Source organism: Streptomyces sp. NPDC031225 (assembly GCF_055570355.1).
In genome coordinates this window covers 1-55,699 of the sequence record NZ_JBVIHJ010000002.1, presented here as the reverse complement: position 1 = coordinate 55,699, position 55,699 = coordinate 1, and the positions used below count along the sequence as shown (strand labels likewise).

At 69.5% G+C, this 55,699-nt stretch carries 54 protein-coding genes and 3 pseudogenes (1 of these 57 cut by a window edge); 29 read left to right on the top strand and 28 right to left on the bottom strand.

Annotated features, from left to right (window positions below; genetic code table 11):
• From ACZ48Z_RS03125 to ACZ48Z_RS03100, 6 genes are all read right to left on the bottom strand, one after another.
• On the bottom strand, nt 1-217 hold the 5' end (the start) of the coding sequence (locus ACZ48Z_RS03125; protein ID WP_468734048.1) for an NAD(P)/FAD-dependent oxidoreductase. 1,052 nt of this gene lie to the left of the window's left edge; the window shows 217 of its 1,269 coding nt (coding positions 1-217); it begins with the start codon at nt 215-217; its stop codon lies off the left edge, out of view.
• Nucleotides 214-636 (bottom strand): GtrA family protein, encoded by a 423-nt coding sequence (locus ACZ48Z_RS03120; RefSeq protein ID WP_468734047.1) that lies wholly within the window; start codon nt 634-636, stop codon nt 214-216. The genes ACZ48Z_RS03125 and ACZ48Z_RS03120 overlap by 4 nt, the downstream gene beginning before the upstream one ends.
• Nucleotides 626-1,648, bottom strand: coding sequence for a glycosyltransferase family 2 protein (locus ACZ48Z_RS03115; protein WP_468734046.1), 1,023 nt, complete (start codon nt 1,646-1,648; stop codon nt 626-628). Before ACZ48Z_RS03115 ends, ACZ48Z_RS03120 begins: the two co-directional genes overlap by 11 nt.
• A gap of 99 nt (nt 1,649-1,747) precedes the next feature.
• A complete protein-coding gene (locus tag ACZ48Z_RS03110; RefSeq protein WP_468734045.1) occupies nt 1,748-2,590 on the bottom strand; it encodes an FkbM family methyltransferase in 843 nt (280 codons plus the stop codon).
• Nucleotides 2,591-2,725: 135 nt separating this feature from the next.
• Nucleotides 2,726-4,069, bottom strand: a complete 1,344-nt coding sequence (locus ACZ48Z_RS03105; RefSeq protein ID WP_468734044.1) for an alpha-2,8-polysialyltransferase family protein — start codon at nt 4,067-4,069, stop codon at nt 2,726-2,728.
• Nucleotides 4,069-5,055, bottom strand: coding sequence for a glycosyltransferase family 2 protein (locus ACZ48Z_RS03100; RefSeq protein WP_468734043.1), 987 nt, complete (start codon nt 5,053-5,055; stop codon nt 4,069-4,071). Before ACZ48Z_RS03100 ends, ACZ48Z_RS03105 begins: the two co-directional genes overlap by 1 nt.
• 198 nt (nt 5,056-5,253) lie before the next feature.
• On the opposite strand from ACZ48Z_RS03100, the gene ACZ48Z_RS03095 reads away from it, so the two are divergent.
• From ACZ48Z_RS03095 to ACZ48Z_RS03045, 11 genes and pseudogenes are all read left to right on the top strand, one after another.
• Nucleotides 5,254-6,600, top strand: coding sequence for a DUF6716 putative glycosyltransferase (locus tag ACZ48Z_RS03095; RefSeq protein ID WP_468734042.1), 1,347 nt, complete (start codon nt 5,254-5,256; stop codon nt 6,598-6,600).
• Nucleotides 6,601-6,725: 125 nt separating this feature from the next.
• Nucleotides 6,726-7,976 (top strand): cytidylyltransferase domain-containing protein, encoded by a 1,251-nt coding sequence (locus ACZ48Z_RS03090; protein ID WP_468734041.1) that lies wholly within the window; start codon nt 6,726-6,728, stop codon nt 7,974-7,976.
• A gap of 14 nt (nt 7,977-7,990) precedes the next feature.
• Nucleotides 7,991-8,932, top strand: coding sequence for an N-acetylneuraminate synthase family protein (locus ACZ48Z_RS03085; RefSeq protein ID WP_468734040.1), 942 nt, complete (start codon nt 7,991-7,993; stop codon nt 8,930-8,932).
• A gap of 98 nt (nt 8,933-9,030) precedes the next feature.
• Nucleotides 9,031-10,095 (top strand): hypothetical protein, encoded by a 1,065-nt coding sequence (locus ACZ48Z_RS03080; RefSeq protein WP_468734457.1) that lies wholly within the window; start codon nt 9,031-9,033, stop codon nt 10,093-10,095.
• 75 nt (nt 10,096-10,170) lie between these two features.
• Nucleotides 10,171-10,563, top strand: a complete 393-nt coding sequence (locus ACZ48Z_RS03075) for an SseB family protein (protein WP_468734039.1) — start codon at nt 10,171-10,173, stop codon at nt 10,561-10,563.
• Nucleotides 10,560-11,153, top strand: a complete 594-nt coding sequence (locus ACZ48Z_RS03070; protein ID WP_468734038.1) for a hypothetical protein — start codon at nt 10,560-10,562, stop codon at nt 11,151-11,153. The genes ACZ48Z_RS03075 and ACZ48Z_RS03070 overlap by 4 nt, the downstream gene beginning before the upstream one ends.
• Nucleotides 11,153-15,892, top strand: a complete 4,740-nt coding sequence (locus ACZ48Z_RS03065; RefSeq protein WP_468734037.1) for a putative T7SS-secreted protein — start codon at nt 11,153-11,155, stop codon at nt 15,890-15,892. Before ACZ48Z_RS03070 ends, ACZ48Z_RS03065 begins: the two co-directional genes overlap by 1 nt.
• A 34-nt stretch (nt 15,893-15,926) precedes the next feature.
• Entirely contained in the window at nt 15,927-16,310 is a 384-nt protein-coding gene (locus ACZ48Z_RS03060) for a hypothetical protein (RefSeq protein WP_468734036.1), read from the top strand.
• A gap of 27 nt (nt 16,311-16,337) precedes the next feature.
• Nucleotides 16,338-17,150: pseudogene (locus ACZ48Z_RS03055) on the top strand (polymorphic toxin type 30 domain-containing protein); the annotation flags it as partial.
• Nucleotides 17,151-17,162: 12 nt separating this feature from the next.
• A complete protein-coding gene (locus tag ACZ48Z_RS03050) occupies nt 17,163-17,489 on the top strand; it encodes a hypothetical protein (RefSeq protein ID WP_468734035.1) in 327 nt (108 codons plus the stop codon).
• Nucleotides 17,490-17,573: 84 nt separating this feature from the next.
• Nucleotides 17,574-17,822, top strand: a pseudogene (locus ACZ48Z_RS03045) (transposase family protein); the annotation flags it as partial.
• A 168-nt stretch (nt 17,823-17,990) separates the two neighbouring features.
• Here ACZ48Z_RS03045 and ACZ48Z_RS03040 read toward each other — a convergent pair.
• Together ACZ48Z_RS03040 and ACZ48Z_RS03035 are read right to left on the bottom strand one after the other, a co-directional pair.
• Nucleotides 17,991-19,184 carry a GTPase family protein gene (locus ACZ48Z_RS03040; RefSeq protein WP_468734034.1) on the bottom strand — a complete coding sequence of 398 codons (1,194 nt, stop codon included), beginning with the start codon at nt 19,182-19,184 and terminating at the stop codon, nt 17,991-17,993.
• 322 nt (nt 19,185-19,506) lie between these two features.
• Nucleotides 19,507-20,058 carry a hypothetical protein gene (locus tag ACZ48Z_RS03035; RefSeq protein WP_468734456.1) on the bottom strand — a complete coding sequence of 184 codons (552 nt, stop codon included), beginning with the start codon at nt 20,056-20,058 and terminating at the stop codon, nt 19,507-19,509.
• Nucleotides 20,059-20,175: 117 nt separating this feature from the next.
• Here ACZ48Z_RS03035 and ACZ48Z_RS03030 point away from each other — a divergent pair.
• Nucleotides 20,176-20,411 (top strand): annotated as a pseudogene (locus ACZ48Z_RS03030) (transposase family protein); the annotation flags it as partial.
• A gap of 518 nt (nt 20,412-20,929) precedes the next feature.
• Here ACZ48Z_RS03030 and ACZ48Z_RS03025 read toward each other — a convergent pair.
• The 3 genes from ACZ48Z_RS03025 to ACZ48Z_RS03015 form a co-directional block, all read right to left on the bottom strand.
• Nucleotides 20,930-21,589, bottom strand: a complete 660-nt coding sequence (locus ACZ48Z_RS03025) for a class I SAM-dependent methyltransferase (protein WP_468734033.1) — start codon at nt 21,587-21,589, stop codon at nt 20,930-20,932.
• A gap of 78 nt (nt 21,590-21,667) precedes the next feature.
• The gene (locus ACZ48Z_RS03020; protein ID WP_468734032.1) at nt 21,668-21,880 is read right to left on the bottom strand and encodes a DUF397 domain-containing protein; all 213 of its coding nucleotides are present in this window, start codon (nt 21,878-21,880) and stop codon (nt 21,668-21,670) included.
• Between the two features lie 8 nt (nt 21,881-21,888).
• On the bottom strand, nt 21,889-22,740 hold the full coding sequence (locus ACZ48Z_RS03015; protein WP_468734031.1) for a helix-turn-helix domain-containing protein: 852 nt from the start codon (nt 22,738-22,740) through the stop codon (nt 21,889-21,891).
• 219 nt (nt 22,741-22,959) lie between these two features.
• Between ACZ48Z_RS03015 and ACZ48Z_RS03010 the strand changes: the two genes are divergently transcribed.
• Nucleotides 22,960-23,361, top strand: a complete 402-nt coding sequence (locus ACZ48Z_RS03010; RefSeq protein WP_468734030.1) for an ATP-binding protein — start codon at nt 22,960-22,962, stop codon at nt 23,359-23,361.
• Here ACZ48Z_RS03010 and ACZ48Z_RS03005 read toward each other — a convergent pair.
• The gene (locus tag ACZ48Z_RS03005) at nt 23,358-23,546 is read right to left on the bottom strand and encodes a hypothetical protein (RefSeq protein WP_468734029.1); all 189 of its coding nucleotides are present in this window, start codon (nt 23,544-23,546) and stop codon (nt 23,358-23,360) included. The two genes, ACZ48Z_RS03010 and ACZ48Z_RS03005, sit on opposite strands and share 4 nt — an antisense overlap.
• 347 nt (nt 23,547-23,893) lie before the next feature.
• Between ACZ48Z_RS03005 and ACZ48Z_RS03000 the strand changes: the two genes are divergently transcribed.
• The 7 genes from ACZ48Z_RS03000 (at nt 23,894) to ACZ48Z_RS02970 (ending at nt 32,363) form a co-directional block, all read left to right on the top strand.
• Nucleotides 23,894-25,114, top strand: coding sequence for a M20 family metallopeptidase (locus ACZ48Z_RS03000; RefSeq protein ID WP_468734028.1), 1,221 nt, complete (start codon nt 23,894-23,896; stop codon nt 25,112-25,114).
• Nucleotides 25,115-25,402: 288 nt separating this feature from the next.
• The gene (locus ACZ48Z_RS02995) at nt 25,403-26,464 is read left to right on the top strand and encodes a BMP family lipoprotein (protein ID WP_468734027.1); all 1,062 of its coding nucleotides are present in this window, start codon (nt 25,403-25,405) and stop codon (nt 26,462-26,464) included.
• A gap of 201 nt (nt 26,465-26,665) precedes the next feature.
• A complete protein-coding gene (locus ACZ48Z_RS02990) occupies nt 26,666-28,192 on the top strand; it encodes an ABC transporter ATP-binding protein (protein WP_468734455.1) in 1,527 nt (508 codons plus the stop codon).
• Nucleotides 28,189-29,316 (top strand): ABC transporter permease, encoded by a 1,128-nt coding sequence (locus ACZ48Z_RS02985; protein WP_468734026.1) that lies wholly within the window; start codon nt 28,189-28,191, stop codon nt 29,314-29,316. Before ACZ48Z_RS02990 ends, ACZ48Z_RS02985 begins: the two co-directional genes overlap by 4 nt.
• Complete coding sequence (locus ACZ48Z_RS02980) at nt 29,316-30,602, top strand: ABC transporter permease (RefSeq protein ID WP_468734025.1); 1,287 nt, start codon at nt 29,316-29,318, stop codon at nt 30,600-30,602. Before ACZ48Z_RS02985 ends, ACZ48Z_RS02980 begins: the two co-directional genes overlap by 1 nt.
• Nucleotides 30,599-30,991 carry a cytidine deaminase gene (locus tag ACZ48Z_RS02975; protein WP_468734024.1) on the top strand — a complete coding sequence of 131 codons (393 nt, stop codon included), beginning with the start codon at nt 30,599-30,601 and terminating at the stop codon, nt 30,989-30,991. Before ACZ48Z_RS02980 ends, ACZ48Z_RS02975 begins: the two co-directional genes overlap by 4 nt.
• Before the next feature lie 94 nt (nt 30,992-31,085).
• Entirely contained in the window at nt 31,086-32,363 is a 1,278-nt protein-coding gene (locus ACZ48Z_RS02970) for a thymidine phosphorylase (RefSeq protein WP_468734454.1), read from the top strand.
• A gap of 69 nt (nt 32,364-32,432) precedes the next feature.
• On the opposite strand, the gene ACZ48Z_RS02965 is transcribed toward ACZ48Z_RS02970, so the two are convergent.
• A complete protein-coding gene (locus tag ACZ48Z_RS02965; protein ID WP_468734023.1) occupies nt 32,433-33,356 on the bottom strand; it encodes an AEC family transporter in 924 nt (307 codons plus the stop codon).
• A gap of 130 nt (nt 33,357-33,486) precedes the next feature.
• Between ACZ48Z_RS02965 and ACZ48Z_RS02960 the strand changes: the two genes are divergently transcribed.
• Nucleotides 33,487-33,873: an STAS domain-containing protein gene (locus ACZ48Z_RS02960; protein ID WP_468734453.1), complete on the top strand. Its 387-nt coding sequence runs from the start codon at nt 33,487-33,489 to the stop codon at nt 33,871-33,873.
• On the opposite strand, the gene ACZ48Z_RS02955 is transcribed toward ACZ48Z_RS02960, so the two are convergent.
• Together ACZ48Z_RS02955 and ACZ48Z_RS02950 are read right to left on the bottom strand one after the other, a co-directional pair.
• The gene (locus ACZ48Z_RS02955; protein WP_468734022.1) at nt 33,757-34,770 is read right to left on the bottom strand and encodes a sigma-70 family RNA polymerase sigma factor; all 1,014 of its coding nucleotides are present in this window, start codon (nt 34,768-34,770) and stop codon (nt 33,757-33,759) included. The genes ACZ48Z_RS02960 and ACZ48Z_RS02955 overlap by 117 nt on opposite strands.
• Before the next feature lie 350 nt (nt 34,771-35,120).
• Complete coding sequence (locus ACZ48Z_RS02950) at nt 35,121-36,398, bottom strand: MFS transporter (RefSeq protein ID WP_468734021.1); 1,278 nt, start codon at nt 36,396-36,398, stop codon at nt 35,121-35,123.
• A 64-nt stretch (nt 36,399-36,462) separates the two neighbouring features.
• On the opposite strand from ACZ48Z_RS02950, the gene ACZ48Z_RS02945 reads away from it, so the two are divergent.
• On the top strand, nt 36,463-37,413 hold the full coding sequence (locus ACZ48Z_RS02945) for a LysR family transcriptional regulator (protein WP_468734020.1): 951 nt from the start codon (nt 36,463-36,465) through the stop codon (nt 37,411-37,413).
• Between the two features lie 9 nt (nt 37,414-37,422).
• On the opposite strand, the gene ACZ48Z_RS02940 is transcribed toward ACZ48Z_RS02945, so the two are convergent.
• Nucleotides 37,423-38,178 (bottom strand): alpha/beta hydrolase, encoded by a 756-nt coding sequence (locus tag ACZ48Z_RS02940; RefSeq protein ID WP_468734019.1) that lies wholly within the window; start codon nt 38,176-38,178, stop codon nt 37,423-37,425.
• A 113-nt stretch (nt 38,179-38,291) separates the two neighbouring features.
• On the opposite strand from ACZ48Z_RS02940, the gene ACZ48Z_RS02935 reads away from it, so the two are divergent.
• Complete coding sequence (locus tag ACZ48Z_RS02935) at nt 38,292-39,455, top strand: adenosine deaminase (RefSeq protein WP_468734018.1); 1,164 nt, start codon at nt 38,292-38,294, stop codon at nt 39,453-39,455.
• Between the two features lie 137 nt (nt 39,456-39,592).
• A complete protein-coding gene (locus ACZ48Z_RS02930) occupies nt 39,593-39,952 on the top strand; it encodes an ATP-binding protein (RefSeq protein ID WP_468734017.1) in 360 nt (119 codons plus the stop codon).
• An 81-nt stretch (nt 39,953-40,033) separates the two neighbouring features.
• Here ACZ48Z_RS02930 and ACZ48Z_RS02925 read toward each other — a convergent pair whose 3' ends face one another.
• From ACZ48Z_RS02925 to afsQ1, 5 genes are all read right to left on the bottom strand, one after another.
• The gene (locus tag ACZ48Z_RS02925) at nt 40,034-40,234 is read right to left on the bottom strand and encodes a PspC domain-containing protein (RefSeq protein WP_037718826.1); all 201 of its coding nucleotides are present in this window, start codon (nt 40,232-40,234) and stop codon (nt 40,034-40,036) included.
• 92 nt (nt 40,235-40,326) lie between these two features.
• Nucleotides 40,327-40,878, bottom strand: a complete 552-nt coding sequence (locus tag ACZ48Z_RS02920; protein ID WP_468734016.1) for a VanZ family protein — start codon at nt 40,876-40,878, stop codon at nt 40,327-40,329.
• 93 nt (nt 40,879-40,971) lie between these two features.
• On the bottom strand, nt 40,972-41,571 hold the full coding sequence (locus tag ACZ48Z_RS02915; RefSeq protein ID WP_468734015.1) for a hypothetical protein: 600 nt from the start codon (nt 41,569-41,571) through the stop codon (nt 40,972-40,974).
• Nucleotides 41,568-43,148 (bottom strand): ATP-binding protein, encoded by a 1,581-nt coding sequence (locus ACZ48Z_RS02910; RefSeq protein WP_468734014.1) that lies wholly within the window; start codon nt 43,146-43,148, stop codon nt 41,568-41,570. Before ACZ48Z_RS02910 ends, ACZ48Z_RS02915 begins: the two co-directional genes overlap by 4 nt.
• Nucleotides 43,145-43,822 carry a two-component system response regulator AfsQ1 gene (gene afsQ1 / locus ACZ48Z_RS02905; protein WP_046261189.1) on the bottom strand — a complete coding sequence of 226 codons (678 nt, stop codon included), beginning with the start codon at nt 43,820-43,822 and terminating at the stop codon, nt 43,145-43,147. The genes ACZ48Z_RS02910 and afsQ1 overlap by 4 nt, the downstream gene beginning before the upstream one ends.
• A gap of 253 nt (nt 43,823-44,075) precedes the next feature.
• Between afsQ1 and ACZ48Z_RS02900 the strand changes: the two genes are divergently transcribed.
• A complete protein-coding gene (locus ACZ48Z_RS02900; RefSeq protein WP_468734013.1) occupies nt 44,076-44,819 on the top strand; it encodes a SigE family RNA polymerase sigma factor in 744 nt (247 codons plus the stop codon).
• A 178-nt stretch (nt 44,820-44,997) separates the two neighbouring features.
• Here the strand turns inward: ACZ48Z_RS02900 and ACZ48Z_RS02895 are convergent, their stop codons facing one another.
• Together ACZ48Z_RS02895 and ACZ48Z_RS02890 are read right to left on the bottom strand one after the other, a co-directional pair.
• Complete coding sequence (locus ACZ48Z_RS02895; protein ID WP_468734012.1) at nt 44,998-45,336, bottom strand: DUF6281 family protein; 339 nt, start codon at nt 45,334-45,336, stop codon at nt 44,998-45,000.
• Nucleotides 45,337-45,396: 60 nt separating this feature from the next.
• On the bottom strand, nt 45,397-45,999 hold the full coding sequence (locus tag ACZ48Z_RS02890) for a uridine kinase (protein WP_468734452.1): 603 nt from the start codon (nt 45,997-45,999) through the stop codon (nt 45,397-45,399).
• 283 nt (nt 46,000-46,282) lie between these two features.
• Here ACZ48Z_RS02890 and ACZ48Z_RS02885 point away from each other — a divergent pair, with 283 nt between their 5' ends.
• Both ACZ48Z_RS02885 and ACZ48Z_RS02880 read left to right on the top strand, forming a co-directional pair.
• Nucleotides 46,283-47,512, top strand: coding sequence for an RNA-guided endonuclease InsQ/TnpB family protein (locus tag ACZ48Z_RS02885; RefSeq protein ID WP_468734011.1), 1,230 nt, complete (start codon nt 46,283-46,285; stop codon nt 47,510-47,512).
• Between the two features lie 98 nt (nt 47,513-47,610).
• Nucleotides 47,611-48,012 (top strand): hypothetical protein, encoded by a 402-nt coding sequence (locus tag ACZ48Z_RS02880; RefSeq protein ID WP_468734010.1) that lies wholly within the window; start codon nt 47,611-47,613, stop codon nt 48,010-48,012.
• Between the two features lie 104 nt (nt 48,013-48,116).
• Here ACZ48Z_RS02880 and ACZ48Z_RS02875 read toward each other — a convergent pair whose 3' ends face one another.
• The 3 genes from ACZ48Z_RS02875 to deoC are packed head-to-tail and all read right to left on the bottom strand — an operon-like array spanning nt 48,117 to nt 51,429.
• Entirely contained in the window at nt 48,117-49,019 is a 903-nt protein-coding gene (locus ACZ48Z_RS02875) for an aldehyde dehydrogenase family protein (protein WP_468734009.1), read from the bottom strand.
• Nucleotides 49,009-50,448 carry an aldehyde dehydrogenase family protein gene (locus tag ACZ48Z_RS02870; protein ID WP_468734451.1) on the bottom strand — a complete coding sequence of 480 codons (1,440 nt, stop codon included), beginning with the start codon at nt 50,446-50,448 and terminating at the stop codon, nt 49,009-49,011. Before ACZ48Z_RS02870 ends, ACZ48Z_RS02875 begins: the two co-directional genes overlap by 11 nt.
• A gap of 21 nt (nt 50,449-50,469) precedes the next feature.
• Complete coding sequence (gene deoC, locus ACZ48Z_RS02865) at nt 50,470-51,429, bottom strand: deoxyribose-phosphate aldolase (protein ID WP_468734450.1); 960 nt, start codon at nt 51,427-51,429, stop codon at nt 50,470-50,472.
• A gap of 145 nt (nt 51,430-51,574) precedes the next feature.
• Here deoC and ACZ48Z_RS02860 point away from each other — a divergent pair, with 145 nt between their 5' ends.
• Nucleotides 51,575-52,234 carry a PH domain-containing protein gene (locus ACZ48Z_RS02860; RefSeq protein WP_468734008.1) on the top strand — a complete coding sequence of 220 codons (660 nt, stop codon included), beginning with the start codon at nt 51,575-51,577 and terminating at the stop codon, nt 52,232-52,234.
• A gap of 176 nt (nt 52,235-52,410) precedes the next feature.
• Here ACZ48Z_RS02860 and ACZ48Z_RS02855 read toward each other — a convergent pair whose 3' ends face one another.
• The gene (locus ACZ48Z_RS02855) at nt 52,411-53,655 is read right to left on the bottom strand and encodes a hypothetical protein (RefSeq protein ID WP_468734007.1); all 1,245 of its coding nucleotides are present in this window, start codon (nt 53,653-53,655) and stop codon (nt 52,411-52,413) included.
• A 44-nt stretch (nt 53,656-53,699) separates the two neighbouring features.
• On the opposite strand from ACZ48Z_RS02855, the gene ACZ48Z_RS02850 reads away from it, so the two are divergent.
• The gene (locus ACZ48Z_RS02850) at nt 53,700-53,843 is read left to right on the top strand and encodes a hypothetical protein (protein ID WP_468734006.1); all 144 of its coding nucleotides are present in this window, start codon (nt 53,700-53,702) and stop codon (nt 53,841-53,843) included.
• 39 nt (nt 53,844-53,882) lie between these two features.
• Here ACZ48Z_RS02850 and ACZ48Z_RS02845 read toward each other — a convergent pair whose 3' ends face one another.
• The gene (locus ACZ48Z_RS02845) at nt 53,883-55,514 is read right to left on the bottom strand and encodes a phospho-sugar mutase (RefSeq protein WP_468734005.1); all 1,632 of its coding nucleotides are present in this window, start codon (nt 55,512-55,514) and stop codon (nt 53,883-53,885) included.
• Nucleotides 55,515-55,699: the final 185 nt, after the last annotated feature.

Sequence of the window (55,699 nt, the reverse complement as noted above, 5' to 3'; positions counted from 1 at the left end):
CCAGCCCCAGCTCCTCGATGAGCGCGATCATCGCCTTGTCGCTGCGGAAGATGTGGTGGTAGTAGCGCTCCAGCGGAACCCCGCCCACGTCCAACGACGCGGCCAGCCCACCGAGTTCGTCGGCCGCCTCCAGGACGGTGACCTGATGGCCTGCGCGTACGGCGTCCCAGGCGGCCGTGAGGCCGGTGGCCCCCGCGCCGATGATGCCGAGGTTCATGCGAAGCTCCACTTTCTGTTGAGCACGAACTGGAGCGCCAGGACCAGCGGCAGCGAACCCGCCTTGATCAGGTTGGCGTCGATCCCCAGACCGTCGGTGAACGCGAGGAAGAGCAGGTTGGTGAAGACGATGCCGGTGAGGCCGACGGCGTAGAACCGCAGGAAGCGCACGACGAGGCGGTCGCGGCGCTCGAAGGTGAACCGCGCGTTCAGCACGAAGTTGTTGGCGATGCCGAGGGTGGTGCTGATCGCGTTGGCGAACTGCTCGTCCATCCCGGCCAGGTTGTGCAGCAGCAGGAAGACACCGAGATCGAGGGCGACCCCGCTGCCGCCGATCAGGGTGTAGCTGAGCAGTTGCCGGGAGAGCCGTCGCCGGGCGGGAGCAGCGGTGGCCTCGGCCGCCGTGGTGTCAGCGCTCACCTTCGCCGCCGATCACGTCCCGCACCAGATACAGCGGACGGCCCTGTGCCTCGCTGTAGATGCGCCCTATGTACGCGCCGATGACACCCAGCGACAGCATCTGCGTGCCGCCCAGGAACAGCACGACGCACATCATCATCGTCCAGCCGGAGACGGTGATGTCGGGGCGGAAGAACTTCATCGCGAGCGCGTAGAGGATGCCGAGCAGCGACAGCGCGAGCACCACGAAACCGAGCCGGGTGATCATCTTGAGCGGAGCGGTGGAGAAGCTGGTCATGCCGTCGATCGCGAGGCGGGCCATCTTGCGCAGCGGGTACTTCGTCTCGCCCGCGAACCGTTCGTCGCGGTCGAAGGCCACCTCGGTCTGCCGGTAGCCCATCGAGGCGACGATGCCGCGCACGAACCGGCTGCGCTCCCGGTACTTGCGCAGCTCGTTGGCGACCCGCCGGTCCAGGAGCCGGAAGTCCCCGGTGTCCAGCGGGATGTCCACGTCGGTGGAGGAGCGCAGGACCCGGTAGTAGAGGTGGGCGGTGGCCCGCTTGAACGCGGTGTCCTGCCTGGACCGCCGGCGCGCGTGCACGATCTCGGCACCCGCCCGCCAGGCGTCGACCAGCTCCAGGCTGACCCGTGGCGGGTCCTGGAGGTCGGTGTCCATCACGATCACCGCGTCGCCCTGCGCGAGGTCGAGACCGGCGGTGATGGCGATCTGGTGCCCGAAGTTGCGGGCGAAGTCGACGACCCGGACCCGTTCGTCGCTCTTGGCGATGTCCCTGAGGATCGCCAGCGAGCCGTCGCCGGAGCCGTCGTTGACGTACAGCAACTCGTAGTCGAACTCGGGGCGTTCGGCGAGGGCCGCGGCCAGCTCGGTGTGGAACGCGGTGATGCCGTCTTCCTCGTCGTAGACCGGGAGGACGTACGACACGAGGGATCGGCGGACGGGCTGCCGTTCCGGCGGTGCCGGCTGCGCCGGGACGACATCGGGTATGCGGGGTCGAACGTCCTGCTGGGGCATTGGGAGAAGCTATGGAAGGTCTGTGAACGTCCGCCGAACTGGCCGTGGCCGGGAGCCGTCCGCCCCCTTTCGCTTCCCTTCCGCCCCCCGGCGGGCGTGTCAGTCGTGCGGTGTGAACAGCAGGTTCCGCGTCTTGGGCGGCCGGGGCGCGTACCAGGGGACGAGTGTGCCGTCGTGCTCGGTGATCCAGTGGCAGTCGTACCCGAGGGGGTCGAACTCGGCGAGGAGGATCTGCATGTCCGCGTCCCGCAGCGCTTCGAGCAGCACGGTCGGCCGGTCGCGCTTGAGGACCTGGCGGGCGCCCTTGAGGACCGACATCTCATGGCCCTCGACGTCGATCTTCATGAGGTCCAGCCTGGTCTCGGCGAACACCTCGTCGAGGCACACCAGCCGGATCCGCTTCTGTTCGGCGTCGGCCGCGCCGCCCTCCAGGGTCGAGCCCGTGGACAGGAGGTTGCCCGCGAAGCGGACGCTGATCTCGGCCCAGCCCGCCTCGCCGGACACGCCCGCCTGGTGGAGCCTGACGTTCTGGGCGCCGTTGGACCGGACGTTCACCGACAGCCGGGCGTGGATCTGGTCCACGGGCTCGAAGGAGTGCACCTTCGCCTTCGGGTTGGCCAGGGCGGCGATCATCGAGAAGTAGCCGACGTGCGCCCCGACGTCCGCGATCGTCGCGCTCTTCGCCGCGAGCCGGGACCAGGTGGCGAGGCTGCCGGGCTCGTAGCCGAACCGGCCGTTCCACAGCGTGTCCAGACCGACCGCGTCGTCATTCACGCAGAACATCACGAAAGGCGGGCAATAAGGGGAGTCGATTTCCACATAGCCGCGATAAGGGAACTTCTTCCGGTGTATTCGGATGATGTCGCCGGTGGCGACCGGCCGGACCGATGGTGCGTGCGCCAGCATGCGGGCGTTGGCGTCTTCGAGCTGGGGGATACGCATTCCGCGATCGTAGGGGCGCCGTGTGGGCTTGTCACAGGGTCCGTGAACACCGAAAGGGCCAGGTCATACGCTCATGACCTGGCCCTTTCTCGAAGGGTCGCGCGCGGTTCTCCCGCGGTTCACCCAACGTTTCGCTCAGCGCTTCACGGCCTTTTTCAGAGCCCGCGCCCTGCGCACCATCCGGCGCGCGGTGGCATTGCGCGGCAGGAAGCCCAGCCGCTGAGGGATACCGCCGGGCAGACCGAGCGAGGTCAGGCGCTTCTTCCTGAAGTAACGCCGGGTGCGCGGGCCGAAGTGCTGGGAGAGATAGCGTTCCGCGGCCGGGCGCAGCGACGGGTGGATCTGCGGCTGGAGCGTGAAACTCAACGCCGCGACCAGGGCGTTGAGCGTGTCCGCGGGCACCGCCTCCTCGCCGGCCCGGCCCTCCAGGTCCGGCAGTACCGCATCGGCCAGCACGACCGGGACCCGGTTGCTGTTCTGGTAGGGCGTCAGCCGCTGCAGCAGCAGGTCGGTGCCGATGCGGGCGGCCGGCAGGTCGTAGAGCGCGGAGGCCGTGAACAGCGCGGTGGAGAAGCAGCCCACGACCAGGGCGGGCCGGGCCTTCTCGAACAGCACCTCGGCGAGCACGGGCGTGTCCAGGACCGTGAGGTCCACGCCGAGCGTCTCCGCCTCGGACTCCAGGGCGCGGCTGAAGCGGGCCGGTGCGCTGGGATGCGGCTTGAAGACGACCGAACGGTGCCCCTTGGCCACCGCACCCTTCAGCATCCGTACATGCAGGTCCTCCTCCTCATCCGGGGAGAGGATGTCCAGCGCGGAGAGGTACTGGCCGAGCAGCAGCGCCGCGTTGTCCGGAAGTTGCGGCAACTCCTCGACGGCCGCGGTGAGTTCACCCATCGCCTTCAGGAAGGCGGACGTCGGCACCACGACCGGCGGCACGTCGAACTCGGTCAGCAGCAGCGGGGTGAGGCCCGCGATCAGGTCCAGGTGGAGCAGTCGCCGCACTCGCGTGCCGACCAGCGGGTCGAGCTTGTTGCGGGTGGGGCCGTAACTCATCAGGCCGTCGGCGTATACGTCGATGGGGGCGCCGGTGAAGATCTGGGCGACGGTGAGGGCGGGGGCGACCTGGATGGACTCCATGACCAGTTCGATCCGGTCCTCGCCGAGGCCCCACAGCAGGCGCAGATAGCGCTCGAAGAGGGGGACGTCGTCCGGGCGGGGCGCCCAGGAGCCCGGGTGGAAGGGGCGGATGGCCTCGTTCCAGGACAGCACCTCGTCGAAGTGGTCGCGCAGCGGCCCGAAGCCCGGCATCGCGTCCAGGGGCACCGAAGTCTCAGGCGTCGCGGTGTTGTTGAACACCAGCAGCACCCGGCGCTCGGCCTCCTCGAAGAGGTCCGAGTCGATCGCGGCGGCCAGCGTGACCGCGCCGTACAGCGTGGAGGCGCAGAAGATCTGCGTGGTGTGGGGGGTACGGGGGGACATCACGCGGCCGCCTTAGCAGAGGTGGCCCGCCGCCGCAGCCGCCGCAGTGCGGCGGAGCGGCGCAGGTCCATGGTGTCGAGTACGTCCCCGAGCGCGTCCTGCGGCATCCGCCTGATGGCCGCCGCGCTCATCGCCCGCAGCTGCCTGGCCACGGACGGCTCCCACTTGGACTCGTCGGAGAGATGGTGGGCCATGATCGCGCAGTAGGTGCGGACCGCCTTGGGCAGCAGCCGGTCCGCGTCCGGGTCCGCGGCCGTCTCCTCGATGACCTGGTCGAAGGCGCGGATGAAGTCGAGCTGGCGGGCGTCGCCGATCTGGGTGAGGGAGGAGGCCACCCCGCGCCGGTAGAACACGCCCAGCAGACTCACCACGGCGAACGACTCGGCCTCGCGGTGCAGCTTCCAGATCCACGGCCGGTCCTCGGCCGTGCGCAGCCCGTCGGTGAAGTGCAGCAGGCCCCTGTCGAGGAGCCGGCGGTGGTAGGCGCCGGCCCACGCGTACGCGTAGTCCACGGAGGTGGTGCGGTCGGCGGGCAGGATCGCCTCCCGCGGGTTCAGCACCTCGTTCCGCCGCCCGATCGGCACCCGGTGCACGGTGCGGGCGCGCGCGACGGTCTGCACATGGTCGGTGCGCACGAAGTCACACCCCAACCCCTCGATGGCGGCGACCAGTTCCGTCAGGTAGCCCGGCGCGAGCCAGTCGTCGCCGTCCAGGAACGTCAGGTACTCGCCCCGCGCCGCGTCCAGGCCGGTGTTGCGCGCGGTGGCGAGCCCCCCGTTCGTCTCGTGGTGGATGACCCGCACCTGGGCGACGTCCGAGAGCTCCTCGGCCGCACGGTCGAGAATGGCCGGAGTTTCGTCCCTGGATTTGTCGTTCACCAGCACGAACTCGAAATCTCGCCGCGCATTCAGGCGAAGACTTCGGAGGGTGTCCGGGGCGTATTGCTGCACGTTGTAGAACGGCACGATGACGGAGAGCTTAGGCACCTGCGAAACGCTAGAAGGCGGTCCGGCAGCGAAACTTTCCGGCAAGGGGACTGCGGGTGAACTCGATGTGTCGGAACGGTGCATCCCGTGTACTTCCCGGTTCTCGACGGGCCAGTTCGGCTCTCGGTGGTGTGTTGTTAACTTTTCGTTGATTCGCGGTTGGGCCGCACCTAGAAATTGCTTCCTAGCGTCTTCTCCGTGCCGCCAAGTACACCGAAGTCCCTCCGAATCGCCGTCCTCGCGGACTCCGACACCCGCTGGAAATGGGGTGCGCTGACCGCCGACCGCATCGCTCCGGGTCCGTCCATGGAAACCGGACCGCGAGGCGGGGCGCAAGTCGGCCTCGCGCTGGACGGATTCCTGCTGCGCGGCCGGGCCACGCCCACCGCACGCCAGCTCGAAGAGGTCGGGGTGCGCGCGGACTCACTGCGGGAGGTCACCGCCGTCGAGTTCCTGCGCGCCATGGCCGAGGCGTCGTACGACATCGTCGTCCTGGCCCTGGTCGGCGGCGGTGTCCAGGCCATGCTGCACGGGCTGGCGCGCGTCTGGAAGGACCTCGAAAAGCGCCCCGTCGTCGTCACCGGCTACGTCGGCGTCGTCTACGAGAAGCTCGCCGACGGTCTGCTCCTGCGGCACGGAGCCGACCTGGTCCTCGCCAACTCCCGCCAGGACGCCGAGCGTTTCCGCGCGGTGTACGAGGGGGTGGGCGCGGACGCCTCGGCCGTGACCGAGGTGGCACTGCCCTTCCTCGGCGGAGCGGCCTACGAAGGCGAACACGACCCGTACACCGTGGTGTTCGCGGTGCAGCCCTCGGTGCCGGACAACCGCAGGGACCGGGTGTACCTGCTGGAGCGGCTCGTCCGGCACGCCCGGCTGCACCCCGGGCGCGAGGTGCTGCTGAAGCTGCGCTCCAGGCCCGGCGAACACACCACCCACATCGAGGAGTTGCCGTACCAGAAGCTGATCCAGCGGCTCGACCCGCCGGCCAACTTCCGCCTGGTGTACGGCAACATGGGCGACGTCCTCGACCGCACCGACCTGCTGGTCACGATCAGCTCGACGGCCGCGCTGGAGTCGCTGCACCGCCGGATCCCGACGGTCGTCCTGACCGACCTGGGTGTGCGCGAAGTCCTGGGCAACCACCACTTCGTGGGCTCCGGCTGCCTCGCCTCCTGGGACCAGCTCGACGAGGGGCACATTCCCGTGCCCGACGAGGAGTGGGTGGCCCGGCAGGGCGTCGCCGTCGACGGCTCGTACGGGCGGGCCTTCGACGCGGCGCGGGAGCGGATCGCGAAGCTGCTGGAACGCCCCGACGGCCTACCGGAGTTGGCCCCCTACTACACCCCTGAGACGGCCCCCGGCTATCTGCCGGGCATCCTCGCCCGCCACCACCTCGGCCTCGACGGCACCCCGCTGCCCGGCGCCCCCGCCCACGAAAGGGAGCCGGGCCCGGTACGGCAGATCGTCCGCCGCGCGGCCCGGGGGGCGTACCGCCACGGCGTGCAGCGGGTGGCCCCGGTGATCCGCCGGATGGGCGAGCTGTGAACCCACGGTCCCGAAAGCCCACCTAGGGGCGCGGGGAACGGCGCGACCAGCCCCCCACGCCGCCGCACCCGACGAACGACCCAATCCTCCGCAACTCTTCGCAAGCAGCCCAAGGAGTGCAGCTCATGCCCCACCCGCAAGCCGACCAACGCGCCACCGTGCGCCGGGTGCTCGCGGTGATTCCCGCGCGCGGCGGCTCCAAGGGCGTGCCCGCGAAGAACCTCGCCCCCGTCGGGGGAGTGCCGCTGGTGGCGAGGGCGGTGCGCGAGTGCCTGGCCTCCCGGCTGGTCACGGACGTCGTGGTCTCCACCGACGACCAGGCGATCGCCGCCGTCGCCCGTGAGGCCGGCGCCGAGGTCGTGCTGCGGCCCGCCGCCATCGCCGGCGACACGGCCACCTCGGAGGCCGCCGTCCTGCACGCCATGGACGCCCACGAGGCCCTGCACGGCGCCTCCGTCGACGTGGTGGTGTTCGTGCAGTGCACGAGCCCGTTCATCGTCCGCGAGGACATCGACGGGGTCGCCGCCGCGATCGCCGAGAACGGCGCCGACACTGCCGTGACGGTGGCCCCCTTCCACGGCTTCGTCTGGCGGGACACCGAGTCCCCCCAGGAGGCGGCCGACGCGGCCACCGGCGGCGGCTACGGCGTCAACCACGACGAGTCCTACCGCCCCCGCCGCCAGGACCGCCCCCAGGACTTCCTGGAGACCGGCGCCGCCTACGCGATGGACGCACCGGGCTTCCGCAGGCACCAGCACCGCTTCTTCGGCCGCACCGAACTCGTGCGCACCGACCCCGCGCGCGTGCTGGAGATCGACGACCCGCACGACCTGGCCCGCGCCCGCGCGCTGGCCCCCCTCTTCGACGCGGACCGCGCCGACGCCCTGCCGTCCCTGGGCGACGTGGACGCGGTCGTACTGGACTTCGACGGCACCCAGACCGACGACCGGGTGCTGATCGACGCCGATGGAAAGGAGTTCGTCTCCGTGCACCGCGGAGACGGCCTCGGCATCGCGGCCCTGCGCAAGAGCGGCCTGAAGATGCTGACCCTCTCCACGGAGCAGAACCCGGTCGTCGCCGCCCGGGCCCGGAAACTCAAGATCCCGGTCCTGCACGGCATCGACCGGAAGGACCTCGCACTGAAGCAGTGGTGCGAGGAGCAGGGCATCGCGCCCGAGCGCGTGCTCTACGTCGGCAACGACGTCAACGACCTCCCGTGCTTCGCCCTCGTGGGCTGGCCCGTGGCGGTCGCGAGCGCCCACGACGTGGTACGCGGCGCCGCCCGTGCGGTCACCACCGTCCCCGGTGGCGACGGCGCGATCCGAGAGATCGCCAGCTGGATCCTCGGCCCCTCTCTCGACTCCCTCAACAAGTAAGGAACGGTCCCGCCATGTCTGTTAACTCCCGCCTGCGCACCTTCGGCACCGAGCGCATCGCCGGTCCCGGCCAGCCCGTCTACATCTGCGGCGAGATCGGCATCAACCACAACGGCGAGCTGGAGAACGCCTTCAAGCTCATCGACGTGGCCGCCGAGGCCGGCTGCGACGCCGTCAAGTTCCAGAAGCGCACCCCGGAGATCTGCACCCCGCGCGACCAGTGGGACATCGAGCGCGACACCCCCTGGGGCCGGATGACGTACATCGACTACCGCCACCGCGTGGAGTTCGGCGAGGACGAGTACCGCCAGATCGACGAGTACTGCAAGAGCAGGAACATCGCCTGGTTCGCCTCCCCGTGGGACACCGAGGCCGTCGCCTTCCTGGAGAAGTTCGACGTCCCCGCCCACAAGGTGGCCTCCGCCTCCCTCACCGACGACGAGCTCCTGCGCGCCCTGCGCGAGACGGGCCGCACGATCATCCTGTCCTCCGGCATGTCGACCCCGAAGCAGATCCGCCACGCGGTCGAGGTCCTCGGCTCGGAGAACATCCTGCTCTGCCACGCCACGTCGACCTACCCGGCCAAGGCCGAGGAGCTCAACCTGCGCGTCATCAACACCCTCCAGGACGAGTACCCGAACGTCCCGATCGGCTACTCCGGCCACGAGACGGGCCTGCAGACCACCCTCGCCGCGGTCGCCCTCGGCGCCACCTTCGTCGAGCGCCACATCACCCTGGACCGCGCCATGTGGGGCTCCGACCAGGCCGCCTCGGTGGAGCCCCAGGGCCTCACGCGCCTCGTCCGCGACATCCGCACCATCGAGGCCTCCCTCGGCGACGGCGTCAAGAAGGTCTACGACTCCGAGCTCGGCCCCATGAAGAAGCTGCGCCGCGTCTCGGGCGTCGTCGCCGAGGCGGAGATCGCCGCCGCCGCGGGCGAGCCGGTCTCGGTCTGAGTCACCAGGTACCGGGTCCCTGGCCGCTGTCGGTCCGGGGACCCGGTGTTCGTCACCCGCGCCGCATGAGCGCCTTACGACGGGACGGTCGTACGTCGATGAGCCCCCGAGCCGGGAACACCGGCCACCGCACTCTCGCCTTCGTCGAGAGCCCGGTCCAGCTGCTGAACGTGCTGGAGTGGGCGCACGCCCACGCGCCCGGCGCGGAGCTCACCCTCGTCGTGCTGTCCCCGACCGACCCCATGACCCGCGGCCAGCTGCGCCGGATGGCGGAACTCGCCCGCGAGGAGGGCCACGAGGTCCGCTGGGAAGAGGCCAGAGGCGGCCCCTCGGCCCCCTTCCAGACCATCGGGGGCCTCGCGGCCAGACTCCGCAAGGCCGACCGGATCGTCCTGGGCGACCCCTTCTCCCGCTACGTACAACTGCTGCTCACCATCACCAGGGCACCCGACCTCGTCGTCGTCGACGACGGCACGGCCACCATGGAGTTCGTGGCCCAACTCGCCCGCGGGGAACGCCTTGTGCGCTGGCACCGCAAGGGCGGCCGCCCCAGCCCCCGGGACCTGGCCTTCGCCCCGGTCTCGGCGGCGGCCCGCAAGCGCCTCACCCCGGGTGAGGGGCGCGCGGTGCAGATCTTCTCCTCCATGCCGATGGAGGAGACACCCGCCGGGGTGACGGTCTCGTCCAACACCTTCGCCTGGACCCGCTCCCGCTTCGGCCCGCCCCGCATCACCAAGGGCGCCGACATGGTGGGCACTTCGCTGGTGGAGACGGGCGTGGTGGACGGCGAACGCTACCTGGAGGCGGTGACCGGCCTCGCCAAGACCCACGGCACGACCCGCTACTTCGCCCACCGTCGCGAGGCCACGGACAAACTCCACCGGCTCGCCGTGGAGACGGGCCTGGAGATCGTCCGCCCCGACCTCCCCCTGGAACTGATCGCCCGCCGGGGCCCCATCGGCCGTACGATCCTCAGCTTCCCGTCGACGGTCGTCCACACCCTGCCCCTCGCCCTGGCCGGCACGGAGGTCCGCGTCTCCGTCTGCGACATCGACCCGGACTGGCTGACGGAGACGGCGTCGCCGCGCGCGCAGGGATTCCTTTCGGGGGTCACGGGGACGGCCCGGGGAGTGCACCGGTTGTCGGCGGTGACGACAGGCTGAGTGCTCAGCCTCATCGTCTAGCATCGTCGTTCACTTGTGCGACGTTCGATGATGGCTACGACGGGGGCGGCTGACGTGAGTGCCGAGGCGTTGCGGGACCGACTGACGGATCTGGCGGCTTCAGACCAGGGTGATCTACGGGCGCTGGTGGGGGAGTTCCGGCGCGGCGAGGTGCTGGTTCCGGTGGTGGACGGTTCCTTGCTGTCGGCGGAGTCGGGCGGTATCCGCTGGTTGTTCGCGTTCACGGAACTCGCGGCGCTGGAACGGTTCGCTGCCGCTCGGGGTGAGGCCGTCCCCGGGTGGGCGCCGGTGTTCGGCGCGCGACTGCTGGACCAGGTGATCCCGGCGATCGACGGCCCGGTGGGCATCGCGGTGGACGCGGGCAGCCCAACTGGCTTCGTCCTGCCGCCGGTTGCGGGGATCGTGCCGGACGCGGCGGCTCTGGACTCCGAGGGGGCCGGGGCGTGAGCGACGGCTACCAGGTCGATCCGGAGGCGATGGGGCGGATCACCCGCGGGATCAACCAGGCGATGGCGGAACTGAAGGAGTTCGGTTTCGACATCGAGGCGAACCTGGGCCGCGGCTTCGATGATTTGGCGATGACGGGTCTTGAGGCGGGAGATGACGCCCTCCAGCAGGTCTTCGCGGACTTCTGTGACCGCTGGGGCTGGGGTGTGCGCTCGCTGATGGGGGACGCGAACGAGTTCGCGGGCCGCTTGGGGCTGTCGGCGGGGATCTACCACGAGCAGGAGCAGTACGTCTCGAACACCCTGAAGTCGGTGTGGACGACAGGCACCGGCAACCCCTACCTCACTCCGGACGAGGTGAAGAACCGTTCCTGGTCGGAGACGTTGAAGGACAACCCGGTCTCGCAGGTGGCGAACGCGGATTACAGCGCGGAGTCCTTCACGTCGGGCCAGGACGAGGTGAAGGCGGCCTGGTCGCAGGCAGCGCGGGATGTGGAGACGTCGACGGTGACGCCGGACGCCTTCCTCGACCCGGACACGGAGTGGCAGTGGAGCGGTCCGCCCGCCGCCGACGGGCAGGGTGAGGGCTGATGGGCTTCGGGGACCTGGTCGACGACTTCGGCGACGGCCTGGAGAGCGCCTCCGACAGCCTGAACAAGGGCGTCGGCGAGGTGGTCAACTGGGGCACCGACAAGACGGCGGGACTGCTGTCGGACGTGGGCGCGGACGGTGCGGCCGAGAAGGTCCGCGACCTCGGCGAGAGCGTGAACAACCGCCTGGGCGGCACGGTTTCCGAGCGCGCGCTGGGCGAGACCGAGGACCCCAAGGAGCTGATCCACGGCAGCGAGGGGGCGCTGCGCGAACGGGCCGGTCATCTGCGGAAGTTCGCGGCCGCGTTCGAGAACGTCGGCCAGGGCATGCGCTCGCTGGACCCGGGCGAGTGGCGGGGCCAGGCTGCGGACGCGTTCCGCGCGAAGTTCGACGTACAGCCCAAGCAGTGGCTGACCGCGGCGGACGCCTGCACGGCGGCGGCCAGCGCGTTGGACGCGTACGCGGACATGGTCCGCTGGGCGCAGCAGCAGGCGCAGTTGGCGATCGACACCTACCGCAGCGCGCAGGACGCCTCCCGGAGGGCGGCGGAGGCCTACGACGCGAAGGCGACGGCGTACAACCAGGCGGCCGAGCGGTACAACGCGACCGCCGAGGCGGGCGGCGATCCAGGTGTGAAGCCGACGAAGCCCGGCGATTTCGTCGACCCGGGCACGGCGGGCCGCGAGGATGCGCAGGACATCCTCACGCATGCCCGCCGCCAGCGCACGGACGCGGCGGAGGATGCCCGCCGCACGATAGCCACCGCACTGGCGTCCGCCCCACCGAAGCCGGAGTTCACCGACCGCATGGGCGCCGACGCGACGGACCTGTTCGTCGGCACCCAGCTCAACTCGGTCCACGTCCTGGGCGGCCTGCTGCGCGGCGGCACGGACATGCTGAAACTGGCCCGCACGGTCAACCCACTCGACCCCTACAACCTCACCCACCCCGGCGACTGGTCGAAGAACTCCCAACTCCTGCTGGCGGGCCTGGTCGGCACGGCGGCCCACCCCGAGCGGCTGCCGATGTCGCTGCTGGGGACGGGGTGGTCGAGTGACCCGGGCGACTCGGCGGGCTATCTGTTCTCGAACCTGATCGGGGGGAAGGGCGCGGGCGGGCTGGGCCGGGCCGCCGCCCGGGATGCGCTGCGCGGGACGGTCGCGAAGGACGTGGCCAAAGGCGTGGCCCGCGACGGAGTGCGCCAAGGAGGGCTGGGGGCCACGGCCCGAAAGCTGTGGTGCAAGATCTTCGGCAGTGACCCGATCGACATGGCTACTGGCCGCATGTCGCTGCCGCAGACGGATATGTCGTTGCCCGCCCGCCTCCCCCTGCTGTTCTCCCGCCAGTTCGAGTCGTCGTACAGGGCAGGCCGCTGGTTCGGTCCGCGCTGGACGTCAACGGCCGACCAGCGTCTGGAGATCGACGCCGAGGGAGTCGTTTTCGTCCGCGAGGACGGCTCGTTGCTGGCCTACCCCCACCCGGCCCCAGGCGTCCCGACCCTGCCTCTGGCGGGCGAGGGCCACCCTCTGACGGTCGACGAGTACGGTGACTACACGGTCACCGACCCTGCGGCCGGTCGTGTATGGGACTTCGCGGGCCCCGGCGGCGACGGCAACGGCATCGCCCTGCTCTCCCAGATCATCGACCGCTCCGGCCAGTGGCTGACGTTCGAGTACGACGCTGAGGGCGCCCCGATCGGGATCGTGCACTCGGCCGGCTACGACTTGCGCATCACGACGGAGGCCGGCCGCATCACGGCCCTCCACTTGGCCGACGGCATCGAGTTGGTCCGCTTCGGCTACGACGACCCGGGCCACCTGTCGACGGTGACGAAGTCCTCGGGCCTGCCGACCCGCTTCACCAACGACTCCGTCGGCCGGATCACGGCCTGGACGGACACGAACGACTCCTCGTACCACTACGCCTACGACGACGAGGACCGCTGCACCTCCCAGGGCGGCGAGGCGGGCCACCTGGCCTACACCTACCTCTACGGCGCCCCCGACCCGACCACCGGCCACCGCATCGTCACTGCGGTCGACTCCCTGGGCCACAGCACGCTGTATGAGATCAACCGCGACGTGCAGGTGGTGGCGGTGACCACCCCGGACGGTGCCACGACCCACACCACCTACGACCGCGCCCACCGCCCCCTCACGATCACCGACCCGCTGGGCCGCACGGTGAGTTACGCCTATGACGCGGCGGGCCGCACGGTGCTGGCAGTCCGCCCGGACGGCCACTACACGAGCGTTGCGTACAACGACCAGGGCCTGCCGGTGGCCATATCCGGCCCTGACGGCTCCCGCGTCACCCAGCGGTTCGACGGGTTCGGCAACTGCACGGCCGTCACCGACACCGCCGGGACCACGACCCGTTTCTCCTACGACGACCTCGGCCACCTGGCAGCCGTCACCGACTCCCTCGGACACACCATCCGGGTCCGCTGCAACCCGGCGGGCCTGCCGGTGGAGGTCACCGATCCGCTGGGCGCGGTCACCCGCTACGAACGGGACGCCTTCGGCCAGCCTGTCACCATCACGGATCCGCTCGGCGCGATCACCCACCTGGAATGGACCGTCGAGGGCCGCCTGTCCCGTCGTACAGCGGCGGACGGCACGTGGGAAGCGTGGACGTACGACGGCGAGGGCAACTGCACGACCCACACGGACGCGACGGGCGCGGTCTCCCATTACGAGTACACCCATTTCGACCTGCTGGCCGCCCGTACCGGTCCCGACGGTGTCCGCTACGAGTTCGACCACGACACGGAACTCCGTCTGACGCAGGTCACCAACCCGCAGGGTTTGACGTGGAGTTACGCCTACGATCCGGCTGGACGCCTGATCGCGGAGGCGGACTTCGACGACCGCACGGTGTCCTATACGCACGACGCGGCGGGCCAACTGACAGCGAAGACCACCGCCTTGGGACAGGGCATCCGCTTCGAGCGGGACGTGCTGGGCCGGGTGGTGCGCAAGGACGCAGCGGGCCGGGTGACGAGATACGTGTACGACGAGAGGGGCGGTCTGGCCGAAGCGGTCAGCCCCGACGCGGTCCTGAACCTGCGGCGGGACGAAGGGGGCCGGGTGCTGTCCGAGACGGTCAACGGCCGCGAGATGGCTTACGCCTACGACGCCCTGGGCCGCCGCAGTGGCCGCACCACGCCGACCGGCGCTACCAGTACGTGGACATACGACGCGGCAGGCCGCCGTACCGGCATGGTGGCATCGGGCCGCACCTTCGACTTCACGTACGACGCGGCGGGCCGTGAACTGACCCGCCAGATAGGTGAGTCGGTGACTCTCGCTCACGCCTTCGACCCCCTGGGCCGCCTGACGAAACAGGAGCTCACTGGCCCGGCCGGCAGGCGCCTCCAGCACCGCACCTACACCTACCGGGCGGACGGCAACCTGACCGCCGTGGACGACCACCTCAACGGCACCTGCCGTTTCGACCTGGACACGGCGGGCCGGGTGACCGATGTCCACGCGGCAGACTGGACGGAGACATACGCCTACGACGAGGCGGGCAACCAGACGCGTGCGAACTGGCCGACCGGTCACCCGAGCCAGGAGGCGACCGGCGACCGCTCGTACACCGGCACCCGTATCAACCGCGCGGGCGACGTCCGCTACGAACACGACGAAGCCGGGCGCATCACCCTGCGCCAGAAGACCCGCCTGTCTCGCAAGCCTGACACCTGGCACTACGCATGGGACGCCGAGGACCGACTCACTGCGGTAACGACTCCAGACGGCACCCGCTGGCGCTACCAGTACGACCCCCTGGGCCGCCGCATCGCCAAACAACGCCTGGCCGGAGACGGGGAATCGGTCCTGGAACAGGTGGACTTCACCTGGGACGGCACCACCCTCTGCGAACAGACCACCACGTCCACAGGCGTGCCCCACCCGGTCACCCTGACCTGGGATCACCGGGGTTTGCACCCGATCGCCCAGACGGAGCGCATCACGTCCTCGGACGCTCCGCAGGACGAGATCGACTCCCGCTTCTTCGCCATCCTCACCGACCTCGTCGGCACCCCGACCGAACTCATCGACGAACACGGCGACATCGCCTGGCGCACCCGGAGCACCCTGTGGGGCACCACAGCCTGGGCGGCCAACAGCACCGCCTATACGCCGCTCCGCTTCCCAGGCCAGTACTTCGACCCAGAAACGGGCCTTCACTACAACTACTTCCGCCACTACGACCCCGAGACGGCGCGGTACCTCACGCAAGACCCCCTTGGGCTCACGCCCGCGCCCAACCCCGTCACCTACGTCCACAACCCGCAGACACGCTCCGATTCACTTGGACTTGCGCCAGGTTGTACTCCCAGCGAGGATGCCCGAGGGATCTTCGACTTCAGAGATGCAAATCCTGATTTCCTTCCTGACGGCGAGGCGATCGATGCCATGCGGTCAGCGCCAATCGGCGGGAATATCGACTGTTCAGAGATCGCCGAGTACATCCTCCGCGAAGCCGGAGGGCAGGGAAAAATTGTGAACTTCACCCTGAAGAATGATCCCGTTATAAATATTCCAGAGGATGCGGGTCGAACAGTGACGGAATATCGCTATCACGATGTCTATACAGACGGACGATATGTGTACGACCCGGCGATGAGATCAGATCCAATCCCTTACGGCGATTACGAGAGAGCAATTCGTCTACTCAATCCAGGAAAGAAACTTGTGGTCCAAAATGGCGGATATTCCGGTCCCTTGTGGTGACGCGCGAAGGGATTCATGAATGTCGACTCGCAGCATGAAGGCCATGCAGTCTCTCAGCAGGTTTGGAGAGCTTGCATGGTTCTCATTGCCCGCAGAAATTCACCCCGTATACGGCTACTTGCAGGTTCCGTACATCGGTTGGCGTTACAAGGCGCCCAGCGAAGAGATCTCGCAGTTCATCGAAGATTCCGTTAATAGATTGACGACTCAGGTTGAGTGGAAACTCGACACTACGAGGAGGAACTGGCTTCTGCTACCTTCCCGAATTCTGCATGAAGCGGGCGGGCTTGAGAATCCAGCTTTCGCAGAAGTTGTCCACTTCATCAACACCCGGGATCAGGAATTCTGTCGCATTGCCCTGTCGGACCTTGATTTGATCATCGATCATATGCAAGAAGTCCCCGCGTCGGACAACTGAAACAATGCGTCTCACATGTAAACACGAAAGACCAGCACGTCCCTGTCCCTCCCCGACCTGGTCACGTTGACGGGAAACCATCAGGGTCTGCACCCGCTCGCCCAGACGGAACGCATCACCGCGGCCAACGCCCCGCAGGACGAGATCGATTCCCGCTACTTCGCCATAGTCGCCAACCTCGTCGGCACCCCGGCCGAACTCATCGACGAAGCCGGCGACATAGCCTGGCGCACCCGCACCACCCTGTAGGGCACAACAGCCTGGTCAGCAGGCAGCACCACGTACACCCCCCTCCGCTTCCCGGGCCAGTACTACGACCCCGAAACCAGCCTGCATTACAACTACTTCCGCCACTACGACCCCGAGACCCTTGACCCTCTCGGTCTCGCACCCGCCCCCAACCCTGCGACCTACGTCCACAATCCCTACACCTGGACTGATCCACTTGGGCTGGTGCCCTGTCCGCGTCGCATTGAGGGCGGCGGCTGGGACCTGAGGGACCGCAATCCTCTCGATGTCGTTCCTTCTGATGCCCAGATGCGTGATCTCACGCCGGATCCCAATGGTGGCGCACAAAAAGGGGTTGAATATAAATGGACAGACTCGGAGACGGAAAATACAGTTCGTCTTCGGGTACATGATAAGGACGGAACTGCTCCGGCGGGGTCGAACGCGGCAAACGGCGATGTTTACCGTATCTCGATCGGCGGCAAGTATCAGGACGAGGCGGGAAACCTCTATCATCGCAAAGTGCACAACCCGAGGAGTCCGAGCTATAACTCCAACGCGGCAAATAATACGCACATTCCCTGGCCGAGTCAGTACCCGCTCCCGTATTAACTGAATGGGGTCATGCGCATGCAATCCCGCGAGTTCGTCAGTATGGTTCGTGAGATTCTTGATTCTGAAGCTGCTGTGCGAGAACGCGCGGCGGATGCGGTCGCGGATCAGCTGAACTCTTATTCGCCTGCCCAGGTCTCGACATTGGGCACGCTATTGTCTTCGATTGCTTCCCTTGAGGCGGATCACTCCACCCTGGAGGCTGAACTGCACGCGATCATTGATTTGACTTCTACAGGTCACGTCACGCTCGATCATGTCGAGCAACTTCGGGAGATTCAACTGGAGAAACTCTCACCTCAGCTGCAGGAATATGTCATCGATTTGCTTGACGGCTGAGGGGAATGAATTGGTTCGCTGTGCCGGCTTGCATCGCACGTCAAAATTTCGGCTGGTAGCCGCACGGCGAAACGGTGACGGCTCGGCTACGAAAACGCCGGCGACGGCTTCCGCCACCCACACAAGAGGCACGCCGGAGGCGACCTGACCGAGGCCCAGCAGGCCTACAACAAGGTCATCCGCGGCATCCACGGCGTCTGTGAGCGCGCCAATTCCCTGCTCAAGACGACCTTCAAGGCCCTGCGCAAGGTCAGCCTCGACCCCAGCCGCATCACGAGGATCGCCGCCGCAGCCCTCGTCCCTCTCCAACTCGAGTACGACCGCACCATCTGATCAATCACGCAACGTCGTAATTGATTACGGGTAAGGGGTCAATGGGTCGGAGACACCCAACGACGACGAGCGGGAGCCGTACGGCATGGCCACCAAGTCGCGGTGAGTCGAGGAGAGCGTCAACCAGTAACTGAAGACCGCCAGGAGGTAAGGCTCACCGGCTTCCGCCTACCAGAAGTTCCTCACGATTGCCACGATGCCCGCGCTGATCACGTCGACGAGGACCCTTCCTACGGCGGACTTCGCCCTTTCCCACAGACCTGTGCGGACCTTCCCCGACTGGGTCGCCACCTGGCTGGCCGCGGCGGCCTCGCCGACCAGTGCCGCCTTCTGGCGTGCGATGTCCGCCAGTTCCGCCTGGCCCGCCGCCACCACCTTGCGGGACTCCGCCAGCCGCTGACCGGCGGCCGCTGCGGGGGCAGGCGAGGGTCGCTGATCGGTGTCGGGGGCCGCGGGGGGCTTCGGTTTGGTTCCAGTCGCCTTCTTCTTGCGCCCGGAGCGATTTCCTGGACGCACGGCGGCGAGCTGCGCCCGGTCCATCCGGATGCGGATCTCCTGCTCCCGCCGCTCCAGTGCCTCTCTGCGATCGCGGATCCGTCGGCCGACCAGCTCGTTGAAGTCGGCCATCGACGCGTCTATGAGGGCGTCCATCTCGACGATCAGGGAATGCGGCAGGGAGTTCACCAGTTCCCAGAGGATCTCGAAGACGTTCCAACCGGACTTGGCGTCGTAGGGAATGAACTGTTCCAAGTGGAACTGGCGCGCCCGGGAACCATGGCGTCGCCCGCCCATGGTGCGGACGTCCTCGAAGAATTGCCGGCGCCCCTTCTCGATGACGTCCTTCTCTGCCTGGGTCTGTGGCCCCTGGAGGCCGGCAATCCGGACGGGCTCGCCGTCGCCGTCCTCCGTGTTGAGCATGGACAGCCGGTTGTAGCCGAAGACGATCTGGCTGGGTTCGGCGCCGAAGTCCAGCAACGTCCGCACCGTCTTCTGCGTGGGTCCGGATCCGGGACGCGGCGGTGTCGCCACGACGATGAAGCCGTTCGCCCGTGGGACGTGCTTGCGGTACATCTCCCGGTATGCCTGGTCGTTCGCGGCCGTGTCCCCGAAGCCGGGGAGGTCGATGACGTGGACGTGCTCGCCACCGGCTTCCCAGACGTAGGGCTCGTCCTTCGTCGTGCCCCGCGTGAACTGGCCAACCGCTCCAACCCGTTGCCCGAACAGGTAGTTGATCGTGGTGGTCTTTCCCGCGCCTGTCTGCCCGCAGACGAGGAACACCGGCTGCTGTTGCGCGTGGCCCGATTTCTCCAGTTTGCGCTTGGCCGCCGCCCGTGCCTCGTCCCAGGATTCAGCCCCACCCATGGCTTTTCGACCTCTCCCCCGACACCCGCACATCGGCCGGGGGTGCCACGGGTGTACGCCGAACCCCCTGTACCTCAGGTTAGCGGGATACAAAGTGTCAGAGCAGGAAAACGGGTGAGCGGTGAGCCCTGGGCAGGGGCAGCGATCCCTTCCTGATAATGGATCTTGACGTTGCGTGATCGTTCAGACGGTTCGGTCGTACTCGAGTTGGAGAAGTACGAGGGCACAACACGGCGATCACCGAGGGCGACGACCGGTTTCCGGGAAAGGCTCAATGTGCGTATGGAACGGCGTCACGGGCGCTTATCGAGCGGCGGTGAAGTCAGCTCAGGCCGGTCGCCCATGCCGTCAGCGCGGCGAAGTCATCGATGGCGAGGCCGTGTCGGGGGTCGATCCGGCGCAGTAGGGCGGGTCCGGCGTGGTGTTCCTTCACCCAGGCACAATCGGCCCCTGTGATCTCGTCGTCGATCCAGGCGAACGCCCGGCCTTTCGCCCACGCGACGATCTCAGGCGTCTTCCAGAACACACCGTCGCCGGGCTGAGCCCGCGGCGAGGGCCAGGGAATGAAGGGCAGCTCAGGCAGTCCCAGGACTGGCGCGATGAAAGCGTTGGCTTCTTCCTCCCAAGTGGTCGCCCACACCAGGTCGAAGGGAAGGGCATCAAGCGCCGGGCCGTGATTCGGGTTGAGCCAGACCCGTAGCGGCTTCACGGGCTTGTTCGGCAGCCCCCACTCGGCCAGTCGGCGCCGCTCGGCGGTCTCCCAACGAGGCGTCAGGAGGCGGTGCGTCCGATAGCCCTCGGGCCGGCGGTGCGGCTTCGCGGCATACGGATTGAGCGGTCCGTCGACATCCACCAACAGCACTGGGCGCACCAGCTCATCACCCCCTAGTTCTGCGTCGCACGGTATCGGCTGATGACGAGACCGCCCAGTGAAATTCCGGCGAAGGGATCTCCGTAAGTTCGGGCTCCGGGATGGTGGGACGATCTTGATGTGGCTGCAGTGATCACGGCGTCGGAGCCGTCTTGGATAGCCCCGTTCACCGTGCTGGACCCGCGCGCTTTCCGCAAGCGGATCACGATGCTGCGCCGCGAGGGAGCTGAAGTGCTGCGGCCGGACGTCCATGGTCGCTACCGCTGGAAGACCGGGTATTGCTCGTCACCGCTTACTGGCGCACCAACCTGACGCTGCGGCAGCTCACCTTACTGTTCAGTATCTCGAAGTCCGCACTACAGGCGTCTGGGCGACTTCCTTAGGACTGGCTCTCGAGCCGACTGACCCGACGAAGTGCACCTGCCGGGCACCGGCTCGCAGGTCTGCGCCGATGAGGTTGGTCGGTCATGGTCTGTACATCGGCCAGGTTCAGCAGTTGGACGTCATCTTCGCAGTCCGGTCGAAGAACAGCCGCCCGTACGACTGCAACGCCGCCATCACCGACACATCGCTGCCGACGAGCAGGAGAGACACCGGCTTGGAAGACAGATGACGGCCCCAGACGGTCTGGAGTGCCCCTCGAACTCCTGATCCTGCCCGACCGGCCAGGGCAGCTTGCCGATCACCGCGATGCTGGGTGAGCCATCGGCGACCGCGAGACTCAGCGAGCGCAGGGCCTGGTTCCAGTCTTGCCTCTGGAACTCCACGCAACGACTTCCGGCGACAAAGGTAGATCCATTCTTACGTAGATTGAATCTTACTTAGGTCCCCGCTACCTATCAGGTCGAGCGGCGACGGGCAGGGCGACGCTCTCCTACGCCGGTTTCCTCACCACGAGGTAGGCGCGGGGCAGCTTCTCCTCGTCCAGCGGCTCCCGCAGTACCCGGACGATCACATCGAGGCCCGCCTCAGCCAGGCGCTCGGCCACCTCGTCCGGGGTGCGCCAGTGGTAGTCGAGGGAGATCTTGTGGCCGAAGCGTTCATCGAGGTGCATGTGGCCGCCGCCGGGCTCGTACTGGAAGCCGATCAAGGCGTGGGCGCCCGGCTTCAGGACGCGGTGGAACTCGGCGAACGCCTTCGGGAGGTGCTCGTCGGGGACGTGGATGATCGAGTAGAGGGCCGTGATCCCGTTCAGGGTCTCGGCCGGCAGGTCCAGCGACGTCATCGAACCCACGTGGAAGCGCAGGGCGGGATGGGCCCGGCGGGCCAGTTCCACCATCCTCGGTGAGACGTCCACGCCGAAGACCTGGAGCCCGAGCGCGGCAAGCTGGGCGGTGACATGGCCGGGGCCGCTGCCCACGTCGGCGACCGGGCCGGTTCCCTGTTCCTTCACCAGCTCCGCGAAGCCGTTGATCTGGACTCTGTCCAGCAGCGGAATGCCGGACCAGTCCGAGAACTGCTCGGTGTAGGCGTCGGCGATCGTGTCGTACGAGGTTCGGGTGGCCTGTATGAAGTCGGCGTTCACGCGCTGCACCCTAGCCGGGCCGCTGGGCTCACCGTGCGGAACGGGTCAGTGCGCCTCCTGGAGTTTCCTCGGAGGCCACTGGCCCGTCTACCGACGGGAGTTGGCGACGTTCGAGTGCGGTGCCTTCAGGGCTTCCAGGAAGGCGGTGAAGGCCCCGGGCGGGAAGGTGAGGGCGGCCCTGGTGGGGACCTTGGAGTCGCGTACGGCTATGTGGGAATGCAGCTCCGCTATCTCCACGCAGTCGTTGCCCTCACCTCCACCCGAGAAGGACGACTTCTTCCAACGGGTAGGGGAGGTCATGGCGGTCCTCACAGTTCCTTGGCCAACTGGCGGATGAGGTCACGCGACTGTTCCGGAGGGAGTGACCCCTCCTTCACCCTACGGAAGAGCTCCCGGAAGTGCTGCAGTTGGGCCTCGGAGTGCTGGAAGGCCGTTCCGTTCGGAGCGTCGCGGACCACGGTGTCCAGCCGGGGGACCGCTCCTCCCAGGTGCACCAGTGTGCTTCCGGCTCCAGCGAAATCGTCCAGGGCGAAGGGGATGACCCGGACCGTCACGTGGTCGGCCTCGGACATTTCGAGGACGCGGGTCAACTGGGCTCGCATCGTGGGGCGTCCGGCCACCTTGATACGTAGGGCCGCTTCGTGGATCACCGTCTCGTACGGGATGGGAGTGGGGCCTTCGATAACGACCTTTCGCCGCATTCGGTGAGCCACACGCAGTTCCACCTCGTCGTCCGGGAACTCGGGGTTCATGTAGGCGAAGAGGGCCCGGGCGTAGTCCTCCGTCTGGAAGAGCCCCGGCACGTGCATGACGGCCACGTCATGGCGGAAGGTCGCGTGGTGGTCCAGCTCGGCGAGATCCAGATAGGCGGCGGGAAGGCTGCCCCGGTACTCCTCCCACCAGCCCTGGGTCCGGTCGGTAGCCATGGTCACCAAGGCCTCGATCAACTCGTTGTCCGCACAGGTGTAGTTGGCGGCGATTCGGCGCAAGCGCTTCTCGCTCAGCCCTGTGAGACCTGCCTCGATCTGGCTGATCTGCGCGGAGCTCACTCCCAGCAGCTCCGCGGCCTGGCGGGTCGTTAGTCCGGCCGCTTCGCGGAGCCTGCGTACCTCAACCGCAAGACGTAGTTGACGTGCCGTTGCCTCGCGCCGCAAGACCATCCCGTGCTCCTCCCAACGCGCCTGCGGGCGCGACTCGTTCGGAGTCAGATTACGGGATCGACTTGCAAAACCTAAACGGTAATCCGTACCGTCAGTGATGCGACGCACACCCTGCGGAATCACCGGCCCCCCGGAAGCGCACCGCCCCGCCCTGCCATGGCGGCCGCGACACTGCCACCGCCCGCCGCGCACCCCCCACCACTGCAACGGAGTTGCCCCATGCCCGAAACTGCCCCGTGGGAGTACACCCTCCACATCCCCAACGACCCCCGAGCCGTCACCGTCTGCCGCCGCACCCTTCGGCTGATCCTGACGATGCACGGCCTGATCACCCTGGTCGACACCGCCGAGCTCCTCGCGGCTGAGCTGGTCTCCAATGCTGTACGGCACACCAAGGGGCCGGCCGCCCTCAGGGTGCGTTACGCGGCAGGCGTGTTGCGGATCGGGGCGTGGGATGCGGATCCCGAACCTCCCGGACCGCCGGGGGAGTTCGAGTCGTGCTCCGAGGAGGGCAGGGGGCTGGCGCTGGTGCGGGCCTGTGCCGATCTGTGGGGGTGGCAGCCCTTGTCCAGGCACGGCAACCGGGGAAAGTACGTGTGGTGCGAGCTGGCCGCAGCCTAGGAACGTTCATCCGTCCAGGTGAACCCCTCCAGAGGGCTCCCCGAGGATTCGTCGGCCGGAGACGGCGCGTGGCGCCGCCGGACCACCCAGACCAGGGCCGACAGCAGCCAGCCCGCCGCGATCATGATGATCAGTGTTCCCAGGATCAGTGCCGCCGAGCCCAGGAAGCCGAATTTCGTCAGCATCCAGGGAATCTGGTCCTCGCCACATCCGCATGCGTTCATGCGGGGGAGGATTCCCAGCTCGCGGCGGTCGATCGCGCTGCGTGGCGCAATCGTCGCGCGGTGGTGATGATTCCGGGACTCCGGCCCCGTTCCGCTGCCGTTCCGCCTTCGGGGAGTTCCGAAAGGTGAACAGATCGGCATGTGGGGGCAGAGGCATGGTATGCGTGGAGAAACGGGGTTCCTACCCATCTCCATCCACCCCCATGCGTCGAGCGGCCAGAATTTCTTCCTCTGAGGGGTTGAACTTTTGTTGATCGAGGGTCGGTCGGCCACTCCCGCGTCCTACGCTTAAGAGGGTGAAGCAACTGATGTCACCAGAGTCCGAGGTCGATCTTCCCGGGGAAGCCGCGCTTCCCGGTGTGCTGAGCGAGGAACTGCACGCCGAACTCGTGCTGTTCCGGCGTGACCTGCACATGCACCCGGAGCTCGGCAACCAGGAGTTCCGTACCACCGCGGCGATCAAGGAGCGGCTGGAGAAGGCCGGGCTGAAGCCCCGCGTGCTCGCCGTGGGAACCGGCCTCGTCTGTGACATCGGGGAGTGGGACGGCGAGCGGCCCATGCTCGCCCTGCGCGCCGACATCGACGGCCTGCCCATCCCGGACATGAAGACCGAGTGCTCGTACCGGTCGACCGTGCCCGACCGGGCGCACGCCTGCGGGCACGACGTCCACACGACCGTGGTGCTGGGCGCGGGGCTCGTCCTCGCCGACCTGGAGAAGAGGGGACTGCTGCCGCGGCCCGTGCGGCTGGTGTTCCAGCCCGCCGAGGAGGTGCTGCCCGGCGGTGCCGCCGACGCCATCGAGTGCGGGGTGCTGGAAGGCGTGGGCAAGATCCTCGCCGTGCACTGCGACCCGAGGGTCGACGCCGGGAGGATCGGGCTCAAGGCCGGTGCGATCACCTCTGCCTGCGACCGGCTGGAGATCTCCCTCGACGGACCTGGCGGGCACACCGCCCGGCCCCATCTGACGACCGACCTCGTCACCGCCGCCGCCCGCGTCGTCACCGACGTGCCCGCGGTCGTCGGCCGGCGGATCGACACCCGCGCCGGGCTCGCCGTGACCTGGGGACGGATCGAGTCGGGGCACGCCCCCAACGTCATCCCGCAGCACGCCGAGCTCTCCGGGACCGTGCGCTGCCTGGACCTCGACACCTGGCGGCAGGCCCCGGACATCGTCGTCGCCGCGATCGACGAGGTCGCCAATCTGTACGGGGCCAAGTCCGAGATCAACTACGTCCGCGGTGTCCCGCCCGTCGTCAACGACAAGGACGTCACCGGGCTGATCCTCGAGGCCATGACCGCCCGGCGCGGTGCCGACTCGGTGGAGAGCACCGAGCAGAGCCTCGGCGGCGAGGACTTCTCCTGGTACCTGGAGCACGTGCCCGGCGCCATGGCACGGCTCGGAGTGCGCACTCCGGGGGAGCGGACCGTGCGCGACCTTCACCAGGGCGACTTCGACGCCGACGAGTCCGCGATCACCGTAGGTGTGGAGCTGTTCACGGCCGCGGCCCTGCTGGACGCCGCACAGTGATCCGAGCGTGACGGACGGCCCCCACGGGGGCCGTTCCGCCGACCGGCGCAACATGCTCGTAAGCCAATCGTGCGCACATCGAAATCCCGGTGTGCGAGGTCTGTAGAGCCTCAGTTCAGACGGTGTTTGCCTCGAATCGATAACGGCTTCGGAAGAGGTCTGTTTCCGACATCTACGCGCGTTACGATGCCGCGAAGCCGACGCCGCAGGGGCGTCCAGGCCCGGGCACTGGCATGGTGCTCACATGAAGCGCCGACAAGGCGCTCAGGTCAGGTGAAGGAGCCTCCCGTGCGCCGGGTAGCCAAGCTTTCCGCTGCGTGTATCGCAACCGCAGCTCTCGCACTGACTGCCACAGCCTGTGGCAGCACGTCCTCCGAAGACGACAGCTCGTCGTCCGCCTCCGCGAGCAGCGGCAAGGGCGGCATCAAGATCGGCCTCGCCTACGACGTCGGCGGCCGCGGCGACCGCTCCTTCAACGACTCCGCCGCGCGCGGTGCCGACAAGGCCGAGAAGGAGTTCGGCGGCTCCATCAAGGAGCTGACCGCCAAGAGCTCCGACACCGAGGCCGACCGTGAGCAGCGCCTGACCGACCTGGCGGACGCCGGCTACAACCCGATCGTCGCCGTCGGCTTCTCCTACGCCACCTCGGTCGACAAGGTCGCCGCCAAGTACCCGAAGGTCAACTTCGGCCTCATCGACGCGGTCGCGACCGCCAAGAACGTCGACAGCATCACCTTCACCGAGGAGCAGGGTTCCTACCTGGCCGGTGTCGCCGCGGCGCTGAAGACCAAGAAGAACCACGTCGGCTTCATCGGTGGTGTCGACACCCCGCTGATCAAGAAGTTCGAGGCGGGCTACGCCCAGGGCGTCAAGGACACCAAGCCCGCGGTCAAGGTCGACGTCCAGTACCTGACCCACGGCTCGGACTTCTCCGGTTTCGCCAGCCCCGACAAGGGCAAGGAGGCCGCGTCCGGCATGCTCGACGGCGGCGCCGACGTGATCTACTCCGCGGCCGGCTCCTCCGGCAACGGCGCGATCGAGGCCATCTCCGGCGTCAAGGGCGCCTGGGCCATCGGCGTGGACTCGGACCAGTACAACATCGCGGGTCTGAGCAAGTACAAGAACTCGATCCTCACCTCGATGGTCAAGAACGTCGACGTCGGCGTCTACGACTTCATCAAGTCGGTCAAGGACGGCAAGCCGCTGACCGGCAACCAGATCTACTCGCTCGCCAAGGGCGGTGTCGGCCTGGCCACCAGCGGTGGCTTCATCGACGACATCCAGACGCAGCTGGACGCCGCGAAGAAGAAGATCGTGGACGGCACCATCAAGGTCAAGACCACCACGTGACCTGACGGTTCCCGCGGGAACCCCGGCTCGGCGAGATGGTGTACCTCAGCCCTCTCGCCGAGCCATAACAATGTGTCAACTCTACGCGTGTAGCACGGAGTTGCCGCGCTAGCGTCGCCGACGCCTGCCCTCCCCTATGCAGCCCCTTTCCCCCGAGGAGAGTGCGCCATCAACGCGTCCAGCCCTCCCGCTGCCGTCGAACTGCGCGGCATCACCAAGCGATTCCCCGGCGTCGTCGCCAACAAGGACATCGACATCACCGTCCGCACGGGCACCGTCCACGCCCTGTGCGGTGAGAACGGCGCCGGCAAGTCCACCCTGATGAAGATCCTCTACGGCATGCAGCAGCCGGACGAGGGCACCATCACGGTGAACGGCGAGACGGTCACCTTCCACAACCCCGCCGACGCCATCGCCCGCGGCATCGGCATGGTGCACCAGCACTTCATGCTCGCCGACAACCTCACCGTCCTCGAGAACGTCGTCCTCGGCGCGGAGAAGCTGTACGGCATCGGCGGCAAGGCCCGCGCGAAGATCAAGGAGGTCTCCGACGCGTACGGCCTGAACGTCCGCCCGGACGTCCTGCTGGAGGAGCTCGGCGTCGCCGACCGCCAGCGGGTGGAGATCCTCAAGGTCCTCTACCGCGGCGCCAAGACCCTCATCCTCGACGAGCCCACCGCCGTCCTCGTGCCGCAGGAGGTCGACGCCCTCTTCGACAACCTGCGCGGGATGAAGGCCGAGGGCCTCACGGTCATCTTCATCTCCCACAAGCTGGGCGAAGTCCTGTCCGTGGCCGACGAGATCACCGTCATCCGCCGCGGCACCACCGTCGGCACGGTCGAGCCGGCCGGCACCACCACCAAGCAGCTCGCCGAACTGATGGTCGGCAGTGAACTGCCCACGCCGGAGACCGAGGAGTCCACGGTCACGGACGTCCCGCTGCTGAAGCTGGACGGACTGCGCCTGGCCCAGACCGACCTCGACGGCGTCGAGCGCATCATCCTCGACGACATCTCCTTCACCATCCACAAGGGCGAGGTCCTCGGCATCGCGGGCGTGGAGGGCAACGGCCAGTCCGAACTGGTCGAGGCGATCATGGGCATCCGCGACCCGGACGCCGGCGTCATCACGCTCGGCGACACCGACCTCTCCCACGCCCCAACCCGCCGCCGCCGCGAGGCCGGCGTCGGCTACATCCCCGAGGACCGTCACCGCCACGGCCTGCTCCTCGAGGCCCCGCTGTGGGAGAACCGCATCCTCGGCCACGTCACCGAGAAGCCCAACTCCCGCGGCCAGCTCCTCGACATCAAGGCGGCCCGCAGCGACACCGAGCGCATCATCGAGGCGTACGACGTCCGCACCCCCGGCATCGACGTCACCGCCGCCTCCCTGTCCGGCGGCAACCAGCAGAAGCTGATCGTCGGCCGCGAGATGAGCCACGCGCCCAAGCTGCTCATCGCCGCCCACCCCACCCGCGGTGTGGACGTCGGCGCGCAGGCCGCGATCTGGGACCACATCCGCGAGGCCCGCCGCGAGGGCCTGGCCGTGCTGCTGATCTCCGCCGACCTGGACGAGCTCATCGGCCTCTCCGACACCCTGCGGGTGATGTACCGCGGCCGCCTGGTCGCCGACGCCGACCCCGCCACCATCACCCCCGAGGAGCTGGGCTCCGCCATGACGGGTGCGGCCACCGGCCACCTGGAGCACGCAGAGGACGACGCCCGATGAACAAGCTGACCCAACGCATCGACAAGGAGCGGCTGCTCCTCGGCATCGCGGCGCCGCTGCTCGCGATCGTCGCCGCGCTCGTCGTCACCACCCTGGTGATCCTCGCCACCGGCAAGAACCCGGGCGCCGCGTTCAGCGACATGCTGACCTACGGCACCGCCAGCGACAGCCAGGTCTACATCCTCAACAAGGCGACGACGTACTACCTGGCGGGCGTCGCGGTGGCCGTCGGCTTCCGCATGAACCTGTTCAACATCGGCGTCGACGGCCAGTACCGGATCGCCGCGTTCTTCGCCGCCGTCCTCGGCGGCGCACTGACCACGCCCGGCTGGATCTCCATCCCGCTGATCATCCTGTGCGCCATGGGCACCGGCGCCGTGTGGGCGGCCATCGCGGGCATCCTCAAGGTCACCCGCGGGGTCAGCGAGGTCATCTCGACGATCATGCTCAACTCGATCGCCACCGCGATCATCGCCTACCTGCTCCAGCCCGGAAAGCTCGCCGAACTCCAGGCCGGCGGCACGGTCGTCTCCACCAAGCCGCTGCCCTCGTCCTCGTACTTCTTCCAGATCGACACCGGCGCGGCGGGCGAGCTGTGGGGCTTCATCGTCATCGCCGTGCTCGTCGGGGTGGCGTACTGGTTCGTGCTGGGCCGCACCCGGTTCGGCTTCGACCTGCGCACCGTCGGCCAGTCCGAGTCGGCCGCCGCCGCGAGCGGTGTCTCCGTGAAGAAGATGATCGCCACCAGCATGGTCATCTCGGGTGCGGTGGCCGGTCTCATCGGCATGCCGACCCTGCTCAACGACAGCCACCAGTTCAGCAACGACTTCCCCGTGGGCATCGGCTTCACCGGCATCGCCATCGCGCTGCTCGGCCGCAACAACCCGGTGGGCATCGCGCTGGGCGCGCTGCTGTGGGGCTTCCTGGAGCGCACCACCAACCACCTCGAGTTCGAGGGCTACGACAAGGAAATCCTCGGCGTCATCCAGGGCGTCATCGTCCTGTGCGTCGTCATCGCCTACGAGGTCGTACGCCGCTACGGCCTGAAGCGACAGCAGCAGCGGGTCGGCGCCGAGCTCGCCGCCCAGGCCGCCGCCCCGACCCAGAAGCAGGAGGTGGCGTGATGACTGCCACGATGACCGACACACCGCCGCCCGCGGCACCCAAGGCGGACAACGCGCCTTCCCGTTCGGGCCGTTCGGTCGGCCAGATCCTGATGATCGTCGCCGGCGCGCTGCTGCTCGTCGCCGCGGTCAGGGTCATCTCCGGCTCCGACCAGCTCACCTCCGAGGGCCAGGTCTCCGCCGCGCTCAGCCTTGCCGTGCCGATCGGCCTCGCCGGTCTGGCCGGTCTGTGGTCCGAGCGCTCCGGTGTCGTCAACATCGGCCTCGAAGGCATGATGATCCTCGGCACCTTCGGCGCCGGCTGGATCGGCTGGCAGTCCAACCCCTGGCTCGGCCTGCTGTGCGGCATCGCCTTCGGTGTCCTCGGCGGCCTGGTGCACGCGGTCGCGACCGTCACCTTCGGCGTCGACCACATCGTCTCCGGTGTGGCGATCAACCTGCTCGCGGTGGGCGCCACCCAGTACCTCGCCAAGCTCTTCTTCACCGAGGGCAAGGCGGCCGAGGCGGGCTCCAACCCCAAGCAGTCCCCGCCCGTGGACTCGCTGCCCAACTTCGACGTACCGGGCCTGTCGAGCGGACTGCACTCCATCGAGAACCACCACTGGTTCCTGATCTCCGACATCGCGGGCATCCTCGGCGGCCTGTTCACCGACCTGTCCGTGGTGACCATCCTCGCGTTCGCGCTGTTCGTGGGCAGCTGGTGGCTGCTGTGGCGCACCCCGTTCGGTCTGCGCCTGCGCTCCTGCGGTGAGAACCCGATCGCCGCGGAGTCCCTCGGTGTCAACGTCTACCGCTACAAGTACGCGGCCGTGGCCGTCTCCGGCGGCCTCGCCGGTCTCGGCGGCGCCTTCCTGGCGCTGGTCACCTCGCACACCTACCTGGAGGGCCAGACCGGCGGACGCGGCTACATCGGTCTCGCCGCCATGATCTTCGGCAACTGGCGGCCCGGCGGCCTCGCCATGGGCGCCGGCCTGTTCGGCTACTCCGACGCGCTGCAGCTGCGCAACGGCGGCGAGACCGTCCACGCGCTGCTCCTGCTGCTGTTCGTGCTGCTCCTCGCGATGGCCGGCTGGAAGCTGTACAAGAAGGCCCTGGTCCAGGGTGTGATCAGCGCGGTCGTGGCCGCGGCGGTCCTGGTCTGGTACCTGACCACCGACGAGGTCCCCAGCGACTTCGTGGGCGCCACCCCGTACGTCGTCACGCTGCTGGTGCTGTCGCTGTCCGCGCAGCGCCTTCGGATGCCCAAGGCCGATGGCATGCGCTACCGGAAGGGGCAGGGCAAGTGACGGACGTCGACTGGGAGGCACTGCGGGCGGCGGCCCGAGCCGCCATGTCCCGGGCGTACGCCCCGTACTCCGGCTACCCGGTCGGCGTGGCGGCCCTCGTCGACGACGGCCGTACGATCACCGGCTGCAACGTCGAGAACGCCTCCTACGGCGTCGGCCTGTGCGCCGAGTGCGGTCTCGTCTCGGAGCTGCAGAACACGGGGGGCGGCCGTCTCACCCACTTCACGTGCGTGGACGGCCGGGGCGAGGTCCTCGTCCCCTGCGGCCGCTGCCGCCAGCTGCTGTACGAGTTCGGTGGACCCGACCTGGTAATGGAGACCCCGGCGGGCATCCTGCCGCTCTCGGAGATGCTCCCGCAGGCCTTCGGGCCGGGGCATCTCACCAAGTAACTCCCGCGCGGCCCCTCCGAGTCGGCCATCCCCTACGGCTCGGAGGGGCCGTCGCTTTGAACGTTCTGGAAGGAAAGCCATGGCGCTGTTGTCGATGGATGTCATCTCCGTGATCCGTACCAAGCGGGACCGCGGTGAACTCAGCGACGAGCAGATCGACTGGGTCATCGACGCGTACACCCGCGGGGAGGTCGCCGACGAGCAGATGTCCGCGCTCGCGATGGCGATCCTGCTCAACGGCATGAACCGCCGTGAGATCGCCCGCTGGACGGCCGCGATGATCGCCTCCGGCGAGCGCATGGACTTCTCGTCCCTGGCCCGCCCGACCGCCGACAAGCACTCCACGGGCGGCGTCGGCGACAAGATCACGCTGCCGCTGGCCCCCCTGGTGGCGGCCTGCGGCGCGGCCGTGCCCCAGCTCTCGGGCCGGGGCCTCGGCCACACCGGCGGCACCCTGGACAAGCTGGAGTCGATCCCCGGCTGGCGCGCGCTGCTGTCCAACGAGGAGATGCTGCACGTCCTCGACACCACCGGCGCGGTGATCTGCGCGGCGGGCGACGGCCTGGCCCCCGCCGACAAGAAGCTGTACGCCCTCCGTGACGTCACCGGCACGGTCGAGGCGATCCCCCTGATCGCCTCCTCCATCATGTCGAAGAAGATCGCGGAGGGGACCGGGTCCCTGGTCCTGGACGTGAAGGTCGGCACCGGCGCCTTCATGAAGACCATCGAGGACGCCCGCGAGCTGGCCTCGACGATGGTGGGCCTGGGCACCGACCACGGCGTGAAGACGGTCGCGCTCCTGACGGACATGAGCACCCCTCTCGGCCTGACGGCGGGCAACGCCCTGGAGATCCGCGAGTCGGTGGAGGTCCTGGCGGGCGGCGGCCCCGCGGACGTCGTGGAACTGACCCTCGCGCTGGCCCACGAGATGCTGGCGGCGGCGGGCATCCGCGACGCCGACCCGGCGAAGGCCCTGGCCGACGGCTCGGCGATGGACGTGTGGCGGCGGATGATCGCGGCCCAGGGCGGCGACCCGGACGCGGCGCTGCCGGTGGCCCGCGAGCAGCACGTCGTCAAGGCCCCCTCCTCGGGCGTCCTGACCCGCCTCGACGCCTACGGCGTCGGCGTCGCCGCCTGGCGCCTCGGCGCGGGCCGGGCCCGCAAGGAGGACCCGGTGCAGGCGGGCGCGGGCGTGGAGATGCACGCCAAGCCCGGCGACACGGTCACCGAGGGCCAGCCCCTGCTGACCCTGCACACCGACACCCCGGAACGCTTCGAGTACGCCCTGAAGTCGATCGAGGGCTCCTACGACATCGCGGCGACGGGTACGTCCTTCACGGCGTCGCCGGTGGTGCTGGAGCGCATCGCCTGACGAGGCCGAGCGCTGACGTGAGGGGCCGGGCCTTCGGGCGCCGGCCCCTTCGTCCGCCCGGGCCGTGTCTCAGCCCAGCAGCGTGGCCACGACCACCAGCACCGGCACCGACAACACCGTCGACACCAGGATCGAGTCCCGGGCCAGGCGCTCTCCCACGCCGTAGGCCGACGCGTACGTGTACAGGTTCTGCGCGGCCGGCAGGGCCGACGTCACCACCACGTCGAGGAGCTGGGCTCCGTGGAGGCCGAAGACACCGGCCGCCAGCGCCCAGGCCGCCGCGGGCTGCCCCACCGACTTCAGCGCGACCGAGAGCAGGACGAGCTGCCGGTCCGGGCCCCGGCCGGGCATCGTGCTGCCGCACAGGGAGATGCCGAAGGCCAGCAGAACGGCCGGGACCGACATGCCGCCGATGAGGGTGACGGGGTCCATCACCGCGGCCGGGATGTGAACTCCCGTCGCCGAGACCGCGACCCCGGCCAGCGAGCCGACCGCGATCGGGTTGCGCAGCGGAGTCAGCAGCCGCCGCCACAGGGGCCCCTTCTCGCCCTCGCCCGACGCCAGGTCAAGAACCGTCAGCGCGACCGGTGTCACCCCGACCAGCTGGAACAGCAGCACCGGCGCCACCAGCGACGCGTCGCCCAGGACGTACACGGCGATCGGGATGCCGAGATTGCCCGAGTTGACGTAGGACGAGCACAGCGCGCCGATCGTCGTACGGCCGACTCCCCAGCCGCGAACGACACCCACCGCGACGAAGACCCCTGCCGCCGCTGCCGTGCTGAGCGCGGTCACCAGGAGACGGCTGGAGAAGATCACCGACAGGTCGGCCCGGGCGAGCGTGGTGAACAGCAGGGCCGGGGACGCCACATGGAAGGCCAGCTTGGCCAGCACCTCCCGGCCCTGGTCGCCGAGGTAGCCGCGCAGACCGATGAGATAGCCCACCCCGATGACGACCGCGATCACCGCGAAGCCGGTCAGCACCCCCTGCACGGAACCTCCCCGGGGGCGAAGAGGGCGTGGCGTATCCAGGGAGGTGCTGATGGGTGGCGCATACAGGCAACCCTCGGGGGCAGACGGCACCCAGGTCAACGTGATCCTGCCCGCCCGGAGGCGTCGGCCGATGAGTTACGCCCGCCCGCCCGGTCTACCGCTTGTGAACGCCATGACACCCGCCGTACTCATGCTGGCCGGCCCCGTCACCCGGGACGAGGTGGCGGGGCTGAGCGACGAGGTACGGGCACTGCTGCGGACGACCGGCACCGGGGTCGTGGTGTGCGATGTCGCCGGGCTCGGGCCGCCGGGGCTCGGGACCGTCGACCTGCTCGCCCGGCTCCAGCTCGCGGCCCGGCGCGCCGGGGGCCGGATCAGGCTGCGCGACCCCGACCCCGGGCTACACGCCCTCCTTGATCTCGTCGGCCTCCGCTTCGAGGTGGAGGGGCAGGTCGAACAGGGGGAACCAGCGCTGGGTGTCGAGGAAGAAGTGGAACCCGGTGAGCCGGCCGTCTGAGATCTCCAGCACCTGGACCGACCAGGGGGTGTAGCCGCCCTTCTCCGGGTCCGGCTTGTACTGGGCGAACCCCGGCAGGCCGTTGACCTGCACCGGCAGCAGACGCGAGCCCTCGCAGGCCGCGCCCAGGGTGGTCATGAAGCCCACGATGTCCTCGTGGCCCGTCAGCCACAGGTCGAACGGCGGCATCGACATGATCGCGTCCTCGTGGAGGAGCGCCGTCAGCGCCGTCATGTCGTACCCCTCGAACGCCTTCACATAGCGGTCCAGGAGCTTTTGCTGCTCCTCGTCCAGCGGGTCGGACACGGCCGCGTCGGCGCCGTGCTCCTCCCGCTCGGCGAGGGTGGCGCGAGCCCGCTGCAGGGCGCTGTTGACCGAGGCGACGGAGGTGTCGAGCAGCTCGGCGACCTCGCTCGCCTTCCAGGCCAGCACCTCACGCAGGATCAGCACCGCGCGCTGCTTGGGCGGCAGTTGCTGAAGGGCGGCCATGAACGCGAGCCGCACGGTCTCCTTCGCGACCGCCGCGTCCGCCGGGTCCTCGACCGTCGGCAGGATGCGGTTGTCCGGCATCGGCTCCAGCCAGGTGTGGTCAGGGCGGGGGGAGAGGGCGGCCTGGGCGAGGGGCGTCGACTCCGAGAGGTCCATCGGGCGGGCGCGCTTGTTGCCCGCCGTCAGCATGTCCAGGCAGACGTTCGTCGCGATCCGGTACAGCCACGAGCGGAGGCTGGAGCGGCCCTCGAACTTCTCGTAGCTCCGCCAGGCCCGCACCATCGTGTCCTGCACGGCGTCCTCGGCCTCGAAGGAGGAGCCGAGCATGCGGTAGCAGTACCCCGTCAGCTCGGTGCGGTGCTTTTCGAGCCTGACGTCGAGGTCAGTCGTCGTCGCCGTACCGTCCATCGTCCACCCACCCCTGTGGCCGTGCCTTGTCGCGCCGTTGCGCCCAGTACTTGGAAGCTACCGCAGGGGTCTGACAATGGCGTGCGGAGTAGATAAACGCGCAGGTCGGATGGCTCTCGCCCCCGCCGCCCCTACCCGTCCCGTCCTCCAGGGGCTCCGCCCCCGGGCCCCCGCTCCTCAAACGCCGGAGGGGCTGATTTCAGCCCGTCCGGCGTTTGAGGACGAGGCCCTTCGGGCCGACAGGGGGGTCTGGGGGCGCAGCCCCCAGGGACGGGACGGGAAAGGGCGGCGGGGGCGAAAAAACATCCCCTGACCGGCCGACCCCGGCCAGGGGAAGCAGAAGGCTCGGTTCAGGCCGTTGCGAGCCGCCGTTCGACCCTCGCCGCACGCGTACCGAGGACGGTGATCGACACCACGCCGAGCACCGCCAGCAGTCCGACCCCGACGGTCCCGCCCCAGCCACCCGCGTGGAACGCGACCGCACCGACCGTGCTGCCCGCACTGGAGCCGATGTAGTACGAGGACTGGTAGAGCGCCGAGGCCTGGGCGCGCCCGTGTGTGGCCGTCTTGCTGACGGCCGAGGACGCCACCGCGTGCCCCGCGAAGAACCCGCCGGTGATCAGGACCAGGCCCAGCAGGACCAGCCACAGGGAGCCGGACAGCGACAGGAGCAGCCCCGTCGCCGTCGTGCCGCCCGCCGCGTACAGCGCGCCCCGGCGGCCCAGGCGCCCGACCAGGCGCCCCGCCGTCGACGCGGACACCGTGCCCACCAGGTAGACGAGGAAGACCGAGCCGATGATGCCCTGGGGGAGCGAGAAGGGCGCCTCGGTCAGGCGGTAGCCGATCACCGTGTAGACGCCGCCGAAGACCGTCATGAACAGGGCGCCGATGGCGTAGAGGCGGCGCAGCAGCGGGTCGGCCAGGTGTCCGCGGACCGTGTCGAGCAGCACGCCGGGCCTCAGCGAGCCCGCCACGAAGTGCCTCGGTGCCGGGAGCAGCAGGCGGAACGCCACGGCACAGGCCACCGCGATCGCGCCGATGACTCCCACGGCCACCCGCCAGCCCCACTCCTGGGCGACCCAGCCTGTGATGACCCGGCCGCTCATCCCGCCGACGCTGTTCCCGGCGACGAAGAGGCCGATCGCCGTGACCAGGGCCTTCGGGCGGACCTCCTCGGCGAGATACGCCGTCGCGGAGGCCGGCAGCCCGGCCAGGGCCGCCCCCTGCACGGCTCGCAGCGCGACCAGCGCGGGCAGCGAGGGCGCGAAGGGGACCAGGACACCGACCGCCACCGCGACGCCCAGCGAGGCCGTCATGACCGTACGGCGTCCGAAGCGCTCGGAGAGGGCGCTCATCGGCAGCACGAACAGCGCCAGTCCGCCGGTCGCCGCCGCCACCGTCCAGCTCGCGTCGCTCGCCGCCACCCCGAACTCGCCGGAGATCAGCGGGAGGAGGGCCTGGGTGGAGTACAGCAGCGCGAAGGTCGCGACACCGGCGAGGAAGAGGGCGAAGCTCATCCGGCGGTAGCCGGGGCCGCCCGGGGTCAGACGGGAGTCGGTGACGGAGTCGGCGGCAGGGACAACGGGGTCGGCGCCCACGCGGGTGGACGCCTCGGTACTGGCAGGCATGCCGTCGAAGTTATGTACGGCTCCGCTCATCCGTCCAATGCACGGATTCGCCATAATCGTTCCCATGGAGCATCAGCAGAGGTCACAGGCGCGCCTGTCACCGTCCAGTGACACACGAGACATGGTGATGGCACTGGCCCCGCGGCTCGCGTACTTCGCCGGGGTCGCCCGCACCGAGCACGTCACCCGCGCCGCGCAGGAGATGGACGTACCGCAGTCGACGCTGTCGCGTGCGATGGTCCGCCTGGAGCAGGACCTGGGTGTCGACCTGTTCGCCCGCATCGGCCGCACGGTCTCCCTCACGCCAGCGGGGCGCACCTTCCTCGCCTCCGTCGAACGGGCCCTCGCGGAGGTCGGGCGGGCCGCCGACGAGGTCCGCGCGGACGCCGACCCGGCCACCGGCAAGGTCGCCTTCGGCTTCCTGCACACCATGGGCTCGGAGACCGTCCCCGGTCTCATCCGGGCCTTCCGCGCCGATCACCCCCGCGTCCGTTTCAGCCTGGTCCAGAACTACGGCGAGGCGATGATCGAGCGGCTGCGGGCGGGGGAGCTGGACCTGTGCCTGACCTCGCCGGTCCCGGACGCCCCCGACCTGGTCGCCCGCCGCCTGGACGAGCAGAAGCTGCGGCTCGTGGTCCCCGCCGACCACCGCCTCGCCGCCCGCAGGCGCGTCCGCCTGGCCGAGGCCGCAGAGGAGTCCTTCGTCACCCTGGAGCCGGGTTACGGCCTGCGCCGCATCACCGACGATCTCTGCCAGGAGGCCGGGTTCAAGCCGCGGATCGCCTTCGAGGGCGAGGAGGCGGAGACCCTGCGGGGCCTGGTGGCGGCGGGGCTGGGAGTCGCGCTGCTGCCCCCACCCGCCTTCCCCCGGCCGGGCGTCGCGGAACTGACGGTCACGGCGCCGAGGGCCGCACGGGAGATCGGCGTCGCCTGGCTGGACGGCCACCCGGACACACCCCCGGTGGCCGCCTTCAAGAAGTTCCTGCTGTCGAGAAGGGGCAACCTGCTGCCCTGAACCTCCGGCCTACCGTCTGCGCCCGAACCCGGAAGCGAGCGGCATCCGCAGCCCCAGGGGCGGGGGAGCGGCCAGCGCGTCCTGCACCGGCCGCGACAATGCCCGCCCGAACAGCGCCCCCATCACGAAGTCCTCCGCCAGCGCCTGCACTTCGGCCCGGTACTGGTGCAACGCGTGCCCGTCGGAGTGCACTTCGAACCGGCACACCTCCCGGTTCGCCTTCTTCGCCCGGGACGCCAGCCGGAACGACAACTCGGGGTCGGTGCGCCGGTCGTTCGTGCCGTGCACGAGCAGTACCTTCCGCCCCACGAGCTGCTTCACCGGTTCGGGGGCGGCCGCCATGTCCTCCTCGGGCAGCCAAGGGGCGATCGCCACCACGGAGTTGACGGCCTCGTGCCCGGCCGCCCGCAGCGCGGCCCGCCCGCCCATGCCGACACCGACCAGGGCCACGGGGACGTCGCCGTATCGCCGTACGACCTCGTCCGCGGCCCAGGTCGCGTCGTGCGCGAGATGCGCCTCGCTGCCGTTCCAGCCCCGGTAGCGGTAGTGCACGACGTGCGCGGCGAGCCCGTCCCTGTGCCCTGCCCGGGTCAGCCGTCGCCCCAACGTCCTTGTGGCGGAGGGGAGTCGTATCGAGGAGGGCCTGCGCAGAGAGGTTTCGCCGCCGCCCGGGAGGAGCAGCACCACCCCGCTCACCGCCGCCGGCTCCGGGCCGAGTGTCCTGCCCAGTCGGGCGCTGTGAACCGGCGTCGCTTGCTGTGCCATGACAGAACAGTGTCAGAAGCCCGGGTGTACGACACGGGGCGGGGCGGTCACCGTTACGTATCGGCGGATTCGTACAGCGGGCGATCTACGCGCGTAGGCATTAGAGTGCGGAAATGACGAGCCAGACTGACCGGACGGGGAACGCCCCGAGCTCGGACCAGATCCGCCGAGCACCCAAGGTTCTGCTGCACGATCACCTCGACGGCGGGCTGCGCCCCGGCACGGTCGTCGACCTCGCCCGCGAGGCCGGGTACTCCGGGCTCCCCGAGACCGACGCGGACCGGCTGGGCGTCTGGTTCCGCGAGGCCGCCGACTCCGGTTCGCTGGAGCGGTACCTGGAGACCTTCTCGCACACCGTCGGGGTCATGCAGACCCGCGAGGCCCTCGCCCGGGTCGCCGCCGAGTGCGCCGAGGACCTCGCCGCGGACGGCGTCGTCTACGCGGAGGTGCGGTACGCCCCCGAACAGCATCTCGAAAAGGGCCTGACCCTCGAAGAGGTCGTCGAGGCCGTCAACGAGGGCTTCCGGGACGGCGAGCGACGGGCCAGGGCGAACGGCCACCGTATCCGCGTCGGCGCCCTCCTCACCGCCATGCGGCACGCGGCCCGCGCCCTGGAGATCGCCGAACTCGCCAACCGGTACAGGGACTTGGGGGTCGTGGGCTTCGACATCGCCGGGGCCGAGGCCGGGTACCCGCCCACCCGGCACCTCGACGCCTTCGAGTACCTCAAGCGCGAGAACAACCACTTCACCATCCACGCCGGCGAGGCCTTCGGCCTGCCGTCCATCTGGCAGGCCCTCCAGTGGTGCGGCGCCGACCGGCTCGGGCACGGTGTGCGCATCATCGACGACATCCAGGTCCACGAGGACGGCACCGTCAAGCTCGGCCGCCTCGCCTCGTACGTCCGGGACAAGCGGATCCCGCTGGAGCTGTGCCCCAGCTCCAACCTCCAGACCGGGGCCGCGTCCTCGTACGCCGAGCACCCGATCGGACTGCTCCGGCGGCTGCACTTCCGGGCGACGGTGAACACCGACAACCGGCTGATGTCCGGGACCAGCATGAGCCGGGAATTCGAGCACCTTGTCGACGCGTTCGGTTATTCGCTCGATGACATGCAGTGGTTCTCCGTCAATGCGATGAAATCAGCGTTCATTCCTTTCGATGAACGACTCGCGATGATCAATGACGTCATCAAGCCCGGATATTCCGAGCTGAAGTCCGAATGGCTGTTCCAGCAGACCGCTTCCACCAGCGGTTCTGTGGTCGAGGGCGGCTGACCGGGGGAGCTCGGCGGCACGAAATGCGGGCGGGTGTTCACAATCCGTCCGCATTTCGATGTTTGCGGCGGACCGGTTCACGTGTTTACGGTCGTGGACCGCTCATCCCCGTAAACCCCATTTCGAGGACGCATTTCATGAAGCAGTCTGCTGCCAAGACCCTCGGTGTCGCCGCCCTCGGTGCCGCCTTCGCCGCCGTCGGCGCGGGTGCCGCGAACGCCGCTCCGGCCGTCCCGGACGCCACCCAGGCGCTCGGCTCCGTCAGCCAGGGGCTCCCCACCGAGAACGTCACCAAGGCGCTGCCGGGTGCCGGTGAGGCGCTGGCGCAGGCCCAGCCGGCCCTCGGTGCGGGTCTCGCCGCCGCGCAGCCCGCCGCCCAGAAGGTGCTCGCCGACGGTCCGACCGCGCCCGTCGCCGGTCTCCTCGGCGGCCTGCCGGTCGGCAAGCTCCTGCCCGGCGGCGCCGGCACCGGCGTGAACGGACTGCCGCTCGGCTGAGTCGTACCGCTCCTCGCACGCGCCGGTGGGCGCATCCCGAGATCTCGGGATGCGCCCACCGGCGTACGTGCGTGTGTGCGGTTACCAGGCGGCCTGCGCCTTCTCCTCCGACGGGAACAGGATCCACAGCGCGATGTAGAGCAGGAACTGCGGACCCGGCAGCAGACAGGACACCAGGAAGATCACCCGCATCGTGGTCGCCGAGGTGCCGAAGCGCCGTGCCAGCGCGGCACACACTCCGCCGATCATGCGGCCGTTGGTGGGGCGGGCAAGGCGGGACATCGCGGCTCCTTCGTGAGCGTCGGTCATCGGGTCCGGGTGACCCTTTCCGACTGATTCCAACGCTACGGAGGAGAAGAGATCGAAGCGTCGCTCTACGGTGCGACCCCGACCCTGGGAATCGTCGGGGTCAGACCCTGAGCCGGCTCCTCCTGGCGGACGGCACCGCGCCGACGCCGCTCCGTCCCGCGGCGGAGCCAGAGCCGTGCCGCCGGCACCACCACGACATGCGCGAGGGCCACACCGGCGGTGTTCAGGAGCAGCGAGTCGATGTCGACGACCTGGCCGGGGACCCCGGTCTGCAGCAGCGCGATGCCCAGCGAGATCAGGGCGCCCGCGGCGGACGTGCGGATCAGGGAGCCGAGCGGGGAGACCCGGAGCCGGCCGTGCGCCATCGGGATCAGGAAGCCGAGCGGCGCGAGCAGCGCGAGGCCCGCACCGAGACGGCGGACCGCCTCCTGCCCGCCGAGGGCGAGGTCGGCGCGGATACCGGCGAGCGGGTGCAGGTTGGCGGGGACGACCCAGGGCACGTCCAGGGGCCGCAGCGTGAACCAGGCGACGAACGCGAGATGTGCGACCAGGAGGACACCTCCTGCCACACGGACGCGAAGGGCGGCACTGCCGCCTACGAAGCCTTTACGCTGCACGCCCCCCAAGACGCCACGCTCGGCACGATCGGTTCCGGAACACCCCGAGGTACCTGGGTGAGGTCTGCGCCACACGTGGCCGTCAGGCCCGCGTCAGCCACCCTTCACCTCGGTCGACGGGGGCTGTGTGCTGCCCGGCCGGGAGCGGACCTCGTCGGTGCACTCATAGCGGCGCAGCCCCGTGGCGGGGCCGCCGAGGACCACGGAACCGTCACCCTCGGCGGCGGCCGAGTCGGAGAACGTGCACACGACCTGGGCGAGGGCGTAGGCGGACAGCTCGGCGGGCGGGGTGCTCAGCCGCAGTGTGTCCTCGGGGTCCTTGGGGCGCGGCCCGCTCACGGTCGTCGCGCCGCGCACATACGTCTGGTAGCCGGCCTGGCGCTCCGCGGTCGAGGGGGCCTCGGCGAGCTGGTCCAGGAGCCCCTGGGCGACCAGCACCCGCCGTTCGGAGTCCGCCGTGCCGTCCGGCACCCGCAGGGTCCGGTCCACGGCCACCAGGGACGCCCCGCACAGCAGGAACACCTGCACGGCCAGCCCCTGCGAGGCCTGCGCCGCGACATCGGGCTCGGACAGGGAACACCGCACCCGGGAGGGCGCGGGCCCGAAGTCGGTGGGCACCTCCGTGGAACGGATCCCGCACCCGGCGAGCAGAAGGGCGAGCACGGGGAGCGCCGTCAGCCGTCGTACGTTCATCGGACACCCCCCTTCTTCGAGCCGTCGTGGTCCTTCTTGGCCGCGAGGAGTTCCTCGGCCAGATCCGAGGCGTCCCGGGGGATGCGCAGTGTGAACACGGCACCTCCCTCGGGGGAGTTGGCCGCGGTGATCCCGCCGCCGTGGATGTGGGCGTTCTCCAGGGCGATCGAGAGGCCGAGCCCGCTGCCCTCGGAACGGGGGCGGGAGGCGCTGGCCTTGTAGAACCGGTCGAAGACGTGCGGGAGGACGTCCTCGGGGATGCCGGGACCGTGGTCACGCACCCCGATGACGACCTCGTCGGCCGCGGTACGCACCGAGACCCGCACCGGGGAGCCGCCGTGCTTCAAAGCGTTGCCGATCAGGTTGGCCAGGATGACGTCGAGGCGGCGCGGGTCGAGACGGGCGTGGATGCCGCGCTCGGCGTCCAGGTCCACCGCGTCCAGCCACGCCCGCGCGTCGATGCACGCGGTGATCTGGTCGGCCAGGTCCACGTCGTCCAGCACGAGGCGGGCCGTGCCCGCGTCGAAGCGGGTGACCTCCATGAGGTTCTCGACGAGGTCGTTGAGGCGGCGCGTCTCGCTGACCACCAGGCGCACGGCGGGCTCGATCATCGGGTCCACCGACCCGGTCCCCGCCTCCAGCTCCTCCTCCAGGATCTCCGTCACGGCGGTGATCGCGGTGAGCGGCGTACGCAGTTCGTGGCTCATGTCCGCGACGAACCTCCGCGACGCGTCGTCGCGCGCGGCCATGTCGTCGACCCGTTTCTCCAGGGCCTCGGCCGCGTGGTTGAAGGTCCGTGACAGATCGGCGAGTTCGTCCGTGCCGGACACCCGCAGCCGGGTGTCCAGCCTGCCCTCGCCGAGCCGGCGCGCCGCGACCCCTAGCCGGTGCACCGGCTTCAGTACGGTCGTCGCGGCGGCCTGCGCGAGCAGCGCGGAGCCGATCAGGGCGAGCCCGGTGGCGATACCCAGCGACCAGGCAAGGGAGTTGAGGTCCTTGGCCTCCGGCTCCAGGGACTTGAGTATGTAACCGGTCGGCCCGCCCCCGATCACCCTCGTACCGGCGACCAGGTAAGGCGTGTCGTGATTGACGACCCGCTGCCAGTACAGGTGGTAGGCGTACTTGTTGGCGGAGTCGACGGCCTGCTTCTCGTTCACGGCCTCGCGCAGCGACACGGGCACGTCCTGGAGCGTGAAGCCGTCCAGGGCGCCCGAATTGCCGTACACCGCCCGGCCGTCGGCGTCGTCGGCGACAAGGAGCACGCTGAAGCGCTGGCTGCTGCCCGCCATCTGCCCGGCCGCCTGCTGGAGTTCGTCCTGCGTGGGGGTCTCGGGCAGTGCGCTCGCGCGGTTCTGCATCTCCTGCTGGAAGTCCCGCAGCACCGCGTCCTGGGCGCGGGTGAGGACCGCCTCGCGGTTGAGCCAGTACGCGATCCCGGACGCGGACACGGCGGCGGTCAGCGCCACGAGGCCGAACACGACCACGAGCCGCAGCCGCAGACTGGTGAAACGCAGCCCTGACCACACACCCTTGCGAGCCGCGAACCAGTCGCGGAACCCCCCTTGCGCTTCGGTCACTGAGGCGTGTCCAGCCGGTAGCCCACGCCCCGCACGGTACGGATCAGCGTCGGGGACGACGGCACGTCCTCGACCTTGGCGCGCAGCCGCTGCACACAGGCGTCCACCAGGCGCGAGTCACCGAGGTAGTCGTGCTCCCACACCAGCCGCAGCAACTGCTGCCGCGACAGGGCCTGGCCGGGCCTGCGGCTCAGCTCCAGGAGCAGCCTCAGCTCGGTGGGGGTGAGTTGAAGGTCCTCGCCGTTCTTCGTGACGGTCATCGCCGCGCGGTCGATGACCAGGGAGCCGAAGCTCGCCGCGTCGGTCGACTCGCGTTCCCCGCGGCGCAGCACGGCCCGGATGCGGGCGTCCAGCACCCGCCCCTGGATGGGCTTGACGACATAGTCGTCGGCGCCGGACTCCAGTCCGACGACGATGTCGATGTCGTCGCTTCGCGCGGTCAGCAGAATGATCGGCAACTGGTCCGTGCGCCGGATGCGCCGGCACACCTCGAACCCGTCGATGCCGGGCAGCATCACGTCCAGCACGATCAGGTCGGGCCGCTGCTCACGGAGCAGTTTCAGACCGTCCTCACCGGTGGCAGCAGTGGCAACCCGGTGGCCCTGGCGCGTAAGGGACAGCTCCAGGGCCGTACGGATGGCGTCGTCGTCCTCGATCAGCAACAGGGAAGGCACGGGCTCATTCTGGCCCATGGAGGGGGTGCTGTTCGACCTGTGGGCCACGGCAGTCCCTAAGGCATTCATCAATGACCCTCCTGTGCAATTCCTGGGACCGGCCCCTGTGACAGGTCTGTGACAGTCGGCGGACACAGCGATGAAGTGGCGGCGGCAGAGTTCTCGGCACAGGCAAGGAAGCACCGCGGAACACCAGCGGCGGACCGGCACCTGAGCAAGCCGAACACCGGAAGTCCACGACGGGGGGCGCGAGATGAACACGCTGCACAGCACCAGCACTAGCGCAGTGATCACGCGTCTCCACGACGTGAACGGGGGCCGGGGTTCCGAGAAGTCCGGTGCCGCAAGCGGGCGGGGGTGCGCTCGCGGTACCGGGCGTCAGCACACCGGGTACATGTCGGTGGTTGACACCAGCACGGGGGAATCGCACGGGGGATCGTCGTACAGGGAGGGCACGGGGGAACGGCATTCGCTGTCGGAGGCGGAGTTCACCGCCTACGTCCAGGAGCGCCGCGCCTCCCTGTACGCCACCGCCTACCACCTGACCGGTGACCGCTTCGAGGCCGAGGACCTGCTGCAGAGCGCGCTGTTCTCGACGTACCGGGCGTGGGAGCGGATCAGCGACAAGGCCGCGGTCGGGGGCTACCTCCGCCGCACCATGACCAATCTGCACATCAGCGCGTGGCGCCGCCGCAAGCTGAACGAATACCCGACCGAGGAACTGCCGGAGACGCCCGGCGACACGGACGCGATGCGCGGCACCGAACTGCGCGCCGTCCTGTGGCAGGCGCTCGCCCGGCTCCCCGAACTCCAGCGCACGATGCTGGTCCTTCGTTACTACGAGGGCCGCACCGACCCGGAGATCGCGGAGATCCTCGACATCAGTGTCGGCACGGTGAAGTCCAGCATCTGGCGGTCGCTCCGCCGGCTGCGCGAGGACGAGGTCCTCAGCTTCGGCCGTGACGAGGAGAACGCCTTCGGGGAGCTCGTCGCCTGAGGGTGGGGGGAACAAGGAACCGGGGGGAACGGGGGACCCGGGTACTGGCTGGGGGGCCGGTACCCGGGCGGGGGACAACGGGGAACGGTGGCGTGGGGGAGCGCCACCACGGGGGAGGCATCAGGAAGCGGGACCGGAGGGCCGGGGGGTCCGTCCGGTCCCGCTTTCTGCTGTGTGCTCAGCGGAGGATGCCCATGAGGACCGCCTCACCGGGTGAGTCGCCCACGGCGACGGCCTCGGCGGGATCCACCCCGTCGACCGCGTACGCGCCGGTCGTGGCCTGCGGGACGGCGACGTCGCGATCGCCCGGAGTGTCGTCGCACCCTTCGATCGTGGCGGTGCCCAGTTTCTCGCCCACGGTGAAGCCGGCCTCATCGGTGGGCAGATAGCTCCGGTCCGCGAAGGTCACCACCCCCGCGCAGGAGGGCGCGGCCTCACCGACCTCCTCGCCGTCCGATGTGCAGCCCACGGCCGCCATCAGCATCGCCACTGTCACGACCAGCCGTGCAGTCGTCATCGGCTTCCTTTCCGTGTGGACCGTCTTCCGGTCCTACGACGGAGAAGGCGCCGAAGTCGTTCAGGCGGCCGGAGTCGCCGCCGGCCGGCGGCCCGCCCCCGCGGCGGCGAGGCGGCCCAATGCCTCGTCCTTGTCGCAGCGGTGGGCGCCGAGCGCGGTCTGGCGGGCGATGATCGAGCGCTCCAGACGCATCAGCCGCCAGCCGCGGCGCAGCAGGAACGGCACCGACTTGCGGCCCTCGCGCAGGTCCCGCAGGAAGCGGCGGCGGAAGGTGCGCACCGGACCCCGGCTCAGGCACAGCGCGTCGGCCAGCACACCCAGTTCCTGGCAGCGGGTGACGATCTCGGCGGCGAAGATGCCCTCCGCGATGAACAGCGGGATCCGGCCCATGTCGACCGTCTCCTCGCCGGTGCGGGCGCTGAGCGAGATGTCGTAGACCGGGATCTTCGTACGGCCCGTGCGGCACAGCTCCACGATCGCCGTCACCGCGGTGTCCGCGTCCCACGATCCTGGGTGGTCCCAGTCGATGTCGGAGCTCCCCGCCACCTGCGGCAGCGTCGGGTCGTCGCCCTCCTTGTAGAAGTCGTCGAGCCTGAGGACCGGAAGACCGGACCGGGCCGAGAGGAGGGACTTGCCGGAGCCGGAGGGGCCGCAGAGCAGCACGACTCGGGTCGGTATGGGTGGTTGGGGACTCACGGGTCACCAGTATGAGGCATTTACTTCTTGCGAGGGTGCCCCGGCGTTCATGCCGGGGAGGAATCGCATCCTGTGACGGCGACGCGGAGCGCCCGCACAACCGTCGACGGAGCGGAGATGCGAACGGGTGCGCCCGTGTTCGCTGGTGGGGGTGGCTTTGCCGTGGTGGGGGCACGGGCGTGCGTGTGTCGCACGTACGGTCCTTTCGTGGACGCTGGGGTGATCGGGCGGGGCGTGGGAGGGGGATGTGGTGTCGGGGGTGAAGGAGGGTGGGGATGCTGGGCATGCCCGGTGGACGTTCCGGCTGCGTGTGTCGTCGAGTGCCGAGGGTGCGCTGCTGGCGGAATGGGACCGGTGCCGGTGGGTCTGGAACGAGTGCGTCGCCAAGTCCAGGCAGATCCACCTGTGGAACATGAACCGTCCCGAAGGCGTGGACCAGGTGATGTGCGGTCCGGCCCGGCTCGACACGATGCTGACCGAAACCCGCGCGAAGACGCCGTGGCTGCGTGAGGGGTCGTCGGTTTCCCAGCAGCAGATCATCCGCGACTTCGGCAGGTCCCGCGCGAAGGCGCACAAGGACATCCGCGAACGTCTGCCACAGCATCGCCGGGCCGGGATGCCGAAGTACAAGAAGAAGCGTGAGGCCGACCCGAGCCTGAACTACACCAAGCGTGGCTTCCGGCTCAAGGGCGGCCGTCTGCACCTCGCCGGGAACATCGCTTTGACGGTCGTGTGGTCGCGGGATCTTCCCGCTCAACCGTCCTCGGTGCGCGTGTACCGCGACAGCCTCGGGCACTGGTACGCCTCCTTCGTCGTGCCCGCCGAAGTCCAGCCGCTGCCCGCAACCGGCCAGGTGATCGGCATCGACTGGGGTGTGAGGGAGACCGCGACCACCACCAGCGACACCCACGACCTCCCCCACGCCCAGCACGGAAAGAAGGCCCAGGCGAGGCTGAGCCGGTACGACCGCATGATGGCCCGCCGCAGACCTGCCAAGGGGCAGGCGGCCTCGAAGGGCTACCGCGAGGCGAAGAAGCTGCGGGCCAAGGGGCACAAGAAGGTGTCCCGGCAGCGCCAGGACACCGGCCGCAAGTGGGCCAAGAGGGTCGTGCGCGACCACGATGCCATCGCCCTGGAGGACTTCAGGCCGAAGTTCCTGGCGAAGTCGACCATGGCGAGGAAGGCGGCCGATGCCGCCATCGGTGCCACCAAGAAGGCCTTGTTGGAGATGGCTCGTAAGCACGGCAGGATCGTGCACCTGGTTCATCCCGCGCACACCACGATGGACTGCGCGCAGTGCGGAGCGAGAACCAAGCACGCACTACCACTGTCGGAACGAACCTACGCCTGCACCGCGTGCGGAGCCGTCTCGCCCAGAGACAAGAACTCCGCCCGTGTGATGCTGGCCCGGGCTGGTCTCAACCCGGCTGGTGCTGATGGCACAAGACCTGGCGGGACGCTGTTCCGTCAAGCGGCCTGAGCCAGGAATCCCCCTCGTTCACGAGGGGGAGGACCCAAACCTCAACTACCCTTCGTGTTGACCTGATCACTCATTGCATAGAAGAGGTGGCAGAAACGATGGCCCGACTTGAGACTCCGACCGCCCGGCGTGCACTGGCCGTTCTCGCGACCGCGGGAGTGGCGCTCGGCGCCGGCGCGGCGGTGGCCTCCGCCGCGGACGCGGAACCGGTCCTCGACGTGGTGCGCACCCGGCCGACCTCGCTGGGCAACGTCGACCCCCAGGCCGGCCTGCAGTCCCTCACGGGCACGGTCGGCTATGTGACCGGCCCGGTCGCCGGGCTCAAGCCGAACCCGCTGGCGGGGACGGGAGTGGACCCGCTGGACAACGGGGCCGGCACACAGCTCGCCGACTTCCAGCCGCTGGCCACGCAGGCGCTGACCGGGCCGGTGGCCCAGGCGCAGTCGATCGGTTCGATGCCGGTGGTGGGGCAGGTCGCGGGGCTTCTCGGCAACGGGTGACGCGAGCGGAGGACGGTGGGGGGACTGCGGACCGCGCCGACCGCGGGATCGCCGTGGCTGGTCGCGCAGTTCCCCGTGCCCCTGGTGAGTGGCCTTCGGTCCGCTCAGTACGCCGAGCCCGACGCGCCCAGCGAGCCCGTCGGGTGCCAGACCGTCTTCGTCTCCAGGAAGGCCGTCAGGCGGTCGATGCCCGGAGTCGCCGTCCAGTTGTCCACAGGCTGTGGACGCAGGACGCGCTTCAGGTTGTCCGCCGCCGCGATCTCCAGTTCCTTGGCCAGGATCTCGTCCGCGCCCGCCAGGTCGATCGCGTTGACGTCCTGGTGGGAGGCGAGGGGCGCCGCGATCTCCGCCGTGCGGCCCGACAGGACGTTGACGACGCCTCCGGGGACGTCCGAGGTGGCCAGGACCTCGCCCAGGGAGAGGGCGGGGAGGGGGGACCTCTCCGAGGCCACCACGATCGCCGTGTTGCCCGTGGCGATCACCGGGGCCAGCACCGAGACCAGGCCGAGGAACGACGACTGCTGCGGGGCCAGGACGGCCACCACGCCGGTCGGCTCCGGGGAGGACAGGTTGAAGTACGGGCCCGCGACCGGGTTGCCGCCGCCGACGACCTGGGCGATCTTGTCGGTCCAGCCCGCGTACCAGACCCAGCGGTCGATCGTCGCCTCGACCTGCTCGGCCGCCCTGGCCTTCGACAGGCCTTCGGCGTCGGCCACCTCGTGGACGAACTGCGCCCTGCGGCCCTCCAGCATCTCCGCGACGCGGTACAGGACCTGGCCGCGGTTGTACGCCGTCGCGCCCGCCCAGCCGCCGAACGCCTTGCGCGCGGCCACGACCGCGTCACGGGCGTCCTTGCGGCTCGACTGCGGTGCGTTCGCCAGCCACTTGCCCTTTGCGTCGGTCACCTCGTACACCCGGCCGCTCTCGGAACGCGGGAACTTCCCGCCGACGTACAGCTTGTAGGTCTTGAAGACAGACAGACGCTGCTGCTCGGACTTATCGGACATCGAGGTACGCCTCCAGGCCGTGGCGGCCGCCCTCGCGGCCGAAGCCCGACTCCTTGTACCCGCCGAACGGCGAGGTCGGGTCGAACTTGTTGAACGTGTTGGACCAGACGACGCCCGCGCGCAGCTTGTTCGCCACGGCGAGGATCCTCGACCCCTTCTCGGTCCAGATGCCCGCCGAGAGGCCGTACTGGGTGTTGTTGGCCTTGGCGACGGCCTCGTCCGGGGTGCGGAAGGTCAGCACGGACAGGACCGGGCCGAAGATCTCGTCCCGCGCGATGGTGTGCGCCTGGGTGACGTTGGTGAACAGCGTCGGGGCGAACCAGTAGCCGGAGGACGGGAGTTCGCACTCCGGCGACCAGGGCTCGGCGCCCTCGGCCGTGCCCTTCTCGACGAGCGAGGTGATCCGCGCGAGCTGCTCGGCGGAGTTGATCGCGCCGATGTCGGTGTTCTTGTCGAGCGGGTCGCCGAGGCGCAGCGTGGACAGGCGGCGCTTGAGGGAGTCCAGCAGCTCGTCCTGGATCGACTCCTGGACGAGGAGCCGGGAGCCCGCGCAGCAGACCTGGCCCTGGTTGAAGAAGATGCCGGTGACGATCCCCTCCACCGCCTGGTCGATCGGGGCGTCGTCGAAGACGATGTTGGCGCCCTTGCCGCCCAGTTCCAGGGTGAGCTTCTTGCGGGACCCCGCGACGGTCCGCGCGATCTCCTTGCCGACGCCGGTGGAGCCGGTGAAGGCCACCTTGTTGACGTCCGGGTGCGCGACGAGCGCGGCGCCCGTGTCGCCGTAGCCCGGAAGGATGTTGACGACGCCCTTGGGCAGACCCGCCTGGCGGCAGATGTCCGCGAAGAAGAGCGCGGACAGGGGAGTCGTCTCCGCGGGCTTCAGCACCACCGTGTTGCCGGTGGCGAGGGCCGGGGCGATCTTCCACGCCAGCATCAGGAGCGGGAAGTTCCAGGGGATGACCTGGCCGGCGACGCCGAGGGGCTTCGGGTTCGGTCCGTAGCCCGCGTGCTCCAGCTTGTCGGCCCAGCCCGCGTAGTAGAAGAAGTGCGCGGCGACCAGGGGGAGGTCGGCGTCGCGGGTCTCCTTGATGGGCTTGCCGTTGTCCAGGGTCTCCAGGACGGCCAGTTCGCGGCTGCGTTCCTGGATGATCCGGGCGATGCGGAACAGGTACTTGGCGCGCTCGGAGCCCGGCAGCGCCGACCACTTCTCGAAGGCCCTGCGGGCGGCGGCCACCGCGCGGTCGACGTCCTCGGAACCGGCCTGCGCGACCTCGGAGAGGACCTCCTCGGTGGACGGCGAGACGGTCTTGAAGACCCTGCCGTCGGCCGCCTCCACGAACTCGCCGTCGATGAACAGGCCGTAGGAGGGGGCGATGTCGACGACCGAGCGGGACTCGGGCGCCGGGGCGTACTCGAATGCGGATGTCAGCTTTTGCATGGTCATGGGATCTCAGTCCACCGTCACGTAGTCAGGGCCGGAGTAGCGGCCGGTGGCCAGCTTCTGACGCTGCATCAGCAGGTCGTTCAGGAGCGAGGAGGCGCCGAAGCGGAACCAGTGGTTGTCCAGCCAGTCCTCGCCGACGGTCTCGTTGACCAGTACGAGAAACTTGATCGCGTCCTTGGTCGTACGGATGCCGCCGGCCGGCTTCACGCCCACCTGCACGCCGGTCTGGACGCGGTAGTCGCGCACCGCCTCCAGCATGAGGAGGGTGTTCGCGGGAGTGGCGTTGACCGCGACCTTGCCGGTGGACGTCTTGATGAAGTCCGCGCCCGCCAGCATGCCGAGCCAGCTCGCGCGGCGGATGTTGTCGTACGTCGACAGCTCGCCGGTCTCGAAGATGACCTTGAGCCGGGCGGCCGTCCCGCAGACCTCGCGGACGGCGATGATCTCGTCGTACACCTTCAGGTACCGGCCCGCGAGGAACGCCCCGCGGTCGATGACCATGTCGACCTCGTCGGCGCCGGCGGCCACGGCGTCGCGCACGTCGGCGAGCTTCACGTCGAGGGCGGCACGGCCGGCCGGGAAGGCGGTGGCCACGGAGGCGACCTTGACGGCGGAACCGGCGACGGCCTCCTTGGCGACGGCCACCATGTCGGGATAGACGCAGACGGCCGCGGTCGCCGGGGCCGTACGGTCGGTGGGGTCGGGGCGGACCGCCTTGGCGCCGAGCGCCCGGACCTTGCCCGGGGTGTCCGCGCCTTCCAGCGTCGTCAGGTCGACCATCGAGATGGCGAGGTCGATGGCGTACGCCTTCGCGGTCGTCTTGATGGAACGGGTACCGAGTGAGGCGGCTCGCGCCTCCAGGCCGACCGCGTCCACGCCGGGCAGCCCGTGAAGGAACCGGCGCAGCGTGCTGTCGGACGCGGTCACGTCCGTGAGCGGGTGAGCGGCTGATGCAGTGGTGGGCATGGTCACCAGCCGAGCATATCTACGCGCGTAGCGGCTGTATAGCCCGGAGAAGTGGATTCAACGGGGCACAGTGGACCTCACCCGGCCGGCAGCGCGGGGGCACCCGCACGCGAACACCGTCGCGAACGCGCCTAGTATCGCGAACATGACGACCGCACCCCCGGAATCCAGGGACCGCATCTACCGCTCACCCTTGGCGCTGATCGGCGGCTTCCTCCTTCTCGTCATCATCGGCTGGCTCGGCGTCGACGCGGTCCTCTCCGGTGACGGCCGCACCCCCTGGCTGGCCCTCGCCACCCTGATCCTCGTCGTACCGCTGGTGGTCGCCTTCACCCTGCGCCCGGCCGTCTTCGCGAACCACGACCGGCTGCGCATCCGCAACCCCTTCCGCGTGATCGTCGTGCCCTGGGGCGAGGTCGAGATGTTCCGCTCCGGGTTCTCCAACGAAGTCCTCGCCAAGTCAGGCACCAAGTACCAGCTGTGGTCCATCCCGGTCTCCCTGCGCGGCCGCAAGAAGGCGGCCCGGCAGACGGCCCGGCAGTCCTCGGGACGCGGCCCGAGCAGGGGCCTCGGACTGTTCGGCGGGGGCATTGAGGCCGACGCCCTCGGCGGCCGGACCCCGGTCCCGGCGGGCCCCACGCGGGCCGAGACCGACCAGATCATGGACGACCTGCGCGCGATGCTGGAGGCGCGGGGCAAGGCCGAGACCTCCCAGGGGCAGGTGACCGTGCGCTGGGCCTACGAGATCGCGGTGCCCGCGGTGGCCGGAGCACTGCTCCTGGCGATCCTGGTGGCCGTCGGGTGACGCCATAGGGGGTGGCGCTGTTGCCGGGCGGCCGCGGGACCGGTCAGCCGTCGGCCGCCCACCCCTGGGGATGGGGGCTGCCCGAGGCCCGGTGGCTGGTGGCTGATGGCCGGCATGATTTGCACCCGCGCCCGCTGTCTTCTCACGGCGGGCCCGTCCACACCACGTTGTCTTTCTCACGGTGGGCCCGTCCACACCAGGGCCATGTGGCCGCCCCAGTACGCCGAACCCAGCACCGCCGCCGTCAGGACGAGGGTGCGGTGGCGGCGGGGGAGCCGCAGCAGGCGTACGGCGAGGGGCAGCAGGAGCGGGAAGGCCGGGAGGAGATAGCGGGCCCGGGGGAAGTAGACGCCGCCGCTGCCCAGCACGATCAGCAGCGTGACGGCCGTGAACACCAGCAACGCGAGGGGCTGCCGGTCCCGGACCGACAGGGCGAAGAGGGCCACCGACGCCATCAGGGTGACCGTCACCAGCACCAGGAACAGCTCCGGCGCCGAGTCGTACACGAGCAGGCTCCGGAACTGCCGAAGCGTCTCCACCCCGCCGTCCAGCTCGTTGCGCCACGTCCGCTGCACGGCGAAGTAACCGTCCCAGCGGCCCAGGCGCAGCCCCACCCAGCCGACGTACGCGCACCAGCCGAGCGGGGCCAGGACGGCGGCCACGAGCGCGCGTGGCCGGCGCGGGGTGAGCAGGCACGTCACCGCCACCGCGGCGGCCACCGCGATGCCCGTCGGACGGGTCAGGCCGGCCAGGACCGCGAGGCAGGCCGCGGTGAGCGGGCGGTCGGCGAGCAGCGCGTACAACGCCCATGCCGCGAACGCCGTGAACAGGGACTCGGTGTAGCCCATCCACTGCACGAGTCCGACCGGGAGCGCGGCCCACAGGACGGTCAGCAGGATGCCGGTGCGCGACCCGTGCAGCCGGTCGCCGACCGCGAAGACACCCCAGGCGGCGGCCAGCGAGGCGGCGACGGCGAGACACAGCCCGGTGGTGGCGCGGCTGCCGGGGGTGACGGCGGCGACGGCCTTGACCAGGACCGGGTACAGCGGGAAGAAGACGAGGTTGTTGCCGCCGTCCATGCCGCCGAGCTCATGGGCGTAGCCGTGGTCGGCGATGCCCAGGTAGTACTTGGCGTCCCACTGGGCCGCCAGGATCGGCCAGACGCCGTGGTGCCCGCGGTGCGCCCACAGGGCGAGCACCACCAGGCCCAGGGCGCGTACGCCGACGTAGGCGAGCAGGGCCCACGCGAGGGGTGGGACGCGGCGGCGGGGTGCGTCGGGGGCGGTGGCGGCTTGGTGCGGAGTCGGCCGGAGGGCGGTCGAGGACACGGTGACGGGGCTCCAGGGCTGGCTCGGGGGCGGCTTCCTGTCCACCGTTGCCCGGGTGCCGGGGCAGGCCGTGGAGCCGGGGTCAACAGCCATCTCTAAATCACCCGATGGGGTGCTACGGACCCGTACCAACGCGGGTGCGGTACACCGGGTACTCGTTCATCCGCGTCGACGTGCGGCCCGCGCAGGCCGGTCGTACGTCCACGCTGACCGTGCGGGCGCCGGCGGCGACCGGGGCGGAGGCGGACCGGTTCACCGTGGCGCGGAAGGCGACCGGCTGAACGGGTGAGGGGCGGCCCGGACGGGGGCCGCCCCTCGGCTCAGATGCCGGCCGCCGCCGACAGGTCCCGCTTGACGGCGGTCAGCAGATCGGACGCGGTGGTGCGGGCTGCCGGGAGGTCCGCGTGGCCGGCTACCGGGATCACCACTTCCAGGTAGCACTTCAGCTTCGGCTCGGTGCCGCTCGGGCGGACGATGACCCGGGCGCCGGTGAGGGTGTAGCGCAGGCCGTCGGTGGGCGGGAGCTTGTCCGTGCCCTGCGTGAGGTCCTCCGCCTTGGTGACGGCGAGTCCGGCCAGCGCGGTCGGGGGGTGCTCGCGCAGCCGCTCCATCGCGCGGGCGATGACCGACAGGTCCTCGACCCGGACCGAGAGCTGGTCGGTGGCGTGCAGGCCGTGCTCCACGGCGATGTCGTCGAGGAGGTCGAGGAGCGTGCGGTTCTGCTCCTTGAGCTCGGAGGCCAGCTCCGTGATGAGGAGGGCCGCGGTGATGCCGTCCTTGTCGCGCACGCCCTCCGGGTCCACGCAGTAGCCGAGGGCCTCCTCGTAGCCGTAGCGCAGGCCCTCCACGCGGGCGATCCACTTGAAGCCGGTGAGGGTCTCCTCGTAGGGGAGGTTCGCCTTCTCGGCGATCCGGCCGAGGAGGGAGGACGAGACGATCGACTCGGCGAAGGTGCCCTGGACTCCGCGCCGCACGAGGTGGGCGGCGAGCAGGGTGCCCACCTCGTCGCCTCGGAGCATGCGCCAGGTGTTGTCGTGGTGTACGGCCACTGCGCAGCGGTCCGCGTCCGGGTCGTTCGCGATGATCAGGTCGGGGTTCGTCTCGGCGGCCTTCGCGAAGGCCAGGTCCATCGCACCGGGCTCTTCCGGGTTGGGGAAGGCGACGGTCGGGAAGTCGGGGTCGGGGTCGGCCTGTTCGGCGACCAGTTCCGGGGTGGGGAAGCCTGCTCGGGCGAACGCGGCGAGGAGGGTGTCCTTGCCGACGCCGTGCATCGCTGTGTAGACGGTGCGGGCCGTGCGGGGGGAGTTCTTCGCCAGTACGGCGTCCGTGCGGGCCAGGTAGGCGGCGAGGACCTCGTCGCCGAGGGTCTGCCAGCCGGTGTCCGGGCGGGGGACGTCGTGCAGGCTCGCGATCGCGTCGATCTCCGCGGCGATCTCCGCGTCGGCGGGCGGGACGATCTGGGAGCCGTCGCCGAGGTACACCTTGTAGCCGTTGTCGCGGGGCGGGTTGTGGCTGGCGGTGACCTCCACGCCGGCGACCGCGCCCAGGTGCCTTATGGCGAACGCCAGAACGGGAGTGGGGAGGGGGCGGGGGAGGACGGCTGCCCTGAGTCCCGCGCCGGTCATCACGGCGGCGGTGTCTTTCGCGAAGTCTTCGGACTTGTGGCGGGCGTCGTAGCCGATGACGACCAGGCCGTCTGTGCTGCCGTGCTTCTTCAGGTACGCGGCGAGGCCTGCGGCGGCTCGGATGACGACTGTGCGGTTCATGCGCATCGGCCCTGCGCCGAGTTCGCCGCGCAGGCCGGCGGTGCCGAACTGGAGGGTGCCGCTGAAGCGTGCGGTGAGCTCGGTGACGTCACCGGCGTCGAGGAGCTTGGCGAGCTCGTCGCGGGTGTCCGGGTCGGGGTCCTCGGCGAGCCAGGTCCTGGCCCGGGCGATGAGATCGTCGTGCACGGTTGCGTCAGCCTCTCGGTGTGGGTCGTGGGTGGGTGCGTGTGCCTGCGGCGGGCTTGGCGTGTGCGGGTTCGGTGGGGGCGGGCGTTTTTTGCGCAGTTCCCCGCGCCCCTAATCGCTTCGGGTTCGGTGGGTGGGTCGGGTGCGGGGTGGGGGGTGTCCGTCCTCGGTCCGGCGGCTCGGCC

Bases quoted from the DNA above. Each gene is read 5' to 3' on its own strand.
- ACZ48Z_RS03115 (WP_468734046.1), bottom strand. From the start codon at position 1,648: ATGCCCCAGCAGGACGTTCGACCCCGCATACCCGATGTCGTCCCGGCG.
- ACZ48Z_RS03110 (WP_468734045.1), bottom strand. From the start codon at position 2,590: ATGCGTATCCCCCAGCTCGAAGACGCCAACGCCCGCATGCTGGCGCAC.
- ACZ48Z_RS03105 (WP_468734044.1), bottom strand. From the start codon at position 4,069: ATGTCCCCCCGTACCCCCCACACCACGCAGATCTTCTGCGCCTCCACG.
- ACZ48Z_RS03090 (WP_468734041.1), top strand. From the start codon at position 6,726: ATGCCCCACCCGCAAGCCGACCAACGCGCCACCGTGCGCCGGGTGCTC.
- ACZ48Z_RS03085 (WP_468734040.1), top strand. From the start codon at position 7,991: ATGTCTGTTAACTCCCGCCTGCGCACCTTCGGCACCGAGCGCATCGCC.
- ACZ48Z_RS03080 (WP_468734457.1), top strand. From the start codon at position 9,031: ATGAGCCCCCGAGCCGGGAACACCGGCCACCGCACTCTCGCCTTCGTC.
- ACZ48Z_RS03065 (WP_468734037.1), top strand. From the start codon at position 11,153: ATGGGCTTCGGGGACCTGGTCGACGACTTCGGCGACGGCCTGGAGAGC.
- ACZ48Z_RS03060 (WP_468734036.1), top strand. From the start codon at position 15,927: ATGAAGGCCATGCAGTCTCTCAGCAGGTTTGGAGAGCTTGCATGGTTC.
- ACZ48Z_RS03050 (WP_468734035.1), top strand. From the start codon at position 17,163: ATGCGCATGCAATCCCGCGAGTTCGTCAGTATGGTTCGTGAGATTCTT.
- ACZ48Z_RS03040 (WP_468734034.1), bottom strand. From the start codon at position 19,184: ATGGGTGGGGCTGAATCCTGGGACGAGGCACGGGCGGCGGCCAAGCGC.
- ACZ48Z_RS03020 (WP_468734032.1), bottom strand. From the start codon at position 21,880: ATGACCTCCCCTACCCGTTGGAAGAAGTCGTCCTTCTCGGGTGGAGGT.
- ACZ48Z_RS03015 (WP_468734031.1), bottom strand. From the start codon at position 22,740: ATGGTCTTGCGGCGCGAGGCAACGGCACGTCAACTACGTCTTGCGGTT.
- ACZ48Z_RS03010 (WP_468734030.1), top strand. From the start codon at position 22,960: ATGCCCGAAACTGCCCCGTGGGAGTACACCCTCCACATCCCCAACGAC.
- ACZ48Z_RS03005 (WP_468734029.1), bottom strand. From the start codon at position 23,546: ATGCTGACGAAATTCGGCTTCCTGGGCTCGGCGGCACTGATCCTGGGA.
- ACZ48Z_RS03000 (WP_468734028.1), top strand. From the start codon at position 23,894: ATGTCACCAGAGTCCGAGGTCGATCTTCCCGGGGAAGCCGCGCTTCCC.
- ACZ48Z_RS02985 (WP_468734026.1), top strand. From the start codon at position 28,189: ATGAACAAGCTGACCCAACGCATCGACAAGGAGCGGCTGCTCCTCGGC.
- ACZ48Z_RS02980 (WP_468734025.1), top strand. From the start codon at position 29,316: ATGACTGCCACGATGACCGACACACCGCCGCCCGCGGCACCCAAGGCG.
- ACZ48Z_RS02970 (WP_468734454.1), top strand. From the start codon at position 31,086: ATGGATGTCATCTCCGTGATCCGTACCAAGCGGGACCGCGGTGAACTC.
- ACZ48Z_RS02960 (WP_468734453.1), top strand. From the start codon at position 33,487: ATGAGTTACGCCCGCCCGCCCGGTCTACCGCTTGTGAACGCCATGACA.
- ACZ48Z_RS02955 (WP_468734022.1), bottom strand. From the start codon at position 34,770: ATGGACGGTACGGCGACGACGACTGACCTCGACGTCAGGCTCGAAAAG.
- ACZ48Z_RS02950 (WP_468734021.1), bottom strand. From the start codon at position 36,398: ATGCCTGCCAGTACCGAGGCGTCCACCCGCGTGGGCGCCGACCCCGTT.
- ACZ48Z_RS02945 (WP_468734020.1), top strand. From the start codon at position 36,463: ATGGAGCATCAGCAGAGGTCACAGGCGCGCCTGTCACCGTCCAGTGAC.
- ACZ48Z_RS02940 (WP_468734019.1), bottom strand. From the start codon at position 38,178: ATGGCACAGCAAGCGACGCCGGTTCACAGCGCCCGACTGGGCAGGACA.
- ACZ48Z_RS02935 (WP_468734018.1), top strand. From the start codon at position 38,292: ATGACGAGCCAGACTGACCGGACGGGGAACGCCCCGAGCTCGGACCAG.
- ACZ48Z_RS02930 (WP_468734017.1), top strand. From the start codon at position 39,593: ATGAAGCAGTCTGCTGCCAAGACCCTCGGTGTCGCCGCCCTCGGTGCC.
- ACZ48Z_RS02925 (WP_037718826.1), bottom strand. From the start codon at position 40,234: ATGTCCCGCCTTGCCCGCCCCACCAACGGCCGCATGATCGGCGGAGTG.
- ACZ48Z_RS02915 (WP_468734015.1), bottom strand. From the start codon at position 41,571: ATGAACGTACGACGGCTGACGGCGCTCCCCGTGCTCGCCCTTCTGCTC.
- ACZ48Z_RS02900 (WP_468734013.1), top strand. From the start codon at position 44,076: ATGAACACGCTGCACAGCACCAGCACTAGCGCAGTGATCACGCGTCTC.
- ACZ48Z_RS02895 (WP_468734012.1), bottom strand. From the start codon at position 45,336: ATGACGACTGCACGGCTGGTCGTGACAGTGGCGATGCTGATGGCGGCC.
- ACZ48Z_RS02880 (WP_468734010.1), top strand. From the start codon at position 47,611: ATGGCCCGACTTGAGACTCCGACCGCCCGGCGTGCACTGGCCGTTCTC.
- ACZ48Z_RS02875 (WP_468734009.1), bottom strand. From the start codon at position 49,019: ATGTCCGATAAGTCCGAGCAGCAGCGTCTGTCTGTCTTCAAGACCTAC.
- deoC (WP_468734450.1), bottom strand. From the start codon at position 51,429: ATGCCCACCACTGCATCAGCCGCTCACCCGCTCACGGACGTGACCGCG.
- ACZ48Z_RS02860 (WP_468734008.1), top strand. From the start codon at position 51,575: ATGACGACCGCACCCCCGGAATCCAGGGACCGCATCTACCGCTCACCC.
- ACZ48Z_RS02855 (WP_468734007.1), bottom strand. From the start codon at position 53,655: ATGGCTGTTGACCCCGGCTCCACGGCCTGCCCCGGCACCCGGGCAACG.